This is a genomic window from Actinophytocola sp. KF-1, from assembly GCF_054661535.1.
In genome coordinates, this window is the sequence record NZ_BAAFVK010000025.1 from 1 (window position 1) to 54,337 (window position 54,337).

The following is a 54,337-nucleotide window of genomic DNA, read 5'->3' on the forward strand; positions in this document are numbered from 1 at the left end:
AAAATCCTCGCCACCGGCTACCGCGGACGACTCGCCGAACTACCCAACCTCATCCGCATCATCACCACCCTCGAGTACTACCGCCTCGGCTGGTGACCCCACTTCTGAATAACGCTCGGAGACCCAGAACCCGCTCAACGAGTTCACCGAACAGGAACGAGCGGTGTTCGACCTGATCGGCGAAGGCCTGACCAACCGGCAGATCGGCGAGCGGCTGTTCCTCGCCGAGAAGACCATCAAGAACTACGTTTCCCACCTGCTGCGCAAACTCGGCATGCAGCGGAGGACGCAGGCCGCCGCCCTCGCGGCCGAACTCCGCACCACCCGACGCGATCGGGAAGGATGACGGCCGTACTCGCCGCGGCCGTGTCGATGTGCTCCGCTCGTCGGACCTTCTGCTGACGTCGGTCCCTTGGCTGCGGTGCGGAGCGCTGCGTACAGCGAAGGCGTGACGAACACGATCACCACTTCCCACGTGCCCCGGGCGGCGCCGCGCATCCAGAATCCTCGAGGAGTCGGGAAAAATGTGCAGCCCACGCACAGTAACTGGTCCTCATGAGTACCGTTTTTGCTCATGGTCGAAACAATTCCCACAGCCACTCCGTGACATCATGGCGGTGATGTGTCCGGGTTTGATGGAGGCATCGAATATTCGGAGGAGTGTCATGGCGGCACCAAGGAACTACCCCGATGAGTCGCGGAGGTCGTCAGCACCGCATCGCCGAGCTAACCCTCGCCCCACTGCGGGTGGAGGTGGGCGTTCCCGGTGACGCCGCTCCCCTTCCGTGAGTACGAGACACCATATGCAGTTCGGCTGACGCCGCGCCAGGTTGAGCTGCTGCGGCCATTGGGCATCATCCGATGCCCGGTCGACGACGGGTGCGTGGCGAGGTCAGCCAGGCGGAGCTCAGTGAATCAGCAGCTCGGGAATGCTTCGCCTGCGGGTGGCGCCCGATCAGATTCGCGTCCACGTCGTGGCTGCCACTGTGGACTAATTGTCCACGGTGCCATCCCGACCGAGTACCCAACGCCGCGTACCGGGCGTTGGCCAGCTCCTTCGCCGCGCCTACCAGGTGGCGCAAGTGCCGTCGACAGCTCGACCTGCGGGGCCACCGAAGCAGCGACCGCAGCCGCCCCTCGTACTCCGGACCATCTGCGCGTGCTCGGTCAGCACTTCGATCGCACGACCGAGCTCCACCCGTGACGCGTCTGGAACTCAAGTGGATCTGACGCATCCCTCCGTACCGCCACAGGTCACTTTGACCCCTCAGGTGAGGGACTTCCGACCCTGCGTCGATCGCGGTAGAGGGTGCATGCTCGATGTTGCGGGTACCCGAGTGTCCGTTGGGAGTCCAACTGGGAGTCACTGTGACAGTTCGACAGCAGCTCGAAGTCCTGGACCGCGAACAGTGTCTGGGCTTGCTGGAGACCGTGCGAGTGGGACGGCTGGTGTTCACCGAGGATGCCCTGCCAGCGGTGCAGCCGGTCAACTTCCGCATCCGCCAGGGGAACGTGGTGATCCGGGTGGCCGGCGGCGTCAAGCTGGCTGCGGCGACCGGCAACACGGTGGTGGCGTTCGAGGCCGACGAACTTGACCCCAACCTGCGTATGGGGTGGAGCGTGACCGTGGTCGGCCACGCAAACCTGATCACCGACGTGGCCGAACTTGTCGAGCTGTCGGGTACCTTCTTGCAACCGTGGGTGGACGGCCGCCGCGACCACTTCGTCCGCATTCAGACCGAGAAGCTCACCGGCCGCCGACTCCACGCACCGTCCGCCACTACCGCGTGACCGGTTTGGTTGCCGGGTCGTGACCAACTCGGTGCCGATCCACAAACCTTCGCGGCCGACCTCGTTTGCCACGGGTGCACCGCTCCTGTGACGGTGCCGCACGACTCAACCATGTCGACACGACGGGCTTTGCTCCGACTTCGTCCTTGGCTGTCTGTCCCGAGCAGGTGATCAAGATGGGCTGAACATGATCGCGGAACCATCGACCCGGCCCTTGAGAAGGGACCGGGTGCAGGCCATGGGGGTCGGCCTGCACCCGGCCAACGAGTCAACTTGGTGACCGTTACCTCCGTTTGTTTGATGGCCTTGCTCGGTTTCCTTTCCGGCAGGGTTCCAGCATCCGCAGTCAACCTTGGAACAGAGGCTGTGGACAGGGCGACTTGTCCTGACCGCGCAGGACTTTCGACACTGTCCACTGCAGGCGGCAGGCGTCGACGTTCGGCTGGATGTCCCGCGCTCAGATCTGTCGGCGCGGGTCAGCACGGTCCTGGCCACGGCGTCGCGCGATGGGGTGACGAACCTGCTCCGTCACAGCAAGGCGAAACAGTGCTCCATCACTATCCGGCAGACGGACGAGCGGGTCACGCTCGAACTCGTCAACGACGACGTGCCCTCAGACTCCGATGCGTTGACGGTCAGCGCCTGTGGCGGATTGGACAACCTGGCGGTGCGGACGGCGGAGGTCGGTGGAACGGTGACCGTCGAGCACGAGCCGAAGATGTTCCGACTGCGGGTGGACATCCCGTTGCCTGACCAAGAGATGCGCTGACGACCTGGCAGGGCGTGTCGAACACGCCAAGCTCGTGGCAGCGGCGGAAACGTTGGTGTCCTTCGTGGACGATGTGCCGGATCGGTTGCGGTACGGCGACGCCTCTTGTCGACAAGCTGGTGTTCCTCGGGCGGCGTGTGGTGCAGATCGTGCTGGACATCGAGGATGACGTGTGGGAGCGGTGGCAGCGCGAGCGAGCCACTGGTCAGGGCTGGAAAGACGTCACCGAATGGCGGCGGTTGAAGAAGAAGACCGTGACGATCATCCGGGAAGGTACATCGCGCAGTCAGAGGACGCGCGTACTGGTCAGGCCATCGGGCCGCACTACTTCCTGCTGCAGGAGTACTCGATCCTTCGTGGGGTCACCCGAGGCGTACGCGGCTCTTGACGACGGTCTGAACGAGCCGCAGGAGCGTCGCGCGTACGCGGCCGAGCACAAGAAGGTGTATGAGATCTACCTGCGGTGGTCCAGCCTGAAGGCGAACCTCCAGTACAACGGGTTCGCGGACGACACTGTCGCGGTTGGACTGCCACTACCGGTTCCTCAGCGCGTTCGTCCATCCGATCAGCGACACGACCCGTGTGCTGTACGGGAAACGCCCATGGATCATCCGCCCACCCATCTCGCCTCGGCCGCGCGACGACGCCAGGTTCCGCCACTGAACAGGTCGGTCAGCTGCGGGCGCGTTTCCTGTTTGCCAGGAGAACGCGGAGGCGATGGCGACGCCGTCGAGGTACGCGGCGACGTGGTGGGCGTGCCGACGAACCCATCATCGCGATCCCGGCGCTGGGAGCCGATCTTGCGGCACAGCTGGTTCTTCTGACGATGTTCGGCACCGGCTGGAGATCTACGGCGGTGGCCGGCGTTGGCGTGTCGAGGTGCATGACGGCGTGGTGGACATCGGTGACGAGTTCGACGACTCGACGGACCGGCATGTCGCGACGGTGTTGGCGGAGTCGGTTCCTGGGGTGGTCAGGGCGACCGCTTTCGCTGTGCGGGACGTGGACGAGCGATGAGGGTGCCCGCGCCGGTCGTCGCCGGGATCGACGGCTCGGAGTCTGCGTTGTTGGCGACCCGGTGGGCGGCAGCGGCGGCGTTGCGTCGTGGCAGGTCGCTGCGTGTTGTGTACGTGTGTGCGGTGCCTGTCGGCTATCCGCCGGGGTTTGTCGACTCGCGGGTGTTGCGCGAGGCGCTGGAGGAGCAGGGCAGGGGTTGGCTCGTGCGGGGCGGGAGGTGGTGGAGGGGGCCGCGCCGGGTTTGGTGGTCGAGACGGTCGAGGTCATGGCTGGTGTTGTGCCGGTCATGGTGGGTGAGTCCGCTGCGGCGTCGCTGGTGGTGCTGGGTTCGCGGGGTTTGGGTGGTTTCACCGGCTTGCTGGTCGGTTCCACTGCTGTTGAGGTGGCCGCGCGGGCGGAGTGCCCGGGCGCGGTCGTGCGCGGCGCCGAGCGGAGAGGCTGCCCTGGTTGTGGTCGGCGCGGCATCGCGACAGGTCGAACGGGACGAAAGTCCCTGCCTGTGAAGGAAGCTCGCCGCTGGCCGCGGCCCCGGCCGCGCCGCGATCATCGACATGTCACGGCAGCCGTGCCGCGGGCAGAGCCAGCCATCGAGGAGGTCAGGACGTGACCGGGTGGACCACAGGCGAGAAGAACATGCTTGCCGTTGCCGCGGCCACCGCACCGTCGGTGCACAACACCCGGCCATGGGCGCTCGAACTCGCTGGTGAACGACCGGTCGCCGAGATCTACGAGCTGCTCGACCGTGCGTTGCCATGGCACGACCCGCTCGGGCGAGATCGGTTGATCTCTTGTGGGGCCGCGCTCGAGCACGTGCGCGTGGCCGCCCACGTGCTCGGCTACGCGACGACGACGGAGCTGTTCCCGGATGCGACCCAGCCCGGCCTCGTCGGCCGGGTCACCGCGACCGGGAGAGCCGAACCGTCCGATGCGGACCTTGCCGTGCACGATGCGATAGCGCGCAGGCGCAGCCACCGCGGGCCGTTCCGGAGCGCTCGGCCGAGCACGGACCGCACAGCACGGATTCTCGCCGCGAACCAGACCGACGGTGTCGAGCTGCGCATCGTGTCCGATGCCGATGCCGAGTCTGTCGCGAAGGTGCTGGGGCACAGTGCGCAGGTGCTGCGCCACGACCGTGCGTACCAGCGCGAGCTGAACGCCTGGACTTCGTCGGTGCGTGACCCGTTGCCAGGTGATGGGGTTTCGGCCGCGTCACGCAGGACGGCGACTCTGCCGTGGGCTGGGCTGGTCCGTGCGACCACCGCCGTCCCGGACCTGCCGACTCTTGCCGAGCGGCTACGTGCCGAACGTCTGGTGCTCGTCACGACACCCGGCGACGGTCCCGTCGACCACGTGCGTGCTGGGATGGCCGTCGAGTCGGCGTGGCTCGCCGCCGTCGGCGCGGGCCTGGCCGGGGCCGTGGTCACCCAGCCGTTCCAGGTCCGTGAGTCCCGCGCCGGACTGATCGAAGCGTTGGAGCTCAACGGATTCCCCCAGATCTTGCTCCGGCTGGGATTTTCCCGACAACACAGCGAGGAGAAAAGACCATGACGAACACCGACATTGGCGAATTCGCGGTGGTGGCTGGTGTGGACGGATCGGAGTCCGCACTGCGTGCCGTGCGCTGGGCAGCGCACGAGGCGGTTCGCCGCGGTGCTCCGCTGAGGCTCGTGCACGTGTGTCACCTGGCGCCGGTCCGTCATCCTCGGCAGGTCGCACCGCCGCCGGAGTATCGGGACGCGCTCCTCGAACAGGGCCGGCACTGGCTGACCGAGGCCGAGGAAGCGGCACGGCACGCGGAGCCCGCACTGGTCGTCAGCACCGACCTGCGCGAGGGCGTCACCACCGAGGTGCTCGTCCGCGAGTCCCGCACCGCGCGGCTTGTGGTTTTGGGTTCCCGAGGACTCGGCGGGTTCAGCGCCATGCTGCTCGGCTCCGTATCCGTCGCCCTCACCGCCCACGGCCACTGCCCGATCGTGGTGGTGCGTTCCGTTCCCGACGGCGGGACGGCGGCCGAGACCGGCCCGGTGCTCGTCGGTGTGGACGGGTCCGAGCTGAGCCAGGCCGCCGTCGCGTTCGCGTTCGAGGCCGCGGCGGCTCGCGGAGTGCCACTGGTCGCGTTGCACACCTGGTTCGACGTGGACGTGTTCGGCGCGTGGGCGGTGTTCCCGGCCACGATCGACTGGGACTACCTGCAGAAGCAGGCCGAACAGGCACTCACCAAAGCGATGGCGCCGTGGCGAGCCAAGTTCCCGGACGTCGAGGTCCGCGAGGTCGTCGAACGCGAACGGCCCGAACGCGCGCTGCTGCGGCACGGAGCGGGGGCGTCGCTGATCGTCGTCGGCTCACGCGGCCGTGGCGCGTTCACCGGCTTGGGGCTGGGTTCGGTAAGCCAGGCGGTGTTGCACCACGCCGAATGCCCCGTCGTGGTGGCCAGGACAGAGAAGGAGTGACCTCACTGGTCGTGGCGAGCGGCGGACGTGGCCTGAGTGGGTGTGAAGCGGTCGAGTGGTGATCCCGTGTTCGACCACGGCGGCGTCTACCGTGACCGCATCGCGAGGGCCAGCCTGACCAGCTGTACCACCGATGCGATGGATACCAGTGCGGCGACGGAGATCAATCCGAACCGGACCACCGCCGTCCCTGTGGACCGCAGCTGGTTGCTCGGCGCGTGGGGCGTGCCGATCACCACCGCCGGGTTCGGGGCCATCGCCATTCCGGTGGCGCTCGTGATCGGTCTGGTTGCCGCCGGCCCGCACTTCGGGCGCGCGGCTGAGCGGGACTACCGCCGCTCGGCGACGAGGCCCTGCGCGGCCGGGATGTGCGCCCGGCTGACCCGCTTGCGGAACACCCAGTACGTCCACCCCTGGTACGCGAGCACGACAGGGGTGAAGAACACCGCCACCCACGTCATGATCCCGAGCGTGTACGGCGTGGACGACGCGTTCGTGGTCGTCAGGCTGTTGACCGCATCGTTGCTCGCGGGCAGCACGTCCGGGTAGAGCGCGCCGAACAACGTCACGGTGGTCGCGACGATCGCGAGCGCGGTGCCCGCGAACGCCCAGCCCTCCCGGCCGGCCCGCGCCATGAGCACCGCGGTGACCAGTGCGCCCGCCGCGGCCACGACGGACACCCAGGTCCAGCCCGCGCCGTAGGCGATCTGCGTGCGCAACAGGAACGCGGCTCCGGCCACGACCGCGGCGCTGCCGAGCGGGACGGTGAGCGCCTTGGCGCGGGCACGCACCTCGCCCTCGGTCTTCAGCGCGACGAACACCGCACCGTGGAAGGCGAACATCGCCAGGGTGGTGACGCCGCCGAGCAGGGCGTACGGGTTGAGCAGGGTGAAGAAGTCACCGGTGAAGTGGTGGCCGGCGTCCAAGGGCACACCACGGACGATGTTGCCGAACGCCACACCCCACAGCAACGCGGGCACCGCGGAGCCCGCGATGATCGCGACGTCCCAGCCGCGTCGCCACCGGTCGCTGTCGATCTTGCCCCGGAACTCGAACGCGACACCGCGGGCGATCAGCGCCACCAGGATCACGAGCAGCGCCAGGTAGAAACCGGAGAACAGACTCGCGTACCAGAGTGGGAACGCGGCGAACGTGGCGCCGCCCGCGACGAGCAGCCACACCTCGTTGCCGTCCCAGACCGGGCCGATCGTGTTGATCAGCACGCGCCGGTCGGTGTTGTCGCGGGACAGCACGCGCAGCAGCATGCCGACGCCGAAGTCGAAGCCTTCGAGGACGAAGTAGCCGGTCCACAACACGGCGATGAGCAGGAACCAGATGTCGGTGAGCGCCATGGTCTTCTCCTGCTCAGTACGCGAACACGAGGCTCTGGTCCTCGGTCTCGGTGTTGTCGGGTTCTTGTGGCGCAGGCTCTGGCGGTCCTGCCTTGGCGTAGCGGTACATCAGCAGGCCATCGACGACCGCGAGCACGCCGTAGAGGACCGTGAACACGATGAGCGACGTCAGCACGCTGCCGGCGGCGACGGTGGGGGAAACGCCTTCCGCGGTGGTCATGACCCCGAACACCGCCCACGGCTGGCGGCCCATCTCGGTGAAGATCCAGCCCGCGCTGTTGGCGAGCGTCGGCAATGCGATCGCCGCGATGGCGGCCCGGTAGAACCAGCGCGAGCGCGGTGTCCTGGTACCGCGGAACGCCCACAGGCCGATCACCGACAGCAGCGCCATCAGCGCGCCGAACCCGATCATGAGACGGAACGTCCAGTAGGTGACCGGGATGTTGGGCCGGTAGTCGCCGGGGCCGTGCAGCTGTTCCTGCTGGGCCTGGATGTCGTCGATGCCCTCGACCACGCCGTGCCAGTCACCGGTGGCCATGAGCGACAGCACGTTCGGCACCCGCAGGCTCCACACCTCCGCAGACCCGTCGAGCGTGCCGATGGTGAACAGCGAGAACGACGCGGGCCCCGAGGTCTCCCACAGCGCCTCGGCGGCGGCCATCTTCATCGGCTGCTGCTCGGTCATGAGCCGGGCCTGCAGGTCGCCCGAGGCAATCACGCCGATGCTCGCGACGAGCACGGTGACCAGCGCCGCCATCATGGACGGGCGGAACACGTCGGCGGCCTTCCCGCGTTTCAGCTGCCAGGCGCTGATCGCGACCACGAAGATACCCGCTGTGACGAAGCACGCGGTGATCGTGTGCGCGAACGCGCCGATCGCGGTGGAGTTGGTGAGCACGGCGCCGAAGTCGTTCAGCTCGGCACGGCCGGTGGTCTCGTTGATCGTGTAGCCGACGGGGTGCTGCATCCACGAGTTCGCGGCGAGGATGAAGTACGCGGACAGCATGGTGCCGATCGCGGCGAGCCAGATCGTGGCCAGGTGCAGCTTCTTCGGTAGCCGGTCCCACCCGAAGATCCACAGCCCGAGGAACGTGGACTCGAGGAAGAACGCCAGCAGCCCCTCGATGGCGAGCGGTGCGCCGAAGATGTCACCGACGAAGGCGCTGTAGTCGCTCCAGTTCATCCCGAACTGGAACTCCTGCACGATGCCGGTGACCACGCCCATGGCGAAGTTGATCAGGAACAGCTTGCCCCAGAACTTCGTCATGCGCAGGTACCGCTCGTCGCGGGTGCGTACCCATGCCGTCTGCATGCCTGCGACCAGAAAGGACAGTCCGATGGTCAGTGGCACGAAGATGAAGTGGTAGACGGTCGTGATGCCGAACTGCCACCGTGCGAGATCCAACGCGTCCATCCAGGCTCTCCCAGCGCAGGTGTGATCGATGTCGGATCTCAGGGTGGCTAGTGCGATCTTGCCTGGTCAGAGTCGAACCGGCTTGTTCAGCAGGGACCTAAGCCCTCTGGCCGACAGGCCCAACGGTGTGCTTCAGACGTGCTTCGGGCGGGCGCCCGAGAGCCCGCACACCCAGCGCATGACGCGGTGTCCCGGGTCGGAGGCGGGCGGGTACATCAACGGGCAGCCGCCGTCGATGACGGTGATGCCGTGGGCGCGGCCGTACTGCGTGGCCGCGGTGGAAACACTGCCGGGGCCGAAGGACCGGTGCAGCCACACCTGCCGGACGCCGAGCGCGGCGCACTCCTTGACGGTGGCCTCGGCGAGTTCCGCCCTGGTGGCGACGACGACCGCGTCCACCCCGTCGGGGATGGCGGCGATGCTCGGGTAGCAGGGGTCTCCGGCGATCTCAGTAGCGTTGGGGTTGACCGCGAAGACCTCGTAGCCGCGATCTTTGAGCCTCTGGTGGACGACGTTGGCGCCGTGCCCCGCCGGGTTTCTCGACACTCCGGTGACGGCGATGCGTTTGCACGCGAGGAAGTCCGCCGCCGCGTCCGCGATCTTCTGCATCGGGTGCTCCTTTGTCCGTGCGTGTCTGCCTAGTCCACTGTGTGCGTGGCCCAGCGGTGGCGCAGCGGTCTGACGGCACTGACCGCAGGGACGAAAGGCCTGGTTGGTCAGGGAACCTCGCCGCTGTCCGCCCGCCGAGTCGTACCGCGATCCTGGATGCGGATTCCCCGCCCTTCGCAGTGGTTGGGGCCGATATCGACACCGCGAGGAGCGATGGCCATGACGGACTTCGATATGAGCGACCATGCGGTCGTGGTCGGTGTGGACGGCTCGGAGTCCGCACGACGCGCCGTGCGCTGGGCCGCACACGAGGCAGCTCGCCGTGGTGCTCCGCTGCGTCTGGTGCACGTCTGTCACCTGGCACCGGTCCGCCACCCCAGGCAGGTCGCGCCGCCACCCGAGTACTGGAACGCGGTGCTCGACCAGGGGCGGCACTGGCTCACGGAGGCCGTGGACGTCGCTCGTCAGTCCGAGCCCGGACTGACCGTGACCACGGACATGCGTGACGGCATCGCCGCGGACCTGCTCATCCGCGAATCCCGGACCGCTCGGCTGGTCGTCCTCGGTTCCCGCGGCCTCGGTGGGTTCGGCGCCATGCTGCTCGGGTCCGTCTCGGTCGCCGTCGCCGCGCACGGTCACTGTCCGGTCGCGGTGGTGCGCACGGCCGACGACCGGCCCGAGACCGGATCGGTGCTCGTCGGAGTGGACGGGTCCGAGCGCAGCGACGCGGCGGTGGCGTTCGCGTTCGAGACCGCCGCCGCGCGCGGCGTGCCGGTGGTCGCCGTGCACACCTGGTTGGACGTGGACGTCTCTGGTGCCTGGGCCGCCGTCCCGGACACGATCGACTGGGAGTATCTGCAGAAGCAGGCGGAGCAGGCGCTCACCGATGCGATGCGGCCGTGGCGCGCGAAGTTCCCGAGCGTCGAGGTGCGCGAAGTCGTCGAGCGTGAACGTCCGGCGCCTGCCCTGTTGCGACACGGCGCGGAGGCGTCGCTCATCGTCGTCGGCTCGCGTGGTCGTGGTGCCGTGATCGGTCTGGGATTGGGCTCGGTGAGCCAGACCCTGTTGCACCACGCCCAGTGCCCGGTCGTGGTGGCCAGGAAAGAGAGGGAATGACCCGACGGCAGTCGGTCGGCAGGGCCACGTGCGAGTGAGGTTGTGAGACGGCGATGGAGGGGGACGTGATGACCACTGTGGACGCCACACGCGCGGATGCCGGGCTCACCGCCGAGGAGGCGGCGGCCCGGCTGCGGGCGGACGGGCCCAACCAGCTCCCCGGTCCCAAGCGCCGGCACCCGTTGCTCGTGCTCGCCGCACAGCTGGTGCACTTCTTCGCGCTCATGCTGTGGGGCGCGGCGGTGCTCGCGCTGATCGCGGGCATGCCCGCGCTCGCGGTGGCGATCGTGGTCGTCGTGGTGCTCAACGGCGTGTTCTCGTTCGCGCAGGAGTTCCGGGCGGACCGGGCCGCCGAGCGGCTCCGGGAGCTGCTCCCGGTGCGGGCCACGGTGCGGCGCGACGGGCGTGCGGTGATCGTCGACGCTGCCGACCTCGTGGCGGGGGACGTCGTCCTCCTCGAGGCGGGCGACCGGGTCTGCGCCGACGCGACCGTACTCCCCGGCGGCAGGCTGTCGGTCGACGAGAGCATGCTGACCGGTGAGAGCAAGCCGGTGCGGCCGGCGGCGGGCGGGGACGTCCACGCGGGCACGTACGTCGTCGAGGGGCACGGTGCGGTCGTGGCGACCGCGACCGGCGCCCGCACGCGGCTCGCCGAGATCGCCTCGGTCACCGAGCACGCGGCGCGGCCGCACAGCCCGCTCGCCGTCCAGCTCAACCGGGTGGTGAAGACCATCGCGGGCATCGCGGTCGGTGTCGGTGTGCTGTTCTTCGGCATCTCGCTGCTGCTGGGGCTCGAGCTCAGCGAGGGCTTCCTGTTCGCCATCGGTGTCACCGTGGCACTCGTCCCCGAGGGGCTCCTGCCGACCGTGACGCTCTCGCTCGCGCGGGCGGGACAGCGGATGGCAGCACGCAACGCGCTGGTGCGCAGGCTCGAGTCGGTGGAGACGCTCGGCGCCACCACGTTCATCTGCACCGACAAGACCGGCACGCTGACCAGGAACGAGATGTCCGTGGTGACCGTGTGGACGCCACAGGGCCCGGTGGCGGTCACCGGCGAGGGGTACGGACCGGACGGCGCCCTGCACGGGACGCCGGACGCGATGCAGGCCGCCGCCCTGGTGGCGGACACCGCGGCACGGTGCTCGCCGGACTCTCACGCGGTGTCCGAGCACGGCCGGTGGCGGCCCGTCGGAGACCCGATGGAGGTGGCGTTGCACGTCCTCGCGACGCGAGCGGGCGTCCCCGCGCCACCGGCCACGGTGGCCCGCCACCCGTTCGACCCGCGCCGCAGGCGGGCCTCGGTCGTGGACCGTGACGGTCTGCACCTCACCGGCGCCCCGGACGTCGTGCTCGGGCTCTGCGCCGACGTGCCGCCCGGCGCCGAACGCGAGCTGACCGAGATGAGCGGGCAGGGCCTGCGGGTCGTCGCCGTCGCGCGCAGGCGCGGCGCGGTCGCGGTGGAGGGCGCGGACGCGGTGGAGCAGCGGATGGAGTTCCTCGGCCTGGTGGGGTTGCAGGACCCGCCGCGGTCCGACGTGACCGAGGCGATCGACGCCTGCCGCACGGCGGGCATCAGGCTCGCGATGGTGACCGGGGACCACCCCGGCACCGCCAGGGCGATCGCCGTGGCCGTGGGGCTGCTCGGACCGGATGGCCTCGTGGTCGAGGGCAGGGACCTCCCCGCGGACGACGACGAGCTGGGGGCGCTGCTGGACCGCGACGGTGTGGTCGTGGCACGCGTCGCACCGGAGGAGAAGCTGCGGATCGCACGGGCGCTGCAGGCACGCGGGCACGTGGTCGCGATGACCGGCGACGGCGTCAACGACGGCCCGGCCCTGCGCGCGGCGGACATCGGCGTGGCCATGGGCGCCTCCGGCACGGACGTCGCACGGGAGGCGGCCGACCTGGTCCTGCTCGACGACCACTTCGGCACGATCGTCCAGGCCGTCGAGCAGGGCCGCGCGACCTTCGCGAACATCCGGCGATTCCTCACCTACCACCTGACCGACAACGTCGCCGAGCTCGCCCCGTTCGCGGTGTGGGCGCTGTCGGGCGGCAACATCCCGCTCGGCCTGACCGTGTTGCAGGTGCTGGCACTGGACATCGGCACGGACCTGCTGCCTGCGCTCGCACTCGGCGGTGAGCCGGCCAACCCGAGAACGATGAACGGCCCGGCGAGAACCGGCAAGCTGATCGACGGCCGGCTCGTGCGCCGGGCATTCGGGGTGCTCGGCCCCACCGAGGCCGCGGTGTCGATGCTCGCGTTCCTCACCGTCCTGCTCGCGTCCGGCTGGACGTGGGGAAGCACCCCGGCCGCGCTCGCGACGGCGTCCGGTGCGTTGTTCGCCGCGGTGGTGCTCGGTCAGCTCGCGAACGCGTACGCCTGCCGCAGCGAGTCCCGGTGGATCGGCCGCGTCGGCGTCACCGGCAACCGGCTGCTCACCTACGCGGTCGGGTTCGAACTGGCCATGCTGGCGGTGTTCCTGCTCGTGCCACCACTGCCCGAACTGCTCGGCGGCCACGCACCGACCGCGCTGGGCTGGGGCATGGCACTGCTGGCGGTGCCCGCGGTGCTCATCGCCGACGCGGTCCAGAAGGCCGTGCGGTCGCACCGGCGAGGAATACCGCGGCTCCCGTGATGAGCATGACGGGTTGCAGCAGGCTGAACGTCCGGATCAGGGCGAGCTGGACGCCGATCCAGCCGACGAGCAGCCCACCGGCGATCATCGCGGCCTCGGCGGTGCGTGCGTCGCCGGTCGCGGCGAGGATGGTGACGACCGCCATCGGCACGCCGACCACCATGGCCAGCGCAATCGCGGCGAAAGCCGTGCTTTCGAAGGGAAGGCGCGCGGTGACGGTGTTCCCGAGGTCGACGATGCCGACCGCCATCAGCACGCTGCCCGCCAACGCGTTGACAGCGACGAACCCCGCGAGCAGCGCGAGCCGCGGGGCCTTTGTTCTTCGTGACGTGGTCATGACGTGTCCCACTGAGGATGTGCGAGGGCCCGTGGCCGGATTCCGGCCACGGGCTGAAGTCCCTTACCGGACGCGCGGCGCCTGCGTGATGTCGATGGCCATCGGGTCCGGGTGCGGGACGCGTGTGTCGTCGTGGCGGTAGGAGAGCGAGACGACGACGTCCACGACGCCGTCGACGTGCCTGGTCATCTGCTCGACGAGAGGCAGCTGGCTCCTCAGGTCCACCTGCCCGGTCAGGGTGACCTCGCCATCGCGGACGTCGACGGTCACCGCGCCCGTCGAGACCAGGATGCCGATGCCGCCTTCGAAGACCCGCCGCACGATCTCATCGCGGATGTCCTCGTCCGCCCGCAGGAAGACGGTCAGCACGTCCTTGCGGCTCACGATGCCCACGAGCCTGCCGTCGTCGTCGACAACCGGGAGGCGCTTCACCCCGTGCTTGGTGAGGGTGCGTGCCGCGGACGCGACGGTCGTGTTCTCGGTGACGGTGACGGCCGGTCTCGACATGAGGGAGACCGCCCTGCTCGCCTCTGCGCGCCTGCGGTCGCGTCTGCGACGCCACCACCTTCGCGGGGACCGCGTCCACTCGATCTCCTGTGTGCCCTGCTTGATCAGCAGGTCGGCCTCGGACACCACGCCAAGCACGTGCCGGGCCTCGTCGATGACCGGCACCGCGCTCACGTCCCGGCGCGCCATCGTCCTGGCGACCTCCTTGAACAGGGTGCCCTCCAGCACCGTCGCGACGTCGGTGGTCATCACGTTCCGCACCTTCTGATGGCTCATCGCCCGCTCCTCTTGTTCCTGGTCGCGACCACGTCAGCGGGTCAGGTGCGCGGCCTCGTGCGTGACCGCCTCGATGTCGGCGACCGTCGCGTCCAGCAGTTTGTGCGAGAGGTCCGCGAGCGCTCTGGCGACTGCGAGCTCGTCACCGATCTCGGGCACGTTCGCGTCGGCCGGGTTGAGTCGCGCGAGACCGATGCCGACGAGGTGGGTCTCGTCGCGATTGTGCAGCCGCGCCTTCGCCCGGGTCCGCTCCTCGTACTCGTCGATGTACACGTCGATGGTCCAGTGCTTCGCCTCGGTCATCGCTTCCTCCTCGTGGCCGTCTCGGACCCATCGTCGGTCGCCGAAGGGGACGGTGGCAGCGGCGAGGTGCCCGTTTCCTGGACGACGTTCGACGCCGGCCGGCGGGTCCTTGGTCCCTCGCCGCGGAGCCGGTGTTGCCCTGTCACGCCGGACCCGCGGCGGGGTTACCCGGTGGCGAGACGGTGGTACGAGGAGGCCGTTCGTGGGCGAGACGGCTGTCGCGTCGGTGATGACGAAGGACGTGGTGACCGCCGTGCCCGGGACGCCGATCCGACGTGATCGTCGGCGGGGAGAGCGCCGGTGTGTGGACCGGCTTCAGCCCTTGAGTACCGAACCGAGAATCGGGAGACCGTGATGAGGGAACTCACCGTCGACGCCGAACCCCTGCTGGTGGCTGTGCGCCCGGGTGCCCGGTTCTCCCTGCCGGGGATGATGAACACGGTCCTGGACATCGGGCTCACCGACGACTCGGCGGCATGGGAGATGCCATGAACAGGTCCGCGCGCCTGCTGCGGCTGCTGCTGCCAGGCACGAACCCGTTGGCCCGCGGTACCCACCGCGTGCAGGGCGCGCTCCTGATCGTCGTGCTCGTGCTGGCGATGGTGCCGGTGCCGGTGATGCTCACGTTCGGCTCGCTCACCTACAGCGGTCTTGTCGACGCCGCCGACCGGCATGCCCGGTAGTGGGCTCGGACCACCGCGGTGGTCACCGAGGACGCCCCGCCCGCCGGGTACGTCTCGCGTGGTGAACCGGTCTTCGGGACCACACATGCTACGGCCCCCGACGCGGCGCTCACCGAGGCGTTGCGGATCGCCGGGACGGTCTGACCCGCATGAGGTTGTTGATGCGGCACGCGCTGGGCGGATCCAGCCGTGGCACGGGTTTCCTCGTCACCTCCGGCGGCGGTTCGGCGGGTGGGTCCAGCCCGTCCGCCGCGGTCAGCCCGAGCATCTCGAGAAGTCCGGCGAGATCTGCGGCGTCCCGCGCGAGTCCGGCTACTGTGCGAGCAGCCCGGTGCCGTTGCCACGCAGACGTGGTTTCGCCTGTCATACCTTCAAGGGTCCGTGGGCGCGTTCCGGCTCGACACGGACGAAAGTCCCTGCCAGGACAGCCTTTCGATGGGTTCGGCAGTCGTCCGCGGCCACGCACGATGACGGTATGACGATCATGCGAAAATCGTTCCACGAGCGGCTTGACCAACTCGCCGCTGGACTCGACGACATGGTGGCGCTGGTTGACACGGCCATACGTGATGCCACCACCGCCCTGTTCACCGCCGACCGCACCCTCGCGAAGTCGGTGCTCGAAGGGCACGAGGACCTGAAGGCACGGCAGGCGGCGGTGGACGAGCTCGCGCTGGACCTTCTGGCCCGCCAGCAACCGGTCGCGGGCGACCTCCGGGCGATCGTCGCCTGCCTGCGGATGAGCGTGGACCTGCGGCGCATGGGCAAGCTGGCGGTGCACATCGCCGAGATCGCCCGCGACCGCGACCCGGAATCGCCCGTGCCCGCGGTGCTGTGGGACGCGGTGCACACCATGGCGAATCGCGCACTGGCGCTGGTCGCCGAGGCCGCCCACGCCGTCGCGACGCGGGACGCCGGTGCTGCCAGCCGCCTCGACCACGAAGACGACGAGGTCGACCGTCTGCAGCAGGATCTGTACCGGAGGCTGCTGGCCGGCACACCGGGACTCGACGGGGAGGTGGTGGTGGATCTCGCGTTGCTCGGCCGGTACTACGAGCGGTTCGCCGACCACGCGGTCGCCCTCGGCCGTGACGTCGGCTACCTCGCGGGCCGGAACGCACTCGACGCACCGACGGGAAAGAGGTAAGTGACGATGGACGTCGTCGAACTGCCGGAACCGATCCTGACCACGCGTGGGGAATTCGGTGAAGGGCTGGCGGAACTGGTCGCCACCAAGTTGGCAGCGCTGGCCAGGCACGCGCACGAACCGGTGCTCGCGATCCGGGTCGAACTGGACCGGCACGCTGACCCGGCCATGCCGTGCCCGGTGGGCGCGCGTGCCGACGTTGACGTCAACGGCAGGCACGTGCACGCGGCCGCGACTGCCCGGAACGCACGCGACGCCGTTGGCCTGCTCGTGCGGAGACTGGTTCGCCAGATGGACGACCGGCCGCACACGCACCGCGGACGTCGGCGGCGTCGACGCCGGTGAAACGGGGATGCCCTGGGCCATGTGGCCCAGGGCATCCCCGTTGCCGAGCACAGGTCACATGGTCCGTGCCATCAGGTGTGCGAGGTCCAGGGTGCGGTTGGCGTAACCCCATTCGTTGTCGTACCAGCCGAACACCTTGACGATCGAACCCTCCACCTTGGTGAGCGCGGCGTCGAACACGCACGACGCGGAGTCGCCGATGATGTCGCGGGACACGATCGCTTCCTCGGTGTAGCGCAGCACGGACTTGAGGCGCCCGTTCGCCGCGTCCGCGAACGCGCGGTTCACCTGGTCCGCGGTGACGTCCGAGGCGGCGACCCGCACGGTCAGGTCGGTCAGCGAGCCGTTCTCCACGGGCACCCGCACGGCGACGCCGTCGAGGCGACCCGCGAGTGCCGGCAGCACCTCGCCGACCGCGACCGCCGCACCCGTGCTGGTCGGGATCATGTTCACGGCGGCGGAACGGGCCCGGCGCGGGTCCTTGTGCGGACCGTCGAGGAGGTTCTGGTCGTTGGTGTAGCTGTGGATGGTGGTCATGACGCCGTTCTCCACACCGAAGGCGTCGTGCAACACCGACAGCATCGGCGCGAGGCAGTTCGTCGTGCAGGACGCGTTCGACACCACGTCGTGGGTCGCCGGGTCGTACACGTCCTCGTTGACCCCCATGACGATGGTCGCGTCGACCTTCTTGCCCGGCGCGGTGATGATGACCTTGCGCGCTCCCGCGGTCAGGTGGGCGGCCGCGGCCTCCCGGGTGCGGAACTTGCCGGTCGACTCGACCACGAGGTCCACGCCCAGCTCGTGCCACGGCAGCGCCGCGGGATCCCGTTCGCTCAGGACCCGGATGCTGTCGCCGTTCACCGAGATGGCGTTCTCGGTCGCGTACACCGGGACGTGCCACGGGCCGTAGGTGGAGTCGTGGCGCAGCAGGTTGGCCAGGGTCGCGCCGTCGGTGATGTCGTTGATCGCGACGATCTCGAGGCCGGTCTCGCCGTTGTCTGCGCGGTCGACGGCCGAGCGTAGCAGGTCCCGTCCGATGCGCCCGAACCCGTTGATGCCGATGCGGATGGTCATGTTCTCACCTTCTGTGTGTGCCTGGCGGGTGGTCGATGGTGTCCTCGGTCCGGCGGACCGGGCTGCGTGGCAGCGGCGGTGCCGAGGTGGGCGCCCAGCCGACGCGCAGGATCAGCTGTGGGTGGGCCGCTGCGTCGAGGACCTGGTCGCGGATGGCGGCGCGGGTCGCGGGAACTTCGAGTGGCTGGGACAGCGGGCACGTCGCGAGTCCCAGGTCGGTGGCCGCCAGGAGCACGGCGCTCGCCGCCTCTCCTGCCTTGAGCACCGACGCCGGGTCGTCGTGGAGGGTGGCGAGGACGAGCAGTTCGCTGCCGTCGGGCTCGCCGCGGCCGGTGGCCGCGTTGTTCAGCGACCCACCCGGGAACGCCCGCATCAGGGTGTCGTCGTGCCGTATCGACGCGCCGGTGCCCGCCGCGGTGAGTACGCCGTCCTCGGCGGCGAAGCTGCTCCTGCTCCACGCGGCCAGCTCCAGCTGGTAGTCGGGGTCGGCGGCCTGCTTGCGCGCGGCCGCGTCGATGGCGCGGGTGAGCTGCCAGCGGACGGCGCTGTCGATGACCGGGACCAGCAGCCCGCCGGCCTGGCCCGCGCGGCGCACCAGCAGGTCGACGTGGGCGGCGGGTACCTCCCACGAGGTGTAGCGGCGCCGGTCCGTGCGCCGGCGGGGGATGGCGCGCAGGAGGGCGATGTCGTCGTCGGTCGGCGCGTGCGGCCGTGTCTCGACGGCGGCGAGGTGGTCGGGATCGTGCTCGTTGGGCATGTGGTGCACGACCGCTCGCCAGCCCAGCGCCGCGAACGCCACCCGCAGGTGGTGCAGCGCGGCGCCGCAGGAGAGCAGGAGGTCCCGGCCGCCCGGGTCGGTCACCGGCAACCCGCGTCGCCGATCCGCCATCAGGTGCACGACGTCGTCGCTCATCAGCCAGCGCCACGGCTGCGTGTTGTGCACGGACGGCGCGCGGTTCGCGAGCTCGATCGCGGCGAGCACGGTCCGGTGGTCCGGTGCGGTGACGGTGTTCATGCCCTCACGGTCGTCCGGCCCCGGCATTCGCAGCAGTGCTCAAGTTCCTCGTCGAGAGCGACATTGGGCCTTGCCGACGGGGACCTCGGTCTCTCCCCAGCGCCCGGGCCGGGGCCAGAGCATGGAGCCGAGCCGGAGTTTCGGGGAAAGGACCAGCTGTGCACGCCAAAGCAGGTGACTGGCTGATCGTCGAGATCGCCGGAACCGACCACTCCGCCCGCCGCGCGCGGATCCTCGACGTCAGCGCTCCGGACGGCAGGCCGCCGTTCACGGTGCGGTGGCTGGACACCGACCGCGAGGCCCTGGTGTTCCCCGGCCCCGACGCGCACGTCATCACACAGGACGAGCTCGACGAACTCGACGCGCGCATGGCGGCTCGGTCCGCTGCCGTCCAACGGCACATCACGCGACGCAGGGGGACGCCGTGATCAGCGAACGGGCTGCCTCGTCCCCTGTCCTCCGCCTCGCGCGGCTGCTGCGTTCCGGCAGGAACCCGTTGGCGCGCGGCGTCGACCGGGCCGAGGGCGCCGCGGTCCTCCTGTTCGTCGTGTTGGCGCTCGTGCTGGTGCCGGTCATGTTGACCCTCGGCTCGGTGACCCACTCGACCCTCGCCGAGCGAGCCGGGGAGCAGGCCGCCACACGGCACGAGACCGTGGCGATCCTCACCGAGGACGCACCGGTGACGTCCGTTGGCCAGGGCGAGGGCGTCGGCACGACGTCGAAGGTGGCGGCCCGGTGGCTGCTTCCCGACGGGAGCACCCGTACCGGGCAGGTCGACGCGGAGGCGGGCGTGAAGGCCGGAACCGAGGTCCGGATCTGGCTCGACGAATCCGGCGCACCGGTGGACGCACCAATGACCCCACTGGACGCGGTGGTGGCCGGGGTGCTGGTCGCCGTATCCGGCTGGCTTGCCGTGGCAGGGCTGTTCGCGCTCGTCTGCTGGGGACTGCACCACGTGCTGGACCGGTGCCGGTACCGGGACTGGGACACCGGATGGGCCCGGGTGGAACCCGACTGGCTCGACCGGCACCGCTAGGCCGGGACCAACTGCCTCGGTGGAAAGAGGCCGACGACCGCTGCCCCACCCCGTGCCACCCGGCCACGCTGAAGACCTGGCCTGGAACGGCCTTGAGTCAGGAGACAGCCATGAACCTCGGCACAGTGATCGAGCGGGCGTTGCGGGCCGCGACCCGCGCGCCCTCCGTGCACAACACCCAGCCATGGCGGTTCGTGGTCGCACCACCGTTCGTGGAGTTGCACCTCGACCGCGACCGGGTACTGCCGGTGGTGGATCCCACCGCCCGGGAAGCCCGCATGTCGTGTGGCGCGGCGTTGTTCAACCTGCGGCTCGCGATCGAGGCGGCGGGCCGTGGCGTGGTGCTCGACGTGCTGCCCGACGCGGGTAGTCCGGAACTGCTCGCGGTCCTGCGGGTGACGGGGGACCGCTCGGTGGCGCCGAAGCACACGACGCTCATGCGATCGGTGCCGCACCGGGCGACCAACCGCAGGCCGTTCATCGAACGACCGGTCCCGTCCGAGCACCGCAACGTACTGCTTCGCGCCGCAGAAGAGGAGCGGGCGCACCTGATCGTGCTGGACACGCCGAAGAAGTTGGACACCTTCGCGACGCTGCTGCGCCGTGCCGACCACATCCAGCAGGAGGACCCGGACTTCCAACGTGAGCTGCGTGCCTGGGCGGAGCGGGACGGCGAAGACGCCGAGGACGGCGTGCCCCGCTCGGCGGGTGGCCCGCGACCGGTGGGCGGGTCGCTGCTCACACCGAGGCAGTTCCACCCCGGTGCGGCGGTGGAGCGTCCGTTCGAGCAGGAGCCGCTGGTGGTCGTGCTGACCACCCACGGGGACACCGCAGGCGACCACGTGCGGGCTGGGCTCGCGATGCAGCACGTGCTGTTGTCGGCCACCGCGCTCGGGCTGAGCGCCTCCTTCCTGTCCCAGCCCGTCGAGGTCCCGCTCACCAGACCCGCACTGCGCACCCAGCTCGACATCCGCGGTTACCCGCAGACCGTGCTGCGCATCGGCTACGGCCACCCCGTCGGCAGCACGCCCCGCAGACCGGTCAGCGCCGTCACCACCGTCCGCACGGACGCACGGTGAGCACGCCGGAAACGGACAGACCCGAGGAGGGCACCATGATCACCGGCGACGCGCACCTGTCCGCGCACTGCGACCACCCGGTCGTGGTCGGTGTGGACGGGTCGGAGTCCGCACTGCAGGCGGTCCGCTGGGCCGCGCGGGAAGCGGCGAGCCGGAGTGCGCCGCTTCGCCTCGTACACGTGTGCGACGTGGCACCGGTGCGACGGCCACGCCGGGTCGCCCCGCCGCGGGACTTCCGCGACGCCGTCATGGCGCAGGGGAGGCACTGGCTCACCGAAGCGAGCCGCGCCGCGCGCCGCGCGGTGCCCGGACTGTCGGTGATCACGGATCTGCGGGCCGGTGCGCCGGCGGAGGTGATGATCTCCGAGTCGAGGACGGCGCAGCTGCTGGTGGTCGGCTCCCGCGGCTTGGGAGGGTGCCGGGCCATGGTGGTCGGTTCGGTCGCGGTGGCGTTGTCCGCCCACGGGCACTGCCCGGTCGTGGTCATGCATTCGTCCACCCGCGACGACGTGCCGCCCGGGGGCGGTCCGGTCGTGGTGGGGGTCGACGGCTCCGACCTGAGCGATGCCGCGATCACCTTCGCGTTCGAGTGGGCGTTCGCCCACGGCGTCCCGCTGGTGGCCGTGCACACGTGGTTGGACATGCACATGGCCGGTGCGTGGACGACGCTGCCCGGAACCGTCGACTGGGAGCAGGTCCAGGCCGGGGAAGAGCGGCGGCTCGCCGAGCGGCTTTCCCCGTGGCGGGACAAGTTCCCCCAGGTCGAGGTTCAGGCGGTGGTGCGGAGGGACCGGCCCGACCGCGCGCTGCTCGACCACGCCACGGGAGCGCGGTTGATCGTCGTCGGCTCTCACGGGCGGGACGCGTTCGCCGGCATGGGGATCAGCTCGGTGAGCCAGACGTTGGTGCACCACGCCGAATGCCCCGTCGCGGTGGCACGGACGGATCGGCCATGAACACCGAGTTCCGCCGTGTCGTCGCGGGCGTGTCCAGGACGGACGGGCGTGGCGTGGTGGGCTGGGCGGCGGCGGAAGCACATGCCCGGCTCGCCGAGCTGCGGTTGGTGACGGCGGTGCCGATGCCGGCCGCGCCGGACCGGTACCTCCCGAACGAGGTGGCCGAGGAGCACCGCGTCGCGGCGGTCCGGTTGCTCGCCGGGCTGTCGGACGGAGTGCTGGCCGAATGGCCGGACCTGAACGTCGCCACCGACGTGGTGCCGGGCCCGCCCGCCGCGGTCCTGCGTGCCGCCACCGAGCACGCCGACCTGCTCGTCGTCGGCGCCGACGGCGCGCCCCCCTTCGTCGAGGCCATCAGCGGGTCGGTGCCGGGTGACCTGCTGACGACGTCGCACTGCCCGCTGGCGGTGGTGCCGCGACGGGAGTGGGCGGAACTGCCCGCGACCGCCCCGGTGGTCGTCGCGCTCGACGAGTCCGCCACCGCTCAGGCCGCGCTCGCCTACGGGTACGTCGCGGCGGCCAGGAGCGGGCGGCCGCTGACGATCCTGCGCTGCGTCCCGGCCGGGCACCTCGGCGAGGCCGCCGCCCTCGCGCAGTCCCGGCTGCTCATCGCCTACGGCGAGCTGTACCCGCACGTTGCGGTGTCGGCCGAGGTCGTGCCGGACGACCCTCGGCCCGCGCTCGTGGCGGCGTCCCGGCGAGCGGCGGTGCTCGTCCTCGGCTCCCGTGGCCGCGGCCGCCTCGCGTCCGGCCTGTTCGGCTCGGTGAGTCGCGACCTGATCCGGCGCAGCGGCTGTCCTGTCGTGATCGCCCGTACGCAGCCGACCGCTGTAGCCCTTCCACTGTGAGGAGAAACCATGGCACCCCGAAGCATGCCCGTCGTCGTCGGCGTCGACGGATCGGCGACCGCACTGCTCGCCGTCCGCTGGGCGGCCGAACGAGCACGCCTGGACGGGCTGCCGTTGCGTCTCGTGCACGCCTATCAGCTCCCGATCGGGTTCCCCTCCGGGGTGACCGAGGAGGAGTCGATCCTGCACGCCATGCGCGACCAGGGCAGGCAATGGCTGAGCGAGGCCCGTGAGGTGGCGACCGCGGTCGAACCCGGTCTCGACGTGCACACCGAGCTCGCCGCGATGCCGCCGACCGCGGGGTTGGCGCGGGAGTCGGAGAACGCGGCGGTGCTCGTGCTGGGCAACCGGGGCCACAGCGCGTTCACCGGCATGCTCGTCGGGTCGACGTCGCTCACGCTCGCGGGCCACGCCCACAGTCCCGTAGTGCTGGTGCGCAACGGGGCCGACGGGTCGCCCCGCACCGGCCCGGTCGTGGTCGGGGTGGACGGCACGGAGGCGAGCGAGGCCGCGCTGGCGTTCGCGTTCGCCGAGGCGTCAGCCGCGGGCGCCATGCTCGTCGCGGTGCACGCCTACGCCGAGTCCGTGTTCGAGGAAGCTCTCGCGGCAAGCAACGCGTCGCTGAACTGGACCCTCCAGCGCGAGGTCGCCGAGGCCGCGCTGGCGGAGCGGCTCGCGGGCTGGCAGGAGAAGTACCCGCAGGTGCGCGTCGAACGGGACGTCGTGCACGACCGGCCGAACCGGGCGCTGCGCCGCTGCGCGCAGACCGCGCGCCTGCTGGTCGTCGGGCGGCGTGGCCACGGCGGCTTCCGCGACCTCGTCCTCGGTTCGACGAGCCAGCACCTGCTGCACCACGCCATCTGCCCGGTCGCCGTGGTGCGGACGGAAACGACCGGGTAGCAAGGAGGTTCGGTCATGCGGGCACGGGACATCATGAGCAGGCCGGTGGTCAGCGTCGACACCGGCGCCACGGTCCTCGAGGCGGTCACCGCACTCACCGAGCACGGCTTCGCGGCCGTCCCGGTGGTGGACGACGGTGACCGTGTCGTGGGCATCTTCAGCGAGTCCGACGGCCTTCGCGCCGAGCACCGGCGAGACGCCCCGGTCACCGAGGTGATGACCCCGCTGGTCGAGGTGACCACGCCGGACGCCGACGTCGCGAGGATCGCGGAACGCATGCTCGCCAAGCACCTCCGGTCGGTGCCGGTCGTCGAGGAGGGCCTGCTGGTCGGCATGGTCGCCCGCCGCGACCTGCTGCGGACCATGGTCCGCACCGACGACGTGATCACCGCGAACGTGCGTGGCCTGCTCGACAGGTACGCGGGCAGCAGGAGGCGCTGGGCGGTCCGGGTGGACGACGGGCACGTGACGGTCTCAGGCGAGTTCGCCGACACGGCAGAGCGCTCGCTGGTCGGCGCGCTGGTCCGCACCGTCGGTGGCGTCACGGTGGTCACGCTCGCGGCGGACATGCCGGCGACCGTCGGCTGGGAGGATTGACACTCCGACGGCGGGGCCCGCGCCGGGCCCCGCCGTTTCTCACGGGTGTGCGCCGGCCGGGACGAGGACGACAGGCACGTCGGCGTGACGCAGGCACTCGTTCGTGACATGACCGAAGAGGAACTCGGTGGTCCTGCCGTGTGGGTTGTGGCCCAGCACGAGCATCGCGGCGCCCTGGGCAGCGCGTGCCAGCTCGATTCCCGGCTCACCCTGGCGGCGTAGTTCGGCGATCCTGGGTGCGTTCGGTACCGCTTTCTGTACCGCCGCGACGGTGTCGTGCACGATGTCGCCGTCGCGCTCCGGTGGAATCCGCCCGTAGGGCGCCGGAGCGTAGGACGTGCCCGGGCCGAGGCGGACGGGGACGCGTACCTCGACCGCGGTCACGGTGCGGTGTTCGGCCACGGCGCGGTCGACCGCCCAGCGCAGCGCTGTGGCGCTGGCTGGGGATCCGTCCACGCCGACGACGATGGTGCTTGTCATCGCGGGGTCACCTCCTTGCGAGCGACGGCACGAAAGCCGACGCCACCACTCTCCGCCAGGTGAACAGGGCGGTCACATGGTCGTTGGCCGTCCGTGTCCGGGACCTTCGTCCCGGCTCCACGGTGTGCGGACGACGGACCGAACGTCCCGGGTCCGGGGGACGTTCGACGGCGGCCCCGCGACCACCCGCGGCACTAACTTCGTTGGCAGGTAAGCGACTTCGAGGGAAGGACCGGACATGATCGTGGTCGGCGTGGACGGGTCGGCATCGGCACTGGACGCGGTCCGGTGGGCCGCGGAAGAAGCCGGGCGCCGCGGGCTGTCGTTGCGACTGGTCACCTCGTACCAGCTGACCGCGGGCGTGGCCGGGGTGCTCGACCCCGGAGTGCTCGACCTGTTGCGTGAGCAGGCGCGGCGCTGGCTGGCCGAAGCGCGCGACGTGGCCGCCGAGACCGGTGTGGCGGCGAGTGTCGCGCTGGAGTCCGCGCTCATCGTGCCGATGCTGGTCCGGGAATCGCGCGCCGCCTCGCTGCTGGTGCTCGGCACCCGGGGGCTCGGTGGGTTCACGGGCCTGCTGGTCGGCTCCACCGCCGTGGCGCTGGCCGGCCGGGCGCACTGCCCGCTGGTCGTCGTCCGGGGAGAGACCCCCGCGCACGGCCCGGTGGTCGTCGGCGTGGACGGCATGCCCGCCTCCGAGGAAGCCGTCGCCTTCGCGTTCGCCGAGGCGTCGGCACACGGCGCCGACCTCGTCGCCGTCCACGCCTGGCACGACTCGCCCGCCGACGCGGTGCTGCTCGGCTATCCCACGCCACCGGACTTCGAACTCGCGCAGCAGCGCGCGTACGAGACACTCGCCGAGCGGCTGGCCGGCTGGCAGGAGAAGTACCCGGACGTGCACGTCAGCCGCGAGGTCGTGCGGGACCACCCGTCCCGGGCACTGCTGCGGTACGCCGCGAACGCGCGGCTCGTGGTGGTCGGCACCCGGGGCCGTGGCGGGTTCCGCGGCCTGGTGCTGGGCTCGACGAGCCAGCACCTCCTGCAGCACGCACCATGCCCCGTCGCCGTCGTGCGCACGGAGCCGGACCGGGAGTGAGCCATGCCGGGGCCGGTCGTGGTCGGTGTCGACGGGACGGCGGACACGTTGCGCGCCGTCCGGTGGGCGGCCGTGTGTGCCGGCCTGCGGGACGCCGGCCTCCGGCTCGTGCACGCCTCGTCGTCACGTGACGACGTGCCGCGGATCGCACGGGACGCCGCGCACGAGGTGGCCGCAGGTCTCCCCGTCACGGTGGTGATCGGTGACCTCTCCCCGGCGGAACTGCTGGTGCGCGAGTCGGTCGGTGCGTCGCTCGTGGTCCTGGGCAACCGTGGTCACGCCGGCTTCTCCGGTCGGCTGATCGGCGCCACCGCGATCACCGTCGCGGCTCGCGGCCGGTGTCCGATGGTCGTCATGGGCGGACCAGAAGAACCCGGGAGCGGCCCGGTGGTCGTGGGCGTCGACGGCACCCCGGCCTGCCATGCCGCGCTCCGCTTCGCGATGACCGAGGCGTCGCTTCGCGGGGCGGGCCTGATCGCCGTGCACGGACTGATGACACCCGGTGCGGACGCCACGCGTGACCGCGATCGCATGGAGGAACTGATCGCCGAGCGGCTCACGGACCACCGCGCGTCTCACCCCGACGTCAAGGTCGTCCACGAAATCGTGGCGGACACGCCGGGCCGGGCGCTGCTCGACCGGGCCGCGTCGGCCCAGCTCGTGGTCGTGGGCAGTGGGAGGCGGATCGGGTACCGCGGTGCGCTCCTCCGCTCGACGAGCCAGTACCTGCTCCACCAGGCGCCATGCCCGGTCGCGGTCGTACGCCGGGACCACCCGATCTGACCGGAGGGTCTCCTGTGGACAAGCGAGTGCCGTGGCGCGTACAGGTCGCGATCGTCGGCGTGCTGGCGGTGGTGACGCTGGCGGGCACGGTCGTGCCGGCCCTCTGGTTGGTGGCGACGCTCGCCGGCCTCGCCTACTCGGTGTCGATGGTGGTGACCGACCTGCGTGCGCGCCGGTTCGGCACCGACGTGCTGGCCACGCTCAGCCTGGCGGGCACGCTCGTGGTGGGGGAACACCTCGCCGGTGCGCTCATCGCGTTGATGCTGGGGACCGGGCAGGCGCTGGAGGGGTACGCACAGCGCCGCGCGCACCGCGACCTCGACGCGCTGCTCGCGCGCGCACCCCGCACCGCGCGGGTGCGCAGGGCGGGCGCGGTGGTCGAGGTGCCGGTCGCCGAGGTCGCGGTCGGGGACGTCGTGGTGGTGCGCTCGGGTGAGGTCGTGCCCGTCGACGGCAGGTTGCTCGAGGCGGGCACGTTCGACGAGTCGGCGCTGACCGGTGAGCCGCTCCCGGTACCACGTGCCGTGGACGACGTGGTGCGGAGCGGGGTGTGCAACGCGGGTGCAGCCGTGACCGTCCATGCCGTGCGGGCCGCTGACCAGAGCGCCTACGCGGGTGTGGTGCGACTGGCCGAACAGGCTCTCGCGGGCGCCGCCCCGGTCGCGCGGCTCGCTGACCGGTTCGCGGTGGTCCTGGTACCGGTCGCGCTCGCCGTCGCCGCTGCCGCGTGGTGGTGGGCGGGTGACCCGGTCCGTGCCGTGGCCGTGCTGGTGACGGCGACGCCGTGCCCGCTGCTGCTCGCCGTGCCGGTCGCGATCGCGGGTGGCATGTCCGCGACGTCCCGGCGCGGGGTCGTGGTCAAGGACGGCGCGGTGCTCGAGCGGCTCGGCGGGGTGCGGACGGCGATACTCGACAAGACGGGCACGGTGACCGTCGGCGCGCCCACGGTCACCGAGGTGCTGACCGCACCGGGAGTCGACGCCGGCCGTGCGCTCGGGCTGGCGGCCGCCGTCGAGAACGAGTCCCCGCACGTGCTCGCGACCGCCGTGGTGGCCGCGGCCCGGCGTGCTCGGGTGCCCGTCGCCGTCGCCGGCTCGGTGCGCGAGGTGCCGGGGGCCGGTGCGCGTGGCACCGTCGACGGCGTGGACGTCACCGTCGGCCGGCTCGCCGTGGCCGACCCGCCAGGGTGGGCCCGCTCGGCGCTGCGCCGCGCGCAGCTCGACGCGGCGGGCGTGGTGTGGGTGTGCGCCGACGGGGAACCGGTCGCGGCCTTGCTGGTGCGGGACGAGGTGCGGCCGGAGGCGGCGCGCACGCTCAGCCGTCTGCGCGCCGCCGGTGTCGACCGGCTCGTGCTGGTGACCGGCGACCGCCGGGAGGTCGCCGAGGACGTGGCCGGCGTGCTCGGACTCGACGAGGTGGTCGCCGACGCCCGGCCGGAGACCAAGGTCGAGCAGGTGCGGCTCGAGCAGCGTCGGGCGCCGACGATGGCGGTCGGAGACGGCGTCAACGACGCGCCCGCGCTCGCCGCCGCGGACGTCGGCGTGGCGGTCGCCGCACGGGGCGCCACCGCCACCGCGCAGGTCGCGGACGCGGTGCTCACCGACGAGGGCATCGACCGCCTCGCCGACGTCGTCGAGACCGCGCGGCGGGCGCACGGGATCGCGGTGCAGAGCGCCGTGCTGGGCGTCGGCCTGTCGGTCGTCGCGATGGTCGCCGCCGCGTTCGGGTTCCTCGCGCCCGCGGCAGGCGCGCTGGTGCAGGAGGTGATCGACGTGCTCGCGGTCGGCAACGCGCTCCGTGCGCTGCGGGGCAACGCCCGCGCTGACGTGCCGGTGACCGCACGCAGGCTCATCTCCCGGTTCCGCGCCGAGCACGCGGACCTCGCGGACGCCCGCGCGGTCGTGCGTGGCGCGGCCGACGCGTTGTCCACCGGTCTGACCGCGGCGGCGGACGCGCGGGTCCGCGCGGCGCACGGGGTGCTCGTGGGGCGGATCCTGCCGCACGAGCGCGCGGAGGAGCACGAGTTGTACCCGGCGGTGGCACCGATGGTGGGCGGGCGGGACGGCATCGCGCCGATGAGCCGCGGTCACGCCGAGATCGAGCGGCTCACCGCCCGGCTCGGCCGCCACCTCGCCGGCCGGCTGTCGGCCGACCAGGTGGACGACCTGCGGGCGACGCTGTACGGCCTCGACGCCGTGCTGACGCTCCACTTCGCCCAGGAGGAACAGGACTACTTCGCGCTCGCCGAACGCGAGGGCGTGGACAGAGGAGGAAGTCATGGCACGCAAGCACTGGCGTGACCTCACGGCCGGCCAGCGGTGGGCCTTCGTGGCGATGAGCACCGTCGAGGTCGGGATGGCGGCGTTCGCGTGGAACGACCTGGCGCACCGGCCCCAGGAGGCCGTCAACGGCCGCAAACCGCTGTGGGCGCTGGCCATCGCGGTGAACTTCGTGGGGCCGATCGCGTACCTGCGCTACGGGCGCCGGAAGACGGTCGACTGACCGGAAAGACTGGTGGCGGGGTCGTCCACCTCGCAGGACCCCGCCGCCGTCGGCTCAGGTGAAGATGATCTGGCCGCCGTTGGCGAGTTCGTAGAACTCGCCAACGGTGATGATGTCCTTGACCTCGTCGACGAAGTCGTCCTTGGCCAGGCCGAAGAGGTCCACCGAGGCCTTGCACGCGTACAGCCCGGCGCCGGTGTCGGCGATCATCTCGACGAACTCCGGGATGGTCGGGATGTCGAGCGCGTCCATCTTGCGCGTCAGGTAGTGCGTCATCACCGCCGAGATGCCGGGCAGTCCGCCCGCCCAGGTCGCGAGGTGGAGACCGGGGTTGCCGACGGTGGCGAGCTTGATGTGCTCGTGCCGTCCCTTGTGGATCGCGTCGAGGCCGAAGAACGTGAAGAACAGGTTCGCTTCCATGCCCTCCGCGCGAGCGCCGTTGGCCATGATCAGTGCCGGGTAGATCCCATCGAGGGACCCCTTCGACACGATGATCGAGATCTTCTCCATTGCCATGGTGTCCGCTCCTCTCCTAGATGCAGCCGCGGGGCTTGGGGATGCCCGCGATGCGCGCGGCGAGCTTGGCCGGGCCCTTCGGGAACAGCTGGTACAGCTCCTTGACGGCGACCCCCGAGCTCTTGCCGAGCACGCGCACGGTCGGGCCGGTGCCCTTCGTCTCGTATTCGTCCCGCATGAACTTGATGACCTGCCAGTGCCGGTCGGTCAGTTCGCCGATGCCCGCCTCGCGGGCGATCTCGGGTGCCATGTCCTCGCGCCACTGGGCCGGGTCGGTCAGGAAACCGTCGTCGCCGACCGCTACCTCGGTGCCTGCGTAGACCTTTGTCGTCATGACCTCTCCTCGACGGGGCACCGCTTGCCGGTCACCGGCATCGCGGTGGGGATGCCGGGAATTTCCCGGCCTGGCAGCAGGACGTGCCAGTACAACCAGGCGAACATGAGCTTCCCGAGGTGGTTGAGCCGCGACTGCTTCAGCAGCGGCAGCCCGACCGGTCCGGGGAAGTGGCCGGGTACCGGCTCTGTGTCGTAGTTGAAGTCGATGAGCAGCGCTTTCCCGAAGCCGCTCTCGATGAAGCAGTTGGTGTGCCCGTCGAACGCGGCGTCGGTTGGTTCGCCGTTCAGGCGGCGTACCACGTTGCGGGTGAGGACCTCGCCCTCGAAGTGCGTCACCGAGCCCGCCTTCGACGTCGGCACCGCGGCGGCGTCGCCGATCACGAGGACGTCCTGGCTCGCCGTCGACACCAGGGTGTGCGGGTCGGCGGGCACGAACCCGAGCGCGTCACCGAGCCCGGGCGAGCGATCGACATAGGACGCGCCACCGTGCGGCGGGACGACGACGGCCAGGTCGAACTCGATCTCCCGCTCGTCGTAGGAGATCAGGCGGCCACCGGTGCCGTCCGCGTCGACCGCGCCGAGGTTGAACTCGGTGACCAGCTCGACGCCCTTCTCCTCGAGCAGCCCGGCGAGGGCGTGCGCCGCGACCGGTTTGGTGAACGCGGCGTCCAGCGGTGTCGCGTAGACCAGTTCCACGCCGTCGCGGATGCCGCGCTCCCGGAAGTACCAGTCGGCGAGGAAGCAGAACTCCAGGGGCGCCACGGGGCACTTGATCGGCAGGTCGGCCACGTTCACCACCAGCCTGCCACCGTCGAAGCCGCGCAGCGCGTCCGCGAGTGCGACGGCGCCGGGCAGGTCGTAGAAGGTGTGGACGGACCGGCCCCAGCCGGGTCCGGTCAGCCCTTCGGTCTCCTCCGGGACGAGCCGGGCGCCGGTGGCGACGACGAGGACGTCGTAGCGCAGCAGCGTGCCGTCGTCGAGGCGCACGCGACGCCGCTCGATGTCGACGTGGTTGACGGCGGCACGGTGGTAGCCGATGGCGCCGCGGAGCTGGCGCGGTCTCGGCCGCACGAGGTCGTCGGCCGTGGCCAGCCCGAACGGCAGGAACAGCAGGCCGGGTTGGTAGACGTGGTCGTCGTCCTGGTCGACGACGGAGATCTGGACGTCGGCGGCGAGCACCCGCCGAAGCCGGTTGGCGGCGAGCGTGCCGCCGGTGCCCGCACCGAGGATCACGACGTGTTTGCCCATACCCGGACTGTCTTCCGGTCGCCGCGTGCCCGCCGGAGGCCTTGGCACTCCGCACCCGAGACCAACGTCCCTGGTTCGCCGGCGTCGCGCGCTTGTCAGGCGACGTGCTCGCGGAACGCCGCGACCGCGGTCGGCAGGGTCGGGAAGATGCGGTCCGCGCCGATGCGCTCGACGAGCCCCGCTGCCGCCAGGTCGGCCCGGAGGTCCTGCTTGACCCTGGCCATCGCGAAGACGATGTCGCGCCGGGTGAGGTCCGCTCGCAGGTCCTCGATCGCGTCGGCCGCGGTGATGTCGATCTCGACGTTGGCCTCCGCGTTGAGCAGGAACCACACGACCGGGGTGGGGGACTCGTCGACGGCGGCCAGTGCCCTGCGCCGGAAGTCGTCGGCGTTGGCGAAACACAGCGGTGCGTCGTAGCGGTACACGACGAGCCCCGGGATGCGGGTGGCCCGCGGGTAGTCGTCGACATCGTGCATGCCCGCCACGCCGGGCACCTCGCCGAGGATGCCGTCGTGTGGGCGCGCGATCCGGCGCAGCAGGTCCAGTATGGACAGCCCGATCGCGACCAGCACCCCGTTCAGCACGTCCAGCAGCAGCACGCCGGCGGTCGTGGCCAGGGCCAGTGCCAGCTCGCTGCGCCGGAACGCGCCGATCCGCCGGAACTCCGCGACCTCGACGAGCCGCGTCGCCGCGTGGATGACGAGGGCCCCGAGCGCCGCGGCTGGGAACGTCGCGAGCAGCGGACGGCCGAACGACAGGACGAGCACGACCACCGCGACCGCGACGAGCGAGTGGACCTGCGAGCGGCTGCCGGTGCTGTCGCCGATGGCCGTGCGGCTCGCGCTGCTGCTCACCGGGAACCCCTGCAGTACCCCTGCCGTGACGTTGGCGGTGCCGAGCGCGAGCAGTTCGCTGTTCGCGTCGATCCGGTAGCCGTTCCGGATGGCGAAGGACCGCGCGGTGAGGACGTTGTCGGAGTACCCGACCACCGCGACCCCGACCGCGGGCAGCAGCAGCGCGAGGACGTCCGCGCCGGACACCGCGGGCAGGCCGGGGACCGGGACGGCGGCCGGGATCGTGCCGATCACCGCGACGCCGCTGTCCCGCAGGGAGAACACCGCCGTCGCGGCCGCGGCGAGGAGCACGGCGACCGGCGGTACCGGCAGCCTCGGCAGCAGTGCCCCGCCCACGGCCAGGAAGGCCAGCACCCCGGCGGCGAGCAGCACCGTGGGGAGGTGGACGTGGCCGAGGTGCCGGACGAACGCACCGAGCTCGGCGACGACGGAGTCACCGTCGAGCCGGACACCGGTGACCGTGCCGAGCTGGCCCACGATCATGAGGACCGCCAACCCGGCCATGTAGCCGACGAGCACGGGCCGCGAGAGGAGGTCGGCGAGGAACCCGAGCCGGGCCGCCGCACCCAGCACGCACAGCACACCGACGAGCAGCGCGAGTACCGCGGCCAGTGCCGCGTACCGGGCCGGATCGCCCGCGGCCAGCGGGGCGATCGTCACCGCGGTCATCAGCGCGGTCGTCGACTCCGGCCCCACCGACAGCTGCCGCGACGACCCGAACACCGCGTAGGCGAGCAGGGAACCGACGATGGTCCACAGCCCGGCGGCGGGCGCCAGCCCAGCGACGTCCGCGTACGCCATCACCTGTGGGATCAGGTAGGCGGCCACGGTGACACCGGCGAGGACGTCCGGTCTCAGCCAGTCGCGCCGGTAACCGCGGAGCAGCAGCACTCCGCGCGGGACGCCACGCGTGGTCAAGGGGTGTGGCGGGTGCCGGGCAGGTACCCGACGGTGTCACCCGTCGCCCTGCGGTGGCTCTCCGGTGGCGGCGGTGCCGCGGTCGGCGCCCAGCCGATGCGCAGGACCAGGTGCGGGAACGCGGCCCCGTCGAGGACCTGGGCACGGATCATGCTTCTGGTGTCGGCCACCTCGAGTGCCTGCGAGAGCGGGCAGGTCGCCAGACCGAGATCGGTGGCGGTGAGGAGCGCGGCGCTCGCGGCCTCGCCGGCACGCAGCACCGACACGAGGTCGTCGCCGGTGGTGGCGAGGATCAGCAGTTCCCCGGCGTCGCTCTCGCCCCGGCCGGTCTCGGTGTCGGGCAGCGCGCCGACCGGGAACGCACGCATGGTGGTGTCCCCGTGGATCCACGGGTCCGGCGGGGTGCTCGTGGTGAGGACGCCGTCGCGGGAGAGACGGCCGCGGCCGGTCCACGCGGCGAGCTCCGCGGCGTAGGCGGGGTCGTGCTCCTGGGCGTCCGCCGCCGCGTCGATCGCCCGGGTGAGCTGCCTGCGGGTGAGCCTGCCGGTGACCGGGACCAGCAGCGCGCCCGCCTTCCCGGCCCGGCGCACCAGGATGTCGAGGTGCCCGTCCGGCACGGGCCACGACGAGAACCGGCGCCGGTCCGTGCGTCTGCGGGAGATCGCGCCTGCGAGCGTGATGTCCTCGGTGGACGGTGTCTTCCACGCCAGTTCTACCGCGGCCAGGTGGTCGGGATCGCCCGGGTTCGGCAGGCGGTGCACGATCGCGCGCCAGCCGAGTGCCCCGAGCGCGACGCGCAGGTGGTGCAGCGCGGCGCCGCAGGACACCAGCAGGTCCCGCCCGTCCGGGTCGGTGGCGGTCAGGCGGCGGGCGCGGTCGGCCATGAGGTGGATGGACCCGTCGCCGAGCAGCCAGCGCCACGGCTGGGTGTTGTGCACCGACGGTGCGCGGTTGGCCAGCGTGATCGCGTCGAGCACGGTGTGCGTGTCGGGTGTGCGCTCGTTCATCGTGCGGCCTCCTCGCTTCTCGAACCCTGCCGCCACGGTCGTCCTTCCCGGCGGGCGATGGCAGTGCTCAAGTTCCCGGTCCGCCGTGACCAAAGGCCCGCGCAGCCCACCCGACGGACTCTGTGCGTGACCGATGCCGCGACCGACGGTGGAGACGGACATTCGAGGAAAGGTCGTGGTCACCATGACATCTCCGGTGCGGTTGGCTGCCAGGCTCGACGACGCACCCAGTCGCTGGTTGTGGTTGGTGAAGTGGCTCCTGCTGGTGCCGCACGCGATCGTGTTGTTCTTCCTGTGGGTGGCGTTCCCGGTGGTCACCCTCGTCGCGCTGGTCGCGATCCTGGTCACCGGGCGGTACCCGAGGGTGTTGTTCGACTTCAACCTCGGTGTCCTGCGGTGGACGTGGCGCGTGTGGTGCTACGGGTACGGCGCGCTGGCCACCGACCGGTACCCGCCGTTCAGCCTGGGGCCGGAGCCGGACTACCCAGCGACGCTGGACGTCGCCTACCCGGAGCGGCTCTCGCGCGGGCTGGCGCTGGTGAAGTGGTGGCTGCTCGCGATACCCCACTACCTGGTCGTCGCGTTCTTCGTGGGTGGCGGCGGGTACGTGCTGTGGCAGTGGGGCGAGGGCTGGCTCGGCTTCGACGGTGGTCTGGTGGCGTTGCTGACGCTGGTCGCCGGGGTGGCGCTGCTGTTCACCGGCCGCTACCCGCGGGGCGTCTTCGACCTCGTCATCGGCATGAACCGCTGGGTGCTGCGGGTCGCCGCCTACGCGGCGCTGATGACCGACGAGTACCCGCCGTTCCGGCTGGACCTCGGCGGCGCCGACCCGGCCGCCACCGGCGAGCCGGAGCCCGAGCCGCGCGCGGCTCGACCCACGACCTCCGCAGGGCGCGCGGTGGGCGTGATCGCGGGCGCGTTGTTGCTGCTCGTCGGGCTCGGCGGTGCTGGGGCAGGCGGCGGGCTGCTGTGGCTGGAGGCGCAGCGCGATTCGGCGGGCTACGTGACCACGCCGGTCGAACGGTTCGGCGACGACGGCTACGCGCTGCGGTTCCACGCCAAGGACATCGCCCCGGTGGACGAGGACTGGCCGTGGGCGCGGAACATCCTCGGCGACCTCCGCGTCGCGGTCTCCACTGTGGACAACCAGCCGCTGTTCGCGGGGATCGCCCGCACCGCGGACGTCGAACGGTACCTGAGCGGCGTGCCGCACCGCAGGTTCCAGGACTACCGGGACGACCGGTACCAGCCGATGGCCGTCGGCGCGCACATGCGTGGCGTGCGGCCGCCCGGTGAGCCGGGGAACCTCGGCATCTGGACCGAGGCGGCGACCGGTACCGGCACCCTCACCCTCGACTGGACACCACGACCGGGGGACTGGTCGCTCGTGGTCATGGACGCCGACGCCCGGCCGGACGTGCGTGCGGACGTCGCGGTCGGCGCCACCGCGCCCGCACTGCTGCCGATCGCGATCACCGCCCTGTCCGCCGGCGTCGTCTTCCTCGTCGGCGGGGCGGTGCTCATCGCGCTGTCCGCCCGGCCGCGCAGGCCGGTGGCGACGGAGGAACGATGATCATCCACACCGAAGGCCTGACCAAGCGCTACGGCCGCAGGCCTGCGCTGACCGGACTGGACCTGGACGTGCCGGACGGTGCGCTGTTCGGGTATCTCGGCCCCAACGGCGCCGGGAAGACCACCACCATCCGGATCCTGGCCGGGCTCCTGCGCCCGACGAGCGGCCGGGCCACCGTGCTCGGCGCCGACGTGGTGCGTGACCGGGAGGCGGTCCAGTCCCGGATCGGCTACCTGCCTGGCGACTTCGTCGCCTACCCGGACCTCGCCGCCGGGGACTACCTGCGGTACATGGGGAACCTGCGCGGCGGGGTGGACCCGGCCGCCACGGCGCGGCTCGCGAAGCGGCTCGACCTCGACCTCGGTCAGGTCATCGGGGGGATGTCCCACGGCAACCGGCAGAAGGTCGGGATCGTGCAGGCCTTCCAGCACGACCCGGAGCTGCTGGTCCTCGACGAACCGACGCAGGGCCTCGACCCGTTGGTGCAGCACGAGTTCCTCGCCATGCTGCGGGAGGCGCTGCAGGCGGGCAGGACGGTCGTCCTGTGCTCGCACGTGCTGTCCGAGGTCGAGGCGGTCGCCGACCTCGTCGGCATCCTGCGCGAAGGCAGGCTCGTCGAGGTCGCGTCGGTGGCGGAGCTGAAGGCAAAGGCGTTGCGGCGCCTGGACCTCACGTTCGAACGCGAGGTACCCGCCGACCGGCTGCGCACCGTATCCGGGGTGACCGAGGTCCACGCGAACGGATCAGGCGTGCAGCTGGTCGTCGAGGGGTCCACGGCCGAGCTGTTCGCCGTCGCCGCGCCGTACCGGATCACCGGGGTGGTCAGCCACGAACCGGATCTCGAGGAGATCTTCCTGACCTACTACGGAAAGGCGTGAGGGCAGTGCTCACGAACGTCTTCCTCAAGACACTCCGCGACCAGCGCCGTGCACTCGTCGGCTGGAGCATCGGCCTGCTGGTGCTGGTGCTGCTCGAGTCGGCGCTGTGGCCCACCGTCCGCGACATGGGCAACCTCACGGAGTTCGTCGCGAACTACCCGGAGGCGATGAAGGAGCTGTTCAAGCTCGACCAGTTCGGCACCGGGACCGGCTTCCTCAACGGCGAGCTGTACAGCCTCATGCTGCCGATCCTGTTCCTGGTGTACGGGATCGGCAGGGGAGCGCGGTCGGTCGCCGGTGAGGAGGAGGCGGGCACGCTCGAGGTCCTGCTGATGACCAGGGTCTCGCCGACGAGCCTGGTACTGCACCGCGCGGCCGCGCTCGCGGCCGGGATGATCGCGCTCGGCGCGGTGCTGTTCGTCGCCGTCGCGGTGTGCTCGCCGCTGTTCGGCCTGGACGTTCCGCTGGGCCAGGCGGCCGCGGGCTCGGTGGCGATGGTGCTCCTGGGCGTGGAGTTCGGCTGGCTCGCCCTCGCGGTCGGCGCGGTCACCGGCAGGCACGTGGTGGCGACCGCGGTCGCGTCGGCTGTGGCGGTCGCCGCCTACGTCCTGTACGCGGCTGGCGGACTGGTCGCCGAACTCGAGGCGTGGCAGGGCGTCTCACCGTTCGACCAGGCACTGACCGCCGGTCCGCTGGGCGGCGGGCTCACCTGGGTGTTCCTGTGGATGCCCGCCGCCGCGGTCGTGTTCGTGGCCGCGGCGGTGCCGGTGTTCGAACGCAGGGACATCACGATCCGCTGAACGTGCTCGTCTCCCGCGGCGCCTCCGCCACCAGGCGGAGCGCCGCGGCGAGCCGGGTGCGGGCCTCGGTGGCCACGGGCTCGAGGTCGGCGATCCCCGGAGCGTGGACCAGGATGGCGGGGTCGAGCGCTTCCACCACGGTGGCGTCGCCATCGGCACGGACGGCGATCGTGCACGGCAGGAGCAGCCCGGCCTGCCGGTTGACGGCCAGCGCGCGTTCGGCGAGCCGTGGGTCGCAGACCCCGACGAGCAGGAAGCCCGCCAGCTGGGCCCGGTTCGCTCGTGCAGCGCGTCCCGGGTCTGCGCCACCGCCAAGGCGAAGTCGCGGGGATCCGGAACGTCAGCCCGATCGACTGGATGACCGGACCCAGACCTCGGGTTCGGTAGCCGGCCGGTTCGGTCCTGGTGTTCGGGCCGACGGACGTAGATCGACGTAGATCTCGGTGGGCGGACCGACGGCGCAGTAGCCGTGACCAAAGATCGACGCGCCGTCAGTGCCTGCCCACGACCCGTGCGCCACCGCCGGGTCGGCCTTCCGGTCCCGGGGCACGATCGGGACGCCGAGGTCGACGTCCAACGGCTTGTCGGGACCAGTTCGTCCAGGTATGTCGCCGCCGGCGGGCCGGCCGGGTGCAGGCCGGCGGCGGTCATCTCGGCGTACAGATCCGGGGGGGGGGCGAGTCCGGCGCCGATGTCGTCCCCGAGATGCTCCGGTCGCACCACTCGGCACGGGTTGCTCCTCCGGTAGGTTCACGAGGGAATCAACAGCACCCACACCGGGCCCGCCGCGAGCGGCAGTTCCCGGCCCTCCGGTGTGTGGAAGGTGGTCGGCGCTCGCACGGCGGTCCGGGACCAGGTGCCCGGGAAGCGCAGACCGTCGCGCAGCACGACCACCGGTCCGCTGCCGACGGTGCGCGCGACCGGCGAGACGGTGCCGCGGGCGTCCTCGATCCCCTCGTTCGTGGTGACCTCGACCTGCTGCAGGACGACGTCCGCCGCGCTGACGCGGCCGGTGTCCGTGGACATCAGCGGTTCCCCGTTCATCGACACGAGCCACCGCCGGCCGGTCGCCGACCAGGTGAAGCCGAAGCTCGCCGCCCGATACCGCACCGCCTCTGTCGCGGTCGGTTCGCCCGCGCCGGGCGCGGGGCCGAAGCTCAGCGGAGCGACCGCGGGTCCCTGTGCCCCGTCAGGCAGTCGTGCTGGTCGCACGTAGAGGTTGTGCGGTGCCCGGCGATCGGAGTCCCGGTAATACGCGGCAGCCGCCTGTGCGGGTGCCGCGTTGACCAGGCGGGCTCCGTGCAGCGCGGGCAGCAACTCGGGTGCCGCGCCCGAGTAGGCCAGTACTGGCGTGCCGTACTGGCCGAGCAGTTCGATGTCCGTGCGCCGGGCGCTGCGGACCGGGCCGATCACCTCGGGCGGCGTGCCGGTGTACACGGCCACGAGCCGGGTCAGCCCACCCTCGACCGGTTCGACGTACACGACCTCGGCCGAGCCGAGTCCGGTCTGCGGCAGTGCCGACGGCACATTGTCGATCTTGACGGCCAGCGCGGGTGCGGTCAGCGGTGCCCTCGGCGTCGGTGTCGTGGTGGACCGGGAAGTGGCCGGGGGAGCGGCAGGAGACATCGTCCCGTCACCCCGGTCGACCACCACCACGATCGCCGCCACGATCGCGATCACGGCCAGCGCCGCACCGATCTCCCACGCGAGCCACTTGCGGGCCCGGCCTGTCATGACCCCGTCGCCTCCTCGTCGTGCCCGATCAGCGGACGGCCGAGACGGGCAACTTCGCTGTCCACTTCGGTCTCCGTGATGGGCTTGGTGAAGAACGCGTTCCACGCGTGCATCAGCAGGCCCGCTCCCCAGAACAGCAGCACGAAGGCCGGCCAGAAGAACGAGTCGGGCGCGGTCGCCGCCCAGATGACGATCAGTCCCGCGTTCACGACGACGTACATGATCAGGTGGGGGAAGAACCCACGTCGTTCCTCGAGCCGCTTGCGTGCGACCGTGCGAACGTCTGCCGGTGTGCCGGTCAAGGCTCACACCTCCTCGAACTCGGCTGTCACCTCGAGCGTCGAACGCCTTCCCCCGCGGTCACAGAGACCTCGGTAGGCGGAGAGAGGGACCGAAGTCCTTGAGTGCGGCCGGTCAGCAGGCGTTGAGGCGGATGCGCCAGGTTCCGTCGGGGGCGGTCCCGGCGGTGAACGGTGCGGTGCCGATCGTGCCGTCGCCGGGTCGGCCGTCCCACAGGATCGCCGGGAGCTCGGTCATGACCTCGCCGCCCCGGCTGCCGCACCCGCCGTTGGCGCCTTCGACGTACCGCGCGTACAGCAGTACCTCGGCGGCCGCCCGCGAACTCGCGGGTGGGGTGGTCACCGCCGGTGTGCTGCCGGCGAGTGCGCGGGTCGCGGCGAGATCCCCGGCGAAGCGGACCGCCGCGGCGTGCCCGTTGCCGAGTGCGCGGAGGAGGTCGTCGCTGCTGGGGTTGGTGCCGGGCTCGAGGCTGGTAGCGACACTGAAGTCGGCCATGGCGTACCGCCGCGACGCCAGGTCGCTGTAGACGAGGACGACCGAGCGGAGGAGGGCACGGGGCAGACCGGCGGGGATCGTGGTCGCGGCAGGTGCGAGGTCGGCGGCACGCACCGCTCTCGCCACGGGCTCGCTGACCGTCTTCCAGGGTGGGCCGGTGCCGTTGATGGCGGCGGCCGCAGCACGCAGCTGCCTGTCGAGCTTGTCCGCGGCGGCGAAGAAGCGCGCGAGGTTCGTCGTCGCGGTCGGCGGGTTCGACGTGGTCGGACCGTGCGCCGAGGTCGTCGAGGTCGTCGTCGAGGTCGTCGTGGACGACGGAGCGATCGGGCTCGGCGGCGGCGTGGTGGACGTGGTCGCCGGGGAGGCGGCGGGCGTTCCTGTCTCCTGGTCGTGGTTCGCGACCAGGACGACCGCGGTGACGACGCCGCTGACGGCTATCGCGGCGACACCGGCCGTCAGCCAGCGACGCCACGACGGCGGGCACCCGGATTCGGGGGGACTGGTCATGGTGAGGCACCTCCTACAGCGATCACTTCGGCGAGGCCGAGGCGCAGACAGTCGATGAAGACGGGCGGGTCCGGCACGGCGGCGGTATCGAGGTTGACGCCGATGTGGCAGGTACCCGCGTACGACATCAGCGTCAGGTTGGCCGCGCAGCCCATGGTCGGGCCGAATGCCGCGTGGGCCGTGACCTTAGCGCCGGCGAGGTAGGTCGTCACCGGGACGCCGGTCACGTCACTGGCAAGGAAGTCGACGCGTTTGAGCATCCCCCCGACGAACCCGGTGGGCAGCAGGTCGAGGCCGGCGGCGATGGCGTCGGTGAAGCCGAGGGAGCGGGCGGTGCGGGCAGACCTCGCACGGGTGTCGATCAAGCGCATCCGCCGCGCGGGGTCGGCCTCCGCCACGGGGACGAGGAACCGCATGAGCGTGATCCTGTTGCTGGCCAGTGCGTCGGTGGCGGTGCGGATGCTCACCGGCATCGTCACCCGCAACTCGTCCACAGACGCGTCGTGTTTGTGGTGGTAGTGGCGCATCCCGCCGGTGACGGCTGCCAGGAACGCGTCGTTCACGGTCACGCCGGTGGTCGCGGCGGCGTGCTTGAGGTCCTTCAGACCGGCGGAGACCACGTGGAGGTGACGGCCGAGCCCGCGTCCGCGCATGACGGGGGAGCGGATGTCGGTGACCGGCGCGACCGTGCTGCCGATCGACTGCACGGTGTCCCACGCCGCGCGCACGCCTCCCACGGGGTCGCGCAGGAGCCGCCACACTGCCGGACCCGCGGTGGTGACCACATCGCGGGCGAGACCGGTCAGCTGCCCGGCCGTGTGCACGATGGCCGCGGGCAGGAGCGCGCCGCCGTTGGCCCTGCCGGGTTCGTCCGGGTGCGGCACGAACCCGGGCTCTGGCACGGTGTCGAACAACGTCGGCGCCAAGCGGACCGCACCGACACCGTCGGTGAGGGCGTGGTGCATCTTCATGATCAGCGCGGCGCTGCCGTCCTGGAGACCGTCGACCAGCGTAAAGGTCCACAGAGGACGGGCCCGGTCGAATCCGCTCATGGCCTCGATCCGAGCCAGCTCGAGCACCGCGTCGTGGGAGTCGGCGCTGGTCCGGCGCAGGTGCCAGGACAGGTCGAAGTCGTCGTCGGTCTCCCACCTCGGCACCGCGATCCGCAGCGGGGGCTCGGCGACCCGCTGGCGCAACCTGGGCACCAGCCGGGTCGCCGCCTCCACCCGCTCGACGAGCCGTTCCCAGTCCGGTGACCTGTCCAGCCATGCGACCGACACGATCGTGGCCCGCATCGCCGGGTCCGCCTCCTGGTACCAGGAGAAGGCGTCACTCGCTCGCATGAACTCGTTCCGTGTGTCCATGGCGTGCTCCCTGGAAACGTCGGTTCGCCGCTACCGGGTGAGGACCACCTTCAGGGCACCGGTGTCCTGCGGCCGGGAGAACACGTCGTACGCGGCCTGCATCTCGTCGAGCGCGAAGCGGTGGGTGATGAAACGACCGGGGTCGATGCGCCCTGCCGCGAGCATGCGCAGCAGCATCGGGGTGCTGGAGGTGTCGACCAGACCGGTCGTGATCGTCACGTTGCGGATCCACAGGTCTTCCAGGTGCAGCGTGGCGGCCTTGCCGTGCACACCGACGTTGGCGACGTGACCGCCGGCCCGGACCAGGGTGGTGCAGAGTTCGAACGTCTCGGGCACCCCGACCGCCTCGATGACGACGTCGGCGCCGAGGCCGCCGGTGAGGTCACGAACAGCGGCGACGGCCTCATGCCCCGTCCTGGCCACCACGTCCGCGCCGAACTGCTTGGCCGCGTCCAAGCGCGACTGCGCGAGGTCGACGGCGACGATGTGGCTCGGGCTGTAGAACTGCGCTGTGGTGATCGCGGCCAGCCCGATCGGCCCCGCTCCGACGACGACCACGGTGTCCCCGGGCTCCACCCGGCCGTTGCGGACCCCCACCTCGTACGAGGTGGGCAGGATGTCCGCGAGCAGGACCGCGGATTCGTCGCTGACCTGGTCGGGCAGCACGTAGGTGGAGGTGTCGGCGAACGGCACCCGGACGTACTCGGCCTGGGTACCGTCCACGAGGTGGCCGAGGATCCAGCCACCGCCGCCGAGGCACTGGCCGTAGGCGCCGGCGCGGCAGTACTGGCAGCGTCCACAGGCGCTGATGCAGGACACCAGTACCCGGTCGCCGGGCTTGACCGTGGTGACCGCGGCACCGACCTCCTGGATCGTGCCGACCGCCTCGTGGCCGAGGATGCGGCCGGGTGTGACCTCGGGGACGTCGCCCTTGAGGATGTGCAGGTCCGTCCCGCAGATGGTGACCGCGTCCACGCGGACGATCGCGTCGGTGGGGTCCATCAGGGTCGGTGTCGCCACGTCTCGCCACTCGCGCTTGCCGGGGCCGCCGTAGACGAGCGCTTTCATGATTCCTCCTGCGATGTCGCGCGTGTACTCCACACACAGCCTCACCACCGGAGCGCGGTGACATCCGCAGTCGAAGGTCCTCTTTCGGCAGGGCCCAATGCGGCGCCGACGGCTCGCGACGACCGGGTACATCATTGGCCGGAGCGGACGCACACCGTGCTCTGGCGGGTGACGCGCTGAACAGCTGTCTGGTCGGCCTTCGAGGCTGAGGAAGGTGATGCCGCCTGCCGTGGCGAGGCGTCGACGCTGGGTGACGGCGTCGCCGCCGAGCCCGCGCCCAACGCGGCGGGGGCGGCACTCGGCACGAGGAGGGGATACCCTGGGGGGTAGCTGAGGGAGGCATGGTGGAGTTGAGCGAGGACGTCCTGTCGGACGTGGTGAAGCGTCTGCGCCGGGCGCAGGGGCAGGTCGGTGGGCTGATCCAGATGATCGAGTCCGGCAGGGACTGCCGGGACGTGATCACGCAACTGGCCGCCGTGTCGCGGGCGCTGGACCGGGCCGGTTTCAAGCTGATCGCGAGCGGCCTGGAGAAATGCGTGTCCGACGGTTCCGACGAGGCGAAGGCCGACCGCGAGCAGCTGGAGAAGTTGTTCCTCAGCCTGGCGTGACCGCCTCGCCTAACTCGAGGACACCCCCGGGGGTAAGCCGTCATGGTGGTCTGTTCGAGGCCGTGCTCGCCGGTGGATGGCCACGGCGGTCGGCACGCCCGCGGCGACGGCGACGGCGAGTGGCCACCAGGCGGCGGGCACCTGCTGGGTGAGGACGAAGGTGCCCATCACGACGACGAACCACCCGAAGCTCGTGCGGAGGACGTGTTCGGGAATGCGTCCGGCGACCCGGCCTCCCACGAGGGCGCCCGCGACGGCGGCGGCGGTGACGGCGACGGCGAGCGCCCAGTCGATGCGCACGGTGGACAGGTAGCCCGCGAGCGCGGCGAACGACTTCATGGCGATCACCACGAGGGAGGTGCCGACGGCGACCGGCATGGGGAGGCCGCCGAGCAGCACGAGCGCGGGCACGACGAGGAAACCGCCACCCGCGCCGACGAGACCGGTGACCGCGCCGATCACGACGCCCTCGGCGATGACGAGGAGGATCGGCAGGTCACGACGAGCCGCGTGTGCGGCGTGGTTCCGGCGGAGCATCGCGGACGCGGTGGTCACCATCATCACGCCGAACCCGGCGAGCAGCCAGCCGCCCGGGATGAACGCGGCGAGCCGGCCGCCACCGTATGCGCCGGCCATCGCGGTGACGCCGAAGACGAGCCCGGTGCGCCACCGCACTCGCCCCGACCTGGCGTGCGGGATGGCGCCGATGGCGCTGGTGACACCGACGACGAACAGCGACATCGCGATCGCCTGCTTGGCGTCCAGGCCGGCGAGGTAGACGAGGATGGGGACGGTGAGGATGGACCCGCCGCCGCCGAGCACGCCGAGGGCGACCCCGACGAGTGCGGTGGCGGCGAGGGTGGCCACGAGCACGGTACTCAGCCCCGTTCGACGGCCAGCGCGGCCACGACGGCGTCGACGGTGGTGCGCGGTTCGCGGTTGCGGGGCAGCGTGGCGAGCAGCTTGCCCAGCAGGCACGTGTCGGTGATGGCGGCGACCGCGAGTCCGCCGCCTACGAGGCCGGCGACCCACGTGGCGGGCGAGAACACGCTGCCGGCCAGGACCGCGGCGAGTACGAGGCCGCCCGCCGCCAGGCGGACCTGGCGTTCGAGGTCCCACCTCGGTTGTGTCCGGCGCATGGGTGCGCGCGCCGCTTCCCACGCGGTGACGCCGCCCGCGAGCAGCCGCAGGTTCGGCAGCCCGGCGGCGGCGAGCGCCCGTTCGGCTTGTGCGGCGCGGCTGCCGGACCGGCAGATCAGGACGACGTGCTCGTCGAGGTGATCGCGCAGCTCCGCGCGGTGCTCGCGCAGCAGGTCGAGCGGGACGTTGTACGAGCCCTCGATGTGAGCGGCCGCGAACTCGGCGGGTGTCCGCACGTCGATCAGCCGAGGGGCCGTGCCGGCGGCGATCGACTCGCGCAGCGCGGGGACATCCACGGTGGACGGTCTGGTCATCGGAGGACCGCCAGTCCCGTCGTGGCGGCGGCATCGAAGCTGTCGTCGACCGAGACGACCCGCCTCCCGGCGGCGCGGAGGAGACTTGCCGCGATCGCCGAGCGGTAGCCGGACTGGCAGTGCACCCACACGACTCCGTCCGGCACGTCGCCGATCCGGTCCGGCAACTCGGGGAGCGGGATGTGCACCGCGTCATCCAGGTGGCCCCCGCGCCATTCCCCGGTCAACCGCACGTCGAGGACGACGTCCGGGGCGGACACCCCGTCCGGGATGCTGCCCGCACGCGCAGCGGCGAGGTCGGCGAAGGTCGCGGTGTCAAGCCCGCTGAGCCGCGCCTCGTCCCCGCCTGCCCACCGGTCCGGTCGCCCGGTCGCCGAGGCGGCGGGACGGTCGATGCCGATCCTGGCCAGTTCGCGCTGGGCCGCGCTGATCTGGTCAGCGGTCTCACCGAGCAGTGTGATCGGCGCGTCCCAGGGCACGAGCCAGCCCACCCATGTCGACATGGCGCCGTCGAGCCCGATGCTGACCGTGCCCGCGAGGTGGCGGCGGGCGAACGCCGTGCGGGAGCGGAGGTCCACGATCCACTCTCCTGCTCGGAGCCGGGCCTGCAGCTCGGCCGGGTCGGCTGCGCGGGCCGGTGTCAGATCGACCAGGTCGGCTCCGTCGGCGTTGCGCACGCCCATGTGCGCGTAGTACGCGGGGTATGCGTCCAGCCCGGCGAGGGTGGTCTCGACGAAGTCGTCGGCTTCCAGCCGCAGCACGGGGTTCGTGGCCTTCTCGCGACCTATGGTCGACGTCGTGGCGTCGGACTGGGTGGCCGAGCAGAAGCTGCCGAAGCCATGGGTCGGCCACACCCGCGTGCCGTCCGGCAGCATGTCCGCCAGCCTGCGCGCGGACGCGTGCTGGTGGTGGGCGAGGTCGTGTGCGTGTTCCCGCCCGAGCAGGTCGGTCCTGCCGGTCGTGCCGAACAGCAGGGAGCCGCCGGTGAACACGCCTTCCGGTCCCTCCTCGCCGCGCAGGACGTAGGACACGTGGTTGAACGTGTGTCCCGCGGTGGCGAGGACGCGCAGGCGCAGCCGGTCGGACACCGCGATCTCGTCGCCGTCCGCGACGGGGACGAGATCGAACCCGACCTTCTCCCTGCCCGCGATCAGGTAGGCCGCCCCGGTGACCCTGGACAGCGCCAGGCCACCGGAGACGTAGTCGTTGTGCAGGTGGGTTTCCGCGACGTGGGTGATGCGCACACCGAGTCGTCCGGCCAGCAGCAGCACCCGGTCGATGTCGCGCTGTGGGTCGATGACCACCGCCACCCGCCCGTCGTGTGCGAGGTAACTACGGTCACCCAATGACGAGGTCGCCACGACCTCGACGTCGATCGGCATTGCGGGGTTCCTCTCGATAGGTGATATACCCCCGGGGGTATCTCTGGCTCCACCGTACCGCGTGTGCCGACGACTGGTCGAGTACCCCAGGGGTATGCGTGAAGCGGGCTCCGTGGCACGGGCGAACGTCAGGACCGGGGATTCCGGTTGGGCGGGCGGCTTTCTCTTGGGCTGACCTTGTGCCCTTGTGCGGGCACCAGAGGGCTCTCGTTCGGCGCCGGTCTCGCGGACGAGCCTGGCCGTATGCGTGTACTGAAGTGGGAGCGCTTGAGCGCGGTGAGTGGTGTGGCGGCGCTGGCGGTCGCCGGTGTCGCGGTGGTGTTCGAGCGCAGTACGCCCGATCCGGATCCGTCGGCGGCGGAGGTGGCCGAGTTCTACGTCGCGAATCGGACCGCGTTGCTGGTGCAGAGCCTGCTGTTCGTGCTCAGCGCGGGGATCTTCCTGTGGTTCGTCGCTGGACTGCGCGGTCGGCTCGCACGGGCTGAAGGCCACACCGAACGGGTGTCGTCGATCGTGTACGGGGCGGGGATCGCGTGGATCGTCGTGAACCTGGTCGTGCAGGCGCCCCAGATCGCGTTGGCGCGAGCGGCGGCCGACGGACTCGACCCGAGGGTGGCCGTGGTGGTGAACGACATCGGTCTGACACTGGCGACGATCGCTGCCGTCCCGGTGGTGGTGATGGTCGCCGGGGTCGGCGTCCTGTCGTTGCGGTCAGCGGCGTTCCCGGCCTGGGTCGGCTGGTTCTCGATGGGGACGGCCGCACTGCACCTGGTCGCTTGGTTCGGTGTGCTCGCGGACAGCGGCCCGCTCGCGCCGGGCGGCTGGGTGACCTTCGTCGTCTACCCTGTGTTCGTGGTGTGGTTGGGCTGCGTCGTCATCGGGATGCTGCGGTAGGTGTGTCATCGTTCTCACGCCCTCAGCGCACCGCAGCGGTTCACACGTTAGCGTCACGAGGCGGTAGCCGTTGGCCTTGATCGCGGCGATCGTGGCAGGAAGGGCGTCGGCGTCCAGTGTGGTTCCGTCGTCGGGGTTGGCACCGATGTACATCAGCACGATCTCGCCCGGTCGTAGTCCGGTCGTAGTCCGGTGACGACGCGGTCGGCCACGAGCGCTGGCGTGATCCCGCCGCTGGTGCCTTCCAGCCGAGGGTGTCCACGGTCCACCGGACCGGGAGGTAGCCGAGTTCGTTCACGGCATCGATGGTGCGCGCGTCGCGTTCGCCGAACGGGAACCGGAACAGCGGCCGTGGATCGGCACCTGCCTGGCGGATCACCCGTTGTGCGCCGAGCGCCTCGTCGGCGATCAGCGGCGCGGTGAGGCCTGTCATGTGCGGGTGGGTCATGGTGTGGTTGCCAACCCGGTGCCCCGCGGCGACGATCTGGGCGACGCCGGCAGGGTTACCGCGTGCCCAGGTGTCGCCCGCACCTGCGCGCCGGCGAGTGCCCGCAGAATCTTGGCCAGTCCCGCGGAGTTCGCACCCGCGTCGAAAGTCAGCGCGACGACCTTGCTGCTGGTGGGCACCACCCCGATGTCCTGCCCGCGCAACCCGGGCGGGAACGGCGACCGCGGCGCGGTCGTCGTCGGCGCCGTCGTGGTCGTCGTCGACCGCCGCGTGATCGTGGTCGAGCCCGGTTGGCTCGTGGTCGGCCCTACCGTCGTGGTCGGACGGTCGTCGACCATCACGACGATGATGCTCGCCGCCGCGATGCGATGCGTTCCCAGCCACCTGATCACAACACTCACCTCCAAGTCCCCCGAACACAGAGAGCCGGCGGTGCGGTGGTGTGTCGTAACGCGCCGAACCCGACGAGACCCACCTGGCGGGCGGATGACACCGTGGACAAGCTCAACCGCGAGGTCACCGAGGATGGTGCCGGTGGTGTTCAGCTGGGTCATCGCACCTCCTACGTCGTGACCGCGCCGTGCAGGTACCCAGCGATGCCGGTGGTCCACGCCTCGATCGCGGCCCAGTCACGGAGGTCGCCGTAGCGGCCGCCGCACAGCCACAGCAGGAACCGGGCGGGCAGCGGGGCCCCGGCGCGCGGCACGACACCCGGGAAGGCGTGGTAGTCGCGTGGCCCGATCAGCTCGCACAGCTCCGCGATCCGCGTCGGCACGACATCCCGCAGGAGGCGCCCGAGGGGACCGCGCAGCGACGGGCTGATGCCGACGCTGAACAGCCACACCGGACGGATCCGCAACGCGTCGGCGTTGTGCCAGATGAAGTTCTCGGCCGCGCGAAGCAGCGCGGCGTTGCGCACCCCACTGCCGAGCACCACCGCGTCGTAGCCGTCCACGGCGGGACGCTCGGCGAGGTCGCGGAGGTCGGCCGTCAGCCCCCGTGCCCGCAGCCGGACCGCGATGAACTCGGCGACGGACCTCGTCGAGCCCGCGGTGCCCGCGTAACCGACCAGCACCCGGTCGATGTGGTTGATCATCTCACACTCTCCAAAGTGGACAGATCGCATTGCGGCGGTCCCGGTTCGCGCGCCTTGAGTAGCCGCCACATGACTGTGCCGCTGCGGGTGTGGGGGAGCGACTGGTCGAACACGATCTCCTTCGGTGCCACCGCGCAGAGCGCGCGGTGGTCGAACGCGAGCAGTTCGCGGCGCAGTTCCTCGGCCGGGTCCTGCCCCCGCCGACGGTGGGTCTGCCATGAGCGCGCTCTCCACCTCGAAGGGGCCGATCGCCCTTGCGGACGCCGAGCGAGCCGAGCAGGTTGGCGAACCGGTTCGTGCGCTCGGCAAGGTCCGCGTAGGTGATGTCGGTGACGCGGTCGTGCTCGTGCGTGCTCGACGGCGTTGGCGATCTCGAACCAGCCGGCCAGCTGCCGGACTGCCTCGGCGCCGGCGCGTGGCTGCCACCCGGCCGCCTGTTCCGTATCGGTGAGGGTCGCGAACAGCGGCGCGAGTTCGGACTCCCGCTCAGCCACGCGATCGGCGGGCACCCCACGCCGTCCGGGTGCCCCCGGGGTGGCGACCGGTCGGCACCGGTCGAGCGAGTCGCGCAGTCCTGCCACCATCAGCCCCTCTCCGAGGATCCACCGACGATGCTCTGCCTCGCTGCCGAGGTACGGCCAGTGACGAAGTCCCCACGAGAGGGGGACCTTCGTCGACGATGTGAGGCCTCTTGTCGTGTCCGGGGTGCGCCGCTACCGGCGGTACGTCGCCGTGCAGTGAGGCACGGAGCCGGCCGCGCGTTTCTCGGGCACGGTCCGCGCCGCGTACGCGCGCAGGGCGGCGACGCCGGTCTCGTCGGCGACGTCGCGGCGCACCCAGTCGCTGTCGGTGCCCTCCCCGCGGTAGAGCCAGACGTAGTCGCGCTTCAGTTTGGGGTTGGCCGACATGCCCGCGTCCCACGCGCCGTGTGTGGATGAACGTGGGCCGGACCTCCTCGAACACGTGGTCCCGCAACTCGGCCATGTCGCCCGCTCCCCGCAGTTCGGCGATCCGGTAGGACACCAGGCCGGCGAGGTCGATGATCTCCAGCCATGTCGTGAGCGCCGTGCCGCCGATGTCCGGCAGCAGCAGCGTGCCGTCGTCGAGACCCAGCTGATCGGCGTAGGTGTCGAACATCTCGCCGCAGCCCTCGGCGATTCCGCACATCGGCACGGTGGGCGCCGCCCTGAACGTGCCAGACGCGGTCCAGAAGGTCACCAACGTGGGACACCAGTGCGACCGCGAGTCTCAACGCCAGGACGATCCGCCCCCTCAGAGCCAGCCTGGCGAACGTCGCACTCACCGTGAGTGTGCCCGCGAACGCGGCGAGCGGCCACACCGGCGTCGTGAAACACAGGTGGACCATCCAGTCCGGGACCAGCACCGCGTGTGCGTGTCATCGCCATCCCGGCGAGGATCGCGAGCGGACCCGCCATGTCGGGAAGACCGCCCGGTTCGACCGGTCCTCGGCCCAGCCGTCGATCGTGCCCACGAGCTCATCGCCGGGCTGGAAGCCGACGCCGAGCCACCACGTCACGAAACCGGTCGACGCGGGTGAGCGCGCGCTCGCCTCCGGGCGGTGTTGCGGCCGGGACAGATCTGGCTCGGACGATCTGGCCGTCCTCGAGCGTGGTCCGTGGGTGTCGTCCAGGTCACTCTGCGCGTGTCCCGGTGGTGACACTGCGGCCGGTGGACCCTGGCCGGCAGGACTTCCGTCCCTGTCGGGCGGTGGTGTGCGCCGGGAGCCTGGAGGCATGCTCGGAACCGACACCCAGGCGTTGACGACTCCGTACTGCCTGCCGGCCGCTGATGTGCTGGCTCGGCTCGACGTGGTCGAGGACGACGGTCTGACCACGGCGGAGGTGGAGCGGCGGGTCCGTCGTCACGGGGCGAACGTCGTGCCGGTCCAGCGTGGTGCGGGTGTGCTGCGTATGCTGGCCGCCCAGTTCCACAACCCGCTGATCTACGTGCTGCTCGCGGCCGGAGCCATCACGCTGGCGTTCGGGGACCTCGTCGAGGCCGGGGTGATCGCGGGTGTCGTGGTGCTCAACGCGGTCATCGGGTTCGTGCAGGAGTCCCGGGCGCGGCAGGCGCTGGCGGCCCTGGCGCGGATGGTGCCCGCCGAGACCGTGGTCGTGCGCGATGGTGTGACGCGCCGGGTGCCCGCCAGTGCGCTGGTGCCCGGCGACGTCGTGGTGCTCGCGGCGGGGGACCGGGTGCCCGCGGATCTGAGGCTCGTCCAGGTGCGGACGTTCGAGGTGGACGAGTCGGTGCTGACCGGGGAGTCGGTGCCGGTGGTCAAGGCGGCCGGCGTCCTGCCTGCCGGGACCGGGGTCGCCGACCGGGTGAACATGGCGCACGCGGGGACGGTGGTGAGCCGGGGATCCGCGCGGGCGGTGGTGGTCGCGACGGGGACCGGCACCGAGCTGGGCGCGATCCAGCGCATGGTCGCGGACACCGCGCCGGTCGCGACGCCGTTGACCCGCAAGCTTGCCGTGTTCGCGCGCAGGCTGAGCGTGGTCATCGTCGGGGTGGCCGTGGTGACGTTCGTGGTCGCGCTCCTGCGTGGCATGCCGGTGGCCGACGCGTTCACCGCGGTCGTGGCGCTGGCTGTCGGTGCGATCCCGGAAGGTCTGCCTGCCGCGGTGTCGATCGTGCTGGCCATCGGTGTGGTGCGGATGGCGCGGCGCAAGGCCGTGGTGCGGCACCTGCCCGCGGTGGAGACCCTCGGCGGGACCACGGTGATCTGCACCGACAAGACCGGCACGCTCACCCAGAACCGGATGACCGTGACGACGGTGTGGCCTGCGGACGCGCCGAGCCGGGCGGAGTGCCTGGTCGCCGGGGTGTTGTGCAACGACGCCACATCGCGGCACGGCGACGACGGCTGGACGGCGGACGGTGACCCGACCGAGACCGCGCTCGTCGCGGCGGCCGTGGCGGCCGGGCTCGACCCCGGTGACCTGCACGAGCGGTTCCCGAGGAGCGACGTGCTGCCGTTCGACCCGGTCCGGCGGCTCATGGCCACCACGCACCGGACACCGGGCGGCGACGTCGGCTATCTGAAGGGCGCGGTCGAGGAGATCCTCGCGCGCTGCGTGGACGTGGACGTCGAGGCCGTTCTCGCACGGCAGGCCGAACTGGCTGCGAACGGGCTGCGGGTGCTGGCGTTCGCCAGGTTCGCCCCGGCCGGCGCTCTATCGTCTCAGATGGACAGTCCACACGCGACCTTCCTTGGCCTGCAGGCGATGCACGACCCGCCCCGTGAGCAGGCGGTGCGTGCGGTCGCCGCGTGCCGCGCAGCGGGCATCAGGGTCAAGATGATCACCGGCGACCACGCGGACACCGCGCGGGCGATCGCCGAGGCGACCGGCTTGGTCGACTCGGCCGCGGACGCCACCGTGGTGACCGGTGCGGACCTCGCCGGTCTCGACCGGCTCGACGAGGTCGCCGACGCCGACGTGTTCGCCAGGGTGTCGCCGGAGCAGAAGCTCGACCTGGTGCGCGTGCTGCAGGCGCACGGGCACGTGGTGGCGATGACCGGCGACGGCGTGAACGACGCCCCGGCACTGCGCCGCGCCGACATCGGGATCGCGATGGGCGCCGGTGGCACGGACGCGGCACGTGGCGCGGCGGACATGGTGCTGCTGGACGACGACTTCGCCACGATCGAGGCGGCGGTGGAGGAGGGGCGCGGTGTCTTCGACAACCTGCGCCGGTTCATCGCGTGGACCGTGCCGACGAACATCGGCGAAGGCATGGTGATCCTCGCCGCGGTGCTGCTCGGCGCGACGTTGCCGATCGTGCCCGTGCAGATCCTGTGGATCAACATGACCACCGCGGTCTTCCTCGGCCTGACCATGGCGTTCGAACCCAAGGCGGCCGGCATCATGACGCGCGCGCCGCGACCGCCGGACCGGCCGCTGCTCACCCGCACGCTCGTGCGGCAGATCGTGCTCGTCAGCGTGGTCCTCGTGGCCGCCGCGTTCCTCGCGTTCCATGGGGAGATCGCCGCGGGCGGGACGGTCGACCAGGCCAGGACCACAGCCGTGAACGTGTTCGTCTGCGTGCAGATCGCCTACCTGTTCAGCTGCCGCGCGCTCGACCGGCCGCTGTTCGGCGCCCGCCTCGGGCGCAACCGGCTGCTGTGGCTGGGAATCGGCATCACCGTCGTGCTCCAGCTGGCCATCACGTACGTGCCGGTCATGAACACCTTGTTCGGCACCGCGCCGACCGGCCTGCTCGCCTGGTTGTGGGCGGCGGGCGCGGCCGCCGTCGCGTTCGTCGTCGTCGAAGCGGACAAGCTGCTGTGGCGACGGCGTCCCACTGTCCACCGAGTACTCGACGAAGAGAGGAACAGTCATGCGCGCGCGTGACATCATGACGACACCGGTGATATCGGTGCGGCCAGGAACGCCGGTCAAGGAGGCCGCCGCGCTCCTCGCGACCAACGGCTTCACGGCACTGCCCGTGGTGTCCGAGGACGACCAGCTCGTCGGCATCGTCACCGAGGCCGACCTCGTGCGGGACCGCGTCCCCCGCGACCCCAGGGCGTACTGCCACCCGCTCGAACAGCTCCCCACCACCACGACGACCACCGTCGGCGAGGTGATGACGACGGCGGTCACCGCGATGAGCCCGGGGACCGACGTCGCTGTCCTCACCAAGGCACTGCTCGACGCGCATCAGCGCAGCATGCCGATCGTCGACGGGTCGCGGCTGGTCGGCATCGTCACCCGCCGCGACATCGTCCGGGTCATCGCCCGCGACGACCACACCATCGCCGACGAAGTCCGGCACCGGCTGGAGATCTACGGCGGCGGCCGGCGCTGGCGTGTCGAGGTGCACGACGGCGTGGTCGACATCGGCGACGAGTTCGACGACTCGACCGACCGGCACGTCGCGACGGTGCTCGCGGAGTCGGTTCCCGGCGTGGTCAGGGCGACCGCCTTCGCCGTGCGGGACGACGACGAGCGATGAGCGTGCCCGCGCCGGTCGTCGCCGGGATCGACGGCTCCGAATCCGCGCTGCTGGCGACCCGGTGGGCGGCAGCGGCGGCGTTGCGCCGCGGCACGTCGCTGCGCCTCGTGCACGTCTGCGCGGTCCCTGTCGGCTATCCGCCAGGGTTCGTCGACTCGCGGGTGCTGCGCGAGGCACTGGCAGAGCAGGGCAGGGGCAGGCTCGCGCGGGCGCGGGACGCGGCGGTGGCGGCCGCGCCGGGTTTGGCGGTGGAGACGGTCGAGGTCACGGCTGGTGTCGTGCCGACCATGGTGCGTGAGTCCGCCGCGGCGACGCTGGTGGCGCTGGGTTCGCGGGGTTTGGGTGGTTTCACCGGCTTGCTGGTCGGTTCCACTGCTGTTGAGGTAGCTGCGCGGGCGGAGTGCCCGGTGGTGGTCGTGCGGGGTGCTGAGCGGCCAGGGCCGGTGGTGGTCGGGGTCGACGGGACCGCCGCGAGCGAGGCGGCCATCGAGTTCGCGTTCGCCGAGGCGGACGCGCGCAACGTGGATCTGGTTGCCGTGCACGCGTGGACCGACCTGCTGGTGGAGACCGCGTTCGCGGGCGGAGCCGCCGCACTGGACTTCAGCCCGCTCGCACAGCAGGCGGAGGAGGTGCTCGGTGAGCGACTGGCCGGGTGGCGTGAGAAGTACCCCGACGTGCGGGTCACCAGGTACGTCAGCCGGGAGCGGGCGAGCCGTGCCCTCCTGCGCCACGCGGAAGAGGCTGCCCTGGTCGTCGTCG

59 protein-coding genes and 2 pseudogenes (1 of these 61 cut by a window edge) are annotated in these 54,337 nt (G+C 71.3%); 34 read left to right on the plus strand and 27 right to left on the minus strand.

Annotation, left to right across the window (positions count from 1 at the left end; genetic code table 11):
- Window positions 1-139 precede the first annotated feature (139 nt).
- The 8 genes and pseudogenes from ACYQ77_RS43380 to ACYQ77_RS43415 all read left to right on the plus strand — a co-directional run.
- Window positions 140-346 (plus strand): annotated as a pseudogene (locus ACYQ77_RS43380) (response regulator transcription factor); the annotation flags it as partial.
- Between the two features lie 1,022 nt (window positions 347-1,368).
- The gene (locus ACYQ77_RS43385) at window positions 1,369-1,791 is read left to right on the plus strand and encodes a pyridoxamine 5'-phosphate oxidase family protein (protein ID WP_459723250.1); all 423 of its coding nucleotides are present in this window, start codon (window positions 1,369-1,371) and stop codon (window positions 1,789-1,791) included.
- A 352-nt stretch (window positions 1,792-2,143) separates the two neighbouring features.
- Window positions 2,144-2,560 (plus strand): sensor histidine kinase, encoded by a 417-nt coding sequence (locus ACYQ77_RS43390; RefSeq protein WP_459723252.1) that lies wholly within the window; start codon window positions 2,144-2,146, stop codon window positions 2,558-2,560.
- Window positions 2,561-2,709: 149 nt separating this feature from the next.
- Window positions 2,710-3,384, plus strand: a complete 675-nt coding sequence (locus tag ACYQ77_RS43395; RefSeq protein WP_459723253.1) for a hypothetical protein — start codon at window positions 2,710-2,712, stop codon at window positions 3,382-3,384.
- Window positions 3,385-3,573: 189 nt separating this feature from the next.
- Window positions 3,574-3,756 (plus strand): annotated as a pseudogene (locus ACYQ77_RS43400) (universal stress protein); the annotation flags it as partial.
- 41 nt (window positions 3,757-3,797) lie between these two features.
- Entirely contained in the window at window positions 3,798-4,184 is a 387-nt protein-coding gene (locus ACYQ77_RS43405) for a universal stress protein (RefSeq protein ID WP_459723340.1), read from the plus strand.
- Window positions 4,181-5,125, plus strand: coding sequence for an Acg family FMN-binding oxidoreductase (locus ACYQ77_RS43410; protein WP_459723254.1), 945 nt, complete (start codon window positions 4,181-4,183; stop codon window positions 5,123-5,125). The genes ACYQ77_RS43405 and ACYQ77_RS43410 overlap by 4 nt, the downstream gene beginning before the upstream one ends.
- Window positions 5,122-6,027: a universal stress protein gene (locus ACYQ77_RS43415; protein ID WP_459723255.1), complete on the plus strand. Its 906-nt coding sequence runs from the start codon at window positions 5,122-5,124 to the stop codon at window positions 6,025-6,027. Before ACYQ77_RS43410 ends, ACYQ77_RS43415 begins: the two co-directional genes overlap by 4 nt.
- Before the next feature lie 329 nt (window positions 6,028-6,356).
- Here ACYQ77_RS43415 and cydB read toward each other — a convergent pair whose 3' ends face one another.
- The 3 genes from cydB to ACYQ77_RS43430 form a co-directional block, all read right to left on the minus strand.
- Complete coding sequence (cydB, locus tag ACYQ77_RS43420) at window positions 6,357-7,379, minus strand: cytochrome d ubiquinol oxidase subunit II (RefSeq protein WP_459723257.1); 1,023 nt, start codon at window positions 7,377-7,379, stop codon at window positions 6,357-6,359.
- 13 nt (window positions 7,380-7,392) lie between these two features.
- On the minus strand, window positions 7,393-8,793 hold the full coding sequence (locus ACYQ77_RS43425; protein ID WP_459723258.1) for a cytochrome ubiquinol oxidase subunit I: 1,401 nt from the start codon (window positions 8,791-8,793) through the stop codon (window positions 7,393-7,395).
- 132 nt (window positions 8,794-8,925) lie between these two features.
- A complete protein-coding gene (locus tag ACYQ77_RS43430; protein WP_459723260.1) occupies window positions 8,926-9,402 on the minus strand; it encodes a CoA-binding protein in 477 nt (158 codons plus the stop codon).
- 219 nt (window positions 9,403-9,621) lie between these two features.
- Between ACYQ77_RS43430 and ACYQ77_RS43435 the strand changes: the two genes are divergently transcribed.
- The gene (locus ACYQ77_RS43435) at window positions 9,622-10,518 is read left to right on the plus strand and encodes a universal stress protein (RefSeq protein ID WP_459723261.1); all 897 of its coding nucleotides are present in this window, start codon (window positions 9,622-9,624) and stop codon (window positions 10,516-10,518) included.
- A 68-nt stretch (window positions 10,519-10,586) separates the two neighbouring features.
- Window positions 10,587-13,157 (plus strand): cation-translocating P-type ATPase, encoded by a 2,571-nt coding sequence (locus tag ACYQ77_RS43440; RefSeq protein ID WP_459723263.1) that lies wholly within the window; start codon window positions 10,587-10,589, stop codon window positions 13,155-13,157.
- Here the strand turns inward: ACYQ77_RS43440 and ACYQ77_RS43445 are convergent.
- From ACYQ77_RS43445 to ACYQ77_RS43455, 3 genes are all read right to left on the minus strand, one after another.
- Window positions 13,093-13,494, minus strand: a complete 402-nt coding sequence (locus tag ACYQ77_RS43445) for a hypothetical protein (RefSeq protein WP_459723265.1) — start codon at window positions 13,492-13,494, stop codon at window positions 13,093-13,095. The genes ACYQ77_RS43440 and ACYQ77_RS43445 overlap by 65 nt on opposite strands.
- 63 nt (window positions 13,495-13,557) lie before the next feature.
- Window positions 13,558-14,277 carry a CBS domain-containing protein gene (locus ACYQ77_RS43450; protein ID WP_459723266.1) on the minus strand — a complete coding sequence of 240 codons (720 nt, stop codon included), beginning with the start codon at window positions 14,275-14,277 and terminating at the stop codon, window positions 13,558-13,560.
- 33 nt (window positions 14,278-14,310) lie between these two features.
- Window positions 14,311-14,580 (minus strand): DUF1876 domain-containing protein, encoded by a 270-nt coding sequence (locus tag ACYQ77_RS43455; RefSeq protein ID WP_459723268.1) that lies wholly within the window; start codon window positions 14,578-14,580, stop codon window positions 14,311-14,313.
- 354 nt (window positions 14,581-14,934) lie between these two features.
- On the opposite strand from ACYQ77_RS43455, the gene ACYQ77_RS43460 reads away from it, so the two are divergent.
- From ACYQ77_RS43460 to ACYQ77_RS43480, 5 genes are all read left to right on the plus strand, one after another.
- On the plus strand, window positions 14,935-15,072 hold the full coding sequence (locus ACYQ77_RS43460; RefSeq protein WP_459723270.1) for a hypothetical protein: 138 nt from the start codon (window positions 14,935-14,937) through the stop codon (window positions 15,070-15,072).
- On the plus strand, window positions 15,069-15,263 hold the full coding sequence (locus tag ACYQ77_RS43465; protein WP_459723272.1) for a hypothetical protein: 195 nt from the start codon (window positions 15,069-15,071) through the stop codon (window positions 15,261-15,263). The genes ACYQ77_RS43460 and ACYQ77_RS43465 overlap by 4 nt, the downstream gene beginning before the upstream one ends.
- Before the next feature lie 18 nt (window positions 15,264-15,281).
- Window positions 15,282-15,407, plus strand: coding sequence for a hypothetical protein (locus ACYQ77_RS43470; RefSeq protein WP_459723274.1), 126 nt, complete (start codon window positions 15,282-15,284; stop codon window positions 15,405-15,407).
- Window positions 15,408-15,738: 331 nt separating this feature from the next.
- Window positions 15,739-16,410, plus strand: a complete 672-nt coding sequence (gene phoU, locus ACYQ77_RS43475) for a phosphate signaling complex protein PhoU (protein ID WP_459723276.1) — start codon at window positions 15,739-15,741, stop codon at window positions 16,408-16,410.
- Window positions 16,411-16,416: 6 nt separating this feature from the next.
- Window positions 16,417-16,755: an HPF/RaiA family ribosome-associated protein gene (locus ACYQ77_RS43480; protein ID WP_396111993.1), complete on the plus strand. Its 339-nt coding sequence runs from the start codon at window positions 16,417-16,419 to the stop codon at window positions 16,753-16,755.
- A 54-nt stretch (window positions 16,756-16,809) separates the two neighbouring features.
- On the opposite strand, the gene gap is transcribed toward ACYQ77_RS43480, so the two are convergent.
- Window positions 16,810-17,829, minus strand: coding sequence for a type I glyceraldehyde-3-phosphate dehydrogenase (gene gap, locus ACYQ77_RS43485; protein ID WP_459723278.1), 1,020 nt, complete (start codon window positions 17,827-17,829; stop codon window positions 16,810-16,812).
- A 4-nt stretch (window positions 17,830-17,833) separates the two neighbouring features.
- Window positions 17,834-18,844, minus strand: a complete 1,011-nt coding sequence (locus tag ACYQ77_RS43490; RefSeq protein WP_459723280.1) for an Acg family FMN-binding oxidoreductase — start codon at window positions 18,842-18,844, stop codon at window positions 17,834-17,836.
- A 158-nt stretch (window positions 18,845-19,002) separates the two neighbouring features.
- Here ACYQ77_RS43490 and ACYQ77_RS43495 point away from each other — a divergent pair, with 158 nt between their 5' ends.
- From ACYQ77_RS43495 to ACYQ77_RS43525, 7 genes are all read left to right on the plus strand, one after another.
- Window positions 19,003-19,272 (plus strand): DUF1918 domain-containing protein, encoded by a 270-nt coding sequence (locus ACYQ77_RS43495; protein ID WP_459723282.1) that lies wholly within the window; start codon window positions 19,003-19,005, stop codon window positions 19,270-19,272.
- Complete coding sequence (locus ACYQ77_RS43500; RefSeq protein ID WP_459723283.1) at window positions 19,269-19,880, plus strand: Rv1733c family protein; 612 nt, start codon at window positions 19,269-19,271, stop codon at window positions 19,878-19,880. The genes ACYQ77_RS43495 and ACYQ77_RS43500 overlap by 4 nt, the downstream gene beginning before the upstream one ends.
- Before the next feature lie 110 nt (window positions 19,881-19,990).
- Window positions 19,991-20,959, plus strand: a complete 969-nt coding sequence (locus tag ACYQ77_RS43505; RefSeq protein WP_459723285.1) for an Acg family FMN-binding oxidoreductase — start codon at window positions 19,991-19,993, stop codon at window positions 20,957-20,959.
- Window positions 20,956-21,915, plus strand: coding sequence for a universal stress protein (locus ACYQ77_RS43510; protein ID WP_459723286.1), 960 nt, complete (start codon window positions 20,956-20,958; stop codon window positions 21,913-21,915). Before ACYQ77_RS43505 ends, ACYQ77_RS43510 begins: the two co-directional genes overlap by 4 nt.
- Window positions 21,912-22,763 (plus strand): universal stress protein, encoded by an 852-nt coding sequence (locus ACYQ77_RS43515; protein ID WP_459723288.1) that lies wholly within the window; start codon window positions 21,912-21,914, stop codon window positions 22,761-22,763. Before ACYQ77_RS43510 ends, ACYQ77_RS43515 begins: the two co-directional genes overlap by 4 nt.
- Window positions 22,764-22,772: 9 nt before the next feature.
- A complete protein-coding gene (locus ACYQ77_RS43520; protein ID WP_459723290.1) occupies window positions 22,773-23,663 on the plus strand; it encodes a universal stress protein in 891 nt (296 codons plus the stop codon).
- A 15-nt stretch (window positions 23,664-23,678) separates the two neighbouring features.
- Window positions 23,679-24,260 (plus strand): CBS domain-containing protein, encoded by a 582-nt coding sequence (locus ACYQ77_RS43525; protein WP_459723291.1) that lies wholly within the window; start codon window positions 23,679-23,681, stop codon window positions 24,258-24,260.
- Window positions 24,261-24,299: 39 nt separating this feature from the next.
- Here the strand turns inward: ACYQ77_RS43525 and ACYQ77_RS43530 are convergent, their stop codons facing one another.
- Window positions 24,300-24,740, minus strand: coding sequence for a universal stress protein (locus ACYQ77_RS43530; protein WP_459723293.1), 441 nt, complete (start codon window positions 24,738-24,740; stop codon window positions 24,300-24,302).
- 238 nt (window positions 24,741-24,978) lie between these two features.
- Between ACYQ77_RS43530 and ACYQ77_RS43535 the strand changes: the two genes are divergently transcribed.
- From ACYQ77_RS43535 to ACYQ77_RS43550, 4 genes are read left to right on the plus strand one after another with little or no spacing between them, the layout of a single operon-like run.
- Complete coding sequence (locus ACYQ77_RS43535) at window positions 24,979-25,833, plus strand: universal stress protein (protein ID WP_459723294.1); 855 nt, start codon at window positions 24,979-24,981, stop codon at window positions 25,831-25,833.
- Between the two features lie 3 nt (window positions 25,834-25,836).
- The gene (locus ACYQ77_RS43540; RefSeq protein WP_459723296.1) at window positions 25,837-26,616 is read left to right on the plus strand and encodes a universal stress protein; all 780 of its coding nucleotides are present in this window, start codon (window positions 25,837-25,839) and stop codon (window positions 26,614-26,616) included.
- 14 nt (window positions 26,617-26,630) lie between these two features.
- A complete protein-coding gene (locus tag ACYQ77_RS43545; RefSeq protein ID WP_459723297.1) occupies window positions 26,631-28,916 on the plus strand; it encodes a heavy metal translocating P-type ATPase in 2,286 nt (761 codons plus the stop codon).
- A complete protein-coding gene (locus tag ACYQ77_RS43550; protein WP_459723298.1) occupies window positions 28,894-29,118 on the plus strand; it encodes a PLDc N-terminal domain-containing protein in 225 nt (74 codons plus the stop codon). The genes ACYQ77_RS43545 and ACYQ77_RS43550 overlap by 23 nt, the downstream gene beginning before the upstream one ends.
- Window positions 29,119-29,172: 54 nt before the next feature.
- Here ACYQ77_RS43550 and ACYQ77_RS43555 read toward each other — a convergent pair whose 3' ends face one another.
- The 5 genes from ACYQ77_RS43555 to ACYQ77_RS43575 all read right to left on the minus strand — a co-directional run bounded on the left by ACYQ77_RS43555 (window position 29,173) and on the right by ACYQ77_RS43575 (window position 33,997).
- The gene (locus tag ACYQ77_RS43555; RefSeq protein WP_459723300.1) at window positions 29,173-29,634 is read right to left on the minus strand and encodes a DsrE/DsrF/DrsH-like family protein; all 462 of its coding nucleotides are present in this window, start codon (window positions 29,632-29,634) and stop codon (window positions 29,173-29,175) included.
- A gap of 16 nt (window positions 29,635-29,650) precedes the next feature.
- Window positions 29,651-29,968: a TusE/DsrC/DsvC family sulfur relay protein gene (locus ACYQ77_RS43560; protein ID WP_459723301.1), complete on the minus strand. Its 318-nt coding sequence runs from the start codon at window positions 29,966-29,968 to the stop codon at window positions 29,651-29,653.
- Window positions 29,965-31,218, minus strand: coding sequence for a type III sulfide quinone reductase, selenoprotein subtype (gene sqr / locus ACYQ77_RS43565; RefSeq protein WP_459723303.1), 1,254 nt, complete (start codon window positions 31,216-31,218; stop codon window positions 29,965-29,967). The genes ACYQ77_RS43560 and sqr overlap by 4 nt, the downstream gene beginning before the upstream one ends.
- 95 nt (window positions 31,219-31,313) lie before the next feature.
- Window positions 31,314-32,990 carry a sulfate permease gene (sulP, locus tag ACYQ77_RS43570; protein ID WP_459723304.1) on the minus strand — a complete coding sequence of 559 codons (1,677 nt, stop codon included), beginning with the start codon at window positions 32,988-32,990 and terminating at the stop codon, window positions 31,314-31,316.
- Window positions 32,987-33,997 carry an Acg family FMN-binding oxidoreductase gene (locus ACYQ77_RS43575; protein ID WP_459723305.1) on the minus strand — a complete coding sequence of 337 codons (1,011 nt, stop codon included), beginning with the start codon at window positions 33,995-33,997 and terminating at the stop codon, window positions 32,987-32,989. The genes sulP and ACYQ77_RS43575 overlap by 4 nt, the downstream gene beginning before the upstream one ends.
- Before the next feature lie 184 nt (window positions 33,998-34,181).
- Between ACYQ77_RS43575 and ACYQ77_RS43580 the strand changes: the two genes are divergently transcribed.
- From ACYQ77_RS43580 to ACYQ77_RS43590, 3 genes are read left to right on the plus strand one after another with little or no spacing between them, the layout of a single operon-like run.
- Window positions 34,182-35,570: a DUF4389 domain-containing protein gene (locus tag ACYQ77_RS43580; protein WP_459723307.1), complete on the plus strand. Its 1,389-nt coding sequence runs from the start codon at window positions 34,182-34,184 to the stop codon at window positions 35,568-35,570.
- Window positions 35,567-36,448, plus strand: coding sequence for an ABC transporter ATP-binding protein (locus tag ACYQ77_RS43585; RefSeq protein WP_459723308.1), 882 nt, complete (start codon window positions 35,567-35,569; stop codon window positions 36,446-36,448). Before ACYQ77_RS43580 ends, ACYQ77_RS43585 begins: the two co-directional genes overlap by 4 nt.
- Window positions 36,445-37,248 (plus strand): ABC transporter permease subunit, encoded by an 804-nt coding sequence (locus tag ACYQ77_RS43590; RefSeq protein WP_459723309.1) that lies wholly within the window; start codon window positions 36,445-36,447, stop codon window positions 37,246-37,248. The genes ACYQ77_RS43585 and ACYQ77_RS43590 overlap by 4 nt, the downstream gene beginning before the upstream one ends.
- Here ACYQ77_RS43590 and ACYQ77_RS43595 read toward each other — a convergent pair.
- The 6 genes from ACYQ77_RS43595 to ACYQ77_RS43620 form a co-directional block, all read right to left on the minus strand.
- Window positions 37,235-37,513, minus strand: a complete 279-nt coding sequence (locus ACYQ77_RS43595; protein WP_459723342.1) for a DUF302 domain-containing protein — start codon at window positions 37,511-37,513, stop codon at window positions 37,235-37,237. The genes ACYQ77_RS43590 and ACYQ77_RS43595 overlap by 14 nt on opposite strands.
- Before the next feature lie 485 nt (window positions 37,514-37,998).
- Window positions 37,999-38,982, minus strand: coding sequence for a DUF3048 domain-containing protein (locus ACYQ77_RS43600; RefSeq protein WP_459723311.1), 984 nt, complete (start codon window positions 38,980-38,982; stop codon window positions 37,999-38,001).
- Complete coding sequence (locus tag ACYQ77_RS43605) at window positions 38,979-39,284, minus strand: 2TM domain-containing protein (protein WP_459723312.1); 306 nt, start codon at window positions 39,282-39,284, stop codon at window positions 38,979-38,981. The genes ACYQ77_RS43600 and ACYQ77_RS43605 overlap by 4 nt, the downstream gene beginning before the upstream one ends.
- A 112-nt stretch (window positions 39,285-39,396) precedes the next feature.
- Window positions 39,397-40,284: a hypothetical protein gene (locus ACYQ77_RS43610; protein ID WP_459723313.1), complete on the minus strand. Its 888-nt coding sequence runs from the start codon at window positions 40,282-40,284 to the stop codon at window positions 39,397-39,399.
- Entirely contained in the window at window positions 40,281-41,648 is a 1,368-nt protein-coding gene (locus tag ACYQ77_RS43615) for a wax ester/triacylglycerol synthase domain-containing protein (protein WP_459723315.1), read from the minus strand. The genes ACYQ77_RS43610 and ACYQ77_RS43615 overlap by 4 nt, the downstream gene beginning before the upstream one ends.
- Window positions 41,649-41,678: 30 nt before the next feature.
- Entirely contained in the window at window positions 41,679-42,716 is a 1,038-nt protein-coding gene (locus ACYQ77_RS43620) for a zinc-dependent alcohol dehydrogenase family protein (RefSeq protein WP_459723316.1), read from the minus strand.
- A 344-nt stretch (window positions 42,717-43,060) separates the two neighbouring features.
- On the opposite strand from ACYQ77_RS43620, the gene ACYQ77_RS43625 reads away from it, so the two are divergent.
- Complete coding sequence (locus ACYQ77_RS43625; RefSeq protein WP_459723344.1) at window positions 43,061-43,324, plus strand: metal-sensitive transcriptional regulator; 264 nt, start codon at window positions 43,061-43,063, stop codon at window positions 43,322-43,324.
- 9 nt (window positions 43,325-43,333) lie between these two features.
- Here the strand turns inward: ACYQ77_RS43625 and ACYQ77_RS43630 are convergent, their stop codons facing one another.
- Genes ACYQ77_RS43630 through ACYQ77_RS43640 form a run of 3 tightly spaced genes read right to left on the minus strand, consistent with a single transcriptional unit; the run spans window position 43,334 to window position 46,160 of the window.
- The gene (locus ACYQ77_RS43630) at window positions 43,334-44,197 is read right to left on the minus strand and encodes a sulfite exporter TauE/SafE family protein (RefSeq protein WP_459723318.1); all 864 of its coding nucleotides are present in this window, start codon (window positions 44,195-44,197) and stop codon (window positions 43,334-43,336) included.
- 5 nt (window positions 44,198-44,202) lie between these two features.
- Window positions 44,203-44,778 carry a rhodanese-like domain-containing protein gene (locus ACYQ77_RS43635; protein ID WP_459723319.1) on the minus strand — a complete coding sequence of 192 codons (576 nt, stop codon included), beginning with the start codon at window positions 44,776-44,778 and terminating at the stop codon, window positions 44,203-44,205.
- On the minus strand, window positions 44,775-46,160 hold the full coding sequence (locus ACYQ77_RS43640; protein ID WP_459723320.1) for an MBL fold metallo-hydrolase: 1,386 nt from the start codon (window positions 46,158-46,160) through the stop codon (window positions 44,775-44,777). Before ACYQ77_RS43640 ends, ACYQ77_RS43635 begins: the two co-directional genes overlap by 4 nt.
- 243 nt (window positions 46,161-46,403) lie before the next feature.
- On the opposite strand from ACYQ77_RS43640, the gene ACYQ77_RS43645 reads away from it, so the two are divergent.
- A complete protein-coding gene (locus ACYQ77_RS43645; RefSeq protein ID WP_459723322.1) occupies window positions 46,404-47,054 on the plus strand; it encodes a hypothetical protein in 651 nt (216 codons plus the stop codon).
- A gap of 40 nt (window positions 47,055-47,094) precedes the next feature.
- On the opposite strand, the gene ACYQ77_RS43650 is transcribed toward ACYQ77_RS43645, so the two are convergent.
- The 4 genes from ACYQ77_RS43650 to ACYQ77_RS43665 form a co-directional block, all read right to left on the minus strand.
- Window positions 47,095-47,538: a polysaccharide deacetylase family protein gene (locus ACYQ77_RS43650; protein ID WP_459723345.1), complete on the minus strand. Its 444-nt coding sequence runs from the start codon at window positions 47,536-47,538 to the stop codon at window positions 47,095-47,097.
- Window positions 47,499-48,056: a hypothetical protein gene (locus tag ACYQ77_RS43655; RefSeq protein ID WP_459723347.1), complete on the minus strand. Its 558-nt coding sequence runs from the start codon at window positions 48,054-48,056 to the stop codon at window positions 47,499-47,501. The genes ACYQ77_RS43650 and ACYQ77_RS43655 overlap by 40 nt, the downstream gene beginning before the upstream one ends.
- 8 nt (window positions 48,057-48,064) lie before the next feature.
- Window positions 48,065-48,598, minus strand: coding sequence for a flavodoxin domain-containing protein (locus ACYQ77_RS43660; RefSeq protein ID WP_459723323.1), 534 nt, complete (start codon window positions 48,596-48,598; stop codon window positions 48,065-48,067).
- A gap of 713 nt (window positions 48,599-49,311) precedes the next feature.
- A complete protein-coding gene (locus ACYQ77_RS43665) occupies window positions 49,312-49,506 on the minus strand; it encodes a hypothetical protein (protein ID WP_459723324.1) in 195 nt (64 codons plus the stop codon).
- An 846-nt stretch (window positions 49,507-50,352) separates the two neighbouring features.
- On the opposite strand from ACYQ77_RS43665, the gene ACYQ77_RS43670 reads away from it, so the two are divergent.
- The 3 genes in view from ACYQ77_RS43670 to ACYQ77_RS43680 are tightly spaced (each overlapping or abutting the next) and all read left to right on the plus strand, a layout consistent with a single transcriptional unit that may run on beyond the window.
- A complete protein-coding gene (locus ACYQ77_RS43670) occupies window positions 50,353-52,974 on the plus strand; it encodes a cation-translocating P-type ATPase (RefSeq protein WP_459723326.1) in 2,622 nt (873 codons plus the stop codon).
- Complete coding sequence (locus ACYQ77_RS43675; RefSeq protein WP_459723327.1) at window positions 52,961-53,578, plus strand: CBS domain-containing protein; 618 nt, start codon at window positions 52,961-52,963, stop codon at window positions 53,576-53,578. Before ACYQ77_RS43670 ends, ACYQ77_RS43675 begins: the two co-directional genes overlap by 14 nt.
- Window positions 53,575-54,337, plus strand: the 5' portion of a protein-coding gene (locus tag ACYQ77_RS43680) for a universal stress protein (protein ID WP_459723329.1). Its footprint extends 122 nt past the window's final position; 763 of the gene's 885 nt are visible here — the first part of the coding sequence; it begins with the start codon at window positions 53,575-53,577; the stop codon falls past the right edge of the window. Before ACYQ77_RS43675 ends, ACYQ77_RS43680 begins: the two co-directional genes overlap by 4 nt.

Bases quoted from the DNA above. Each gene is read 5' to 3' on its own strand.
- ACYQ77_RS43600 (WP_459723311.1), bottom strand. From the start codon at position 38,982: ATGACAGGCCGGGCCCGCAAGTGGCTCGCGTGGGAGATCGGTGCGGCG.
- ACYQ77_RS43635 (WP_459723319.1), bottom strand. From the start codon at position 44,778: ATGACCAGACCGTCCACCGTGGATGTCCCCGCGCTGCGCGAGTCGATC.
- ACYQ77_RS43455 (WP_459723268.1), bottom strand. From the start codon at position 14,580: ATGACCGAGGCGAAGCACTGGACCATCGACGTGTACATCGACGAGTAC.
- ACYQ77_RS43555 (WP_459723300.1), bottom strand. From the start codon at position 29,634: ATGGCAATGGAGAAGATCTCGATCATCGTGTCGAAGGGGTCCCTCGAT.
- ACYQ77_RS43560 (WP_459723301.1), bottom strand. From the start codon at position 29,968: ATGACGACAAAGGTCTACGCAGGCACCGAGGTAGCGGTCGGCGACGAC.
- ACYQ77_RS43515 (WP_459723288.1), top strand. From the start codon at position 21,912: ATGAACACCGAGTTCCGCCGTGTCGTCGCGGGCGTGTCCAGGACGGAC.
- ACYQ77_RS43480 (WP_396111993.1), top strand. From the start codon at position 16,417: ATGGACGTCGTCGAACTGCCGGAACCGATCCTGACCACGCGTGGGGAA.
- ACYQ77_RS43675 (WP_459723327.1), top strand. From the start codon at position 52,961: ATGCGCGCGCGTGACATCATGACGACACCGGTGATATCGGTGCGGCCA.
- ACYQ77_RS43580 (WP_459723307.1), top strand. From the start codon at position 34,182: ATGACATCTCCGGTGCGGTTGGCTGCCAGGCTCGACGACGCACCCAGT.
- ACYQ77_RS43505 (WP_459723285.1), top strand. From the start codon at position 19,991: ATGAACCTCGGCACAGTGATCGAGCGGGCGTTGCGGGCCGCGACCCGC.
- ACYQ77_RS43430 (WP_459723260.1), bottom strand. From the start codon at position 9,402: ATGCAGAAGATCGCGGACGCGGCGGCGGACTTCCTCGCGTGCAAACGC.
- ACYQ77_RS43645 (WP_459723322.1), top strand. From the start codon at position 46,404: ATGCGTGTACTGAAGTGGGAGCGCTTGAGCGCGGTGAGTGGTGTGGCG.
- ACYQ77_RS43440 (WP_459723263.1), top strand. From the start codon at position 10,587: ATGACCACTGTGGACGCCACACGCGCGGATGCCGGGCTCACCGCCGAG.
- ACYQ77_RS43525 (WP_459723291.1), top strand. From the start codon at position 23,679: ATGCGGGCACGGGACATCATGAGCAGGCCGGTGGTCAGCGTCGACACC.
- ACYQ77_RS43585 (WP_459723308.1), top strand. From the start codon at position 35,567: ATGATCATCCACACCGAAGGCCTGACCAAGCGCTACGGCCGCAGGCCT.
- ACYQ77_RS43550 (WP_459723298.1), top strand. From the start codon at position 28,894: ATGGCACGCAAGCACTGGCGTGACCTCACGGCCGGCCAGCGGTGGGCC.
- ACYQ77_RS43450 (WP_459723266.1), bottom strand. From the start codon at position 14,277: ATGAGCCATCAGAAGGTGCGGAACGTGATGACCACCGACGTCGCGACG.
- ACYQ77_RS43610 (WP_459723313.1), bottom strand. From the start codon at position 40,284: ATGACCAGTCCCCCCGAATCCGGGTGCCCGCCGTCGTGGCGTCGCTGG.
- sqr (WP_459723303.1), bottom strand. From the start codon at position 31,218: ATGGGCAAACACGTCGTGATCCTCGGTGCGGGCACCGGCGGCACGCTC.
- ACYQ77_RS43665 (WP_459723324.1), bottom strand. From the start codon at position 49,506: ATGTCGGCCAACCCCAAACTGAAGCGCGACTACGTCTGGCTCTACCGC.
- ACYQ77_RS43620 (WP_459723316.1), bottom strand. From the start codon at position 42,716: ATGAAAGCGCTCGTCTACGGCGGCCCCGGCAAGCGCGAGTGGCGAGAC.
- ACYQ77_RS43415 (WP_459723255.1), top strand. From the start codon at position 5,122: ATGACGAACACCGACATTGGCGAATTCGCGGTGGTGGCTGGTGTGGAC.
- ACYQ77_RS43425 (WP_459723258.1), bottom strand. From the start codon at position 8,793: ATGGACGCGTTGGATCTCGCACGGTGGCAGTTCGGCATCACGACCGTC.
- ACYQ77_RS43460 (WP_459723270.1), top strand. From the start codon at position 14,935: ATGAGGGAACTCACCGTCGACGCCGAACCCCTGCTGGTGGCTGTGCGC.
- ACYQ77_RS43535 (WP_459723294.1), top strand. From the start codon at position 24,979: ATGATCGTGGTCGGCGTGGACGGGTCGGCATCGGCACTGGACGCGGTC.
- ACYQ77_RS43615 (WP_459723315.1), bottom strand. From the start codon at position 41,648: ATGGACACACGGAACGAGTTCATGCGAGCGAGTGACGCCTTCTCCTGG.
- phoU (WP_459723276.1), top strand. From the start codon at position 15,739: ATGACGATCATGCGAAAATCGTTCCACGAGCGGCTTGACCAACTCGCC.
- ACYQ77_RS43670 (WP_459723326.1), top strand. From the start codon at position 50,353: ATGCTCGGAACCGACACCCAGGCGTTGACGACTCCGTACTGCCTGCCG.
- ACYQ77_RS43530 (WP_459723293.1), bottom strand. From the start codon at position 24,740: ATGACAAGCACCATCGTCGTCGGCGTGGACGGATCCCCAGCCAGCGCC.
- ACYQ77_RS43465 (WP_459723272.1), top strand. From the start codon at position 15,069: ATGAACAGGTCCGCGCGCCTGCTGCGGCTGCTGCTGCCAGGCACGAAC.
- ACYQ77_RS43655 (WP_459723347.1), bottom strand. From the start codon at position 48,056: ATGACCCAGCTGAACACCACCGGCACCATCCTCGGTGACCTCGCGGTT.
- gap (WP_459723278.1), bottom strand. From the start codon at position 17,829: ATGACCATCCGCATCGGCATCAACGGGTTCGGGCGCATCGGACGGGAC.
- ACYQ77_RS43520 (WP_459723290.1), top strand. From the start codon at position 22,773: ATGGCACCCCGAAGCATGCCCGTCGTCGTCGGCGTCGACGGATCGGCG.
- ACYQ77_RS43640 (WP_459723320.1), bottom strand. From the start codon at position 46,160: ATGCCGATCGACGTCGAGGTCGTGGCGACCTCGTCATTGGGTGACCGT.
- ACYQ77_RS43575 (WP_459723305.1), bottom strand. From the start codon at position 33,997: ATGAACGAGCGCACACCCGACACGCACACCGTGCTCGACGCGATCACG.
- ACYQ77_RS43490 (WP_459723280.1), bottom strand. From the start codon at position 18,844: ATGAACACCGTCACCGCACCGGACCACCGGACCGTGCTCGCCGCGATC.
- ACYQ77_RS43445 (WP_459723265.1), bottom strand. From the start codon at position 13,494: ATGACCACGTCACGAAGAACAAAGGCCCCGCGGCTCGCGCTGCTCGCG.
- ACYQ77_RS43540 (WP_459723296.1), top strand. From the start codon at position 25,837: ATGCCGGGGCCGGTCGTGGTCGGTGTCGACGGGACGGCGGACACGTTG.
- ACYQ77_RS43435 (WP_459723261.1), top strand. From the start codon at position 9,622: ATGACGGACTTCGATATGAGCGACCATGCGGTCGTGGTCGGTGTGGAC.
- ACYQ77_RS43660 (WP_459723323.1), bottom strand. From the start codon at position 48,598: ATGATCAACCACATCGACCGGGTGCTGGTCGGTTACGCGGGCACCGCG.
- cydB (WP_459723257.1), bottom strand. From the start codon at position 7,379: ATGGCGCTCACCGACATCTGGTTCCTGCTCATCGCCGTGTTGTGGACC.